At 57.2% G+C, this 56,238-nt stretch carries 55 protein-coding genes and 9 pseudogenes (1 of these 64 only partly in view); 8 read left to right on the top strand and 56 right to left on the bottom strand.

Annotation, left to right across the window (positions count from 1 at the left end; translation table 11 throughout):
• Together ABOC21_RS00475 and ABOC21_RS00470 are read left to right on the top strand one after the other, a co-directional pair.
• Positions 1-361 (top strand): annotated as a pseudogene (locus ABOC21_RS00475) (AraC family transcriptional regulator); it begins 444 nt to the left of the window's first position.
• Between the two features lie 127 nt (positions 362-488).
• Entirely contained in the window at positions 489-1,436 is a 948-nt protein-coding gene (locus ABOC21_RS00470; RefSeq protein ID WP_426811777.1) for an Rpn family recombination-promoting nuclease/putative transposase, read from the top strand.
• 8 nt (positions 1,437-1,444) lie between these two features.
• On the opposite strand, the gene ABOC21_RS00465 is transcribed toward ABOC21_RS00470, so the two are convergent.
• The 9 genes and pseudogenes from ABOC21_RS00465 to ABOC21_RS00425 form a co-directional block, all read right to left on the bottom strand.
• Positions 1,445-2,041 (bottom strand): DUF2913 family protein, encoded by a 597-nt coding sequence (locus ABOC21_RS00465; RefSeq protein ID WP_426811776.1) that lies wholly within the window; start codon positions 2,039-2,041, stop codon positions 1,445-1,447.
• 19 nt (positions 2,042-2,060) lie between these two features.
• Positions 2,061-2,492: a ProQ/FINO family protein gene (locus ABOC21_RS00460; RefSeq protein WP_426811775.1), complete on the bottom strand. Its 432-nt coding sequence runs from the start codon at positions 2,490-2,492 to the stop codon at positions 2,061-2,063.
• Between the two features lie 975 nt (positions 2,493-3,467).
• On the bottom strand, positions 3,468-4,331 hold the full coding sequence (repA, locus tag ABOC21_RS00455) for an incFII family plasmid replication initiator RepA (protein ID WP_426811774.1): 864 nt from the start codon (positions 4,329-4,331) through the stop codon (positions 3,468-3,470).
• Positions 4,324-4,395, bottom strand: coding sequence for a RepA leader peptide Tap (gene tap, locus ABOC21_RS00450; protein WP_342122744.1), 72 nt, complete (start codon positions 4,393-4,395; stop codon positions 4,324-4,326). The genes repA (ABOC21_RS00455) and tap overlap by 8 nt, the downstream gene beginning before the upstream one ends.
• A gap of 236 nt (positions 4,396-4,631) precedes the next feature.
• Positions 4,632-4,871 carry a replication regulatory protein RepA gene (repA, locus tag ABOC21_RS00445; RefSeq protein ID WP_426811773.1) on the bottom strand — a complete coding sequence of 80 codons (240 nt, stop codon included), beginning with the start codon at positions 4,869-4,871 and terminating at the stop codon, positions 4,632-4,634.
• Positions 4,872-5,024: 153 nt separating this feature from the next.
• The gene (locus ABOC21_RS00440; RefSeq protein ID WP_426811833.1) at positions 5,025-5,567 is read right to left on the bottom strand and encodes a phospholipase D family protein; all 543 of its coding nucleotides are present in this window, start codon (positions 5,565-5,567) and stop codon (positions 5,025-5,027) included.
• A 98-nt stretch (positions 5,568-5,665) separates the two neighbouring features.
• Positions 5,666-5,961: pseudogene (locus ABOC21_RS00435) on the bottom strand (hypothetical protein).
• On the bottom strand, positions 5,958-6,608 hold the full coding sequence (locus ABOC21_RS00430; RefSeq protein ID WP_426811832.1) for a DUF2726 domain-containing protein: 651 nt from the start codon (positions 6,606-6,608) through the stop codon (positions 5,958-5,960). Before ABOC21_RS00430 ends, ABOC21_RS00435 begins: the two are co-directional and overlap by 4 nt.
• A 102-nt stretch (positions 6,609-6,710) precedes the next feature.
• Positions 6,711-7,493, bottom strand: coding sequence for a DsbA family protein (locus ABOC21_RS00425; RefSeq protein WP_426811772.1), 783 nt, complete (start codon positions 7,491-7,493; stop codon positions 6,711-6,713).
• A gap of 198 nt (positions 7,494-7,691) precedes the next feature.
• Between ABOC21_RS00425 and ABOC21_RS00420 the strand changes: the two genes are divergently transcribed.
• Positions 7,692-7,916: a hypothetical protein gene (locus ABOC21_RS00420; RefSeq protein ID WP_426811771.1), complete on the top strand. Its 225-nt coding sequence runs from the start codon at positions 7,692-7,694 to the stop codon at positions 7,914-7,916.
• 20 nt (positions 7,917-7,936) lie between these two features.
• Here the strand turns inward: ABOC21_RS00420 and ABOC21_RS00415 are convergent, their stop codons facing one another.
• The 29 genes and pseudogenes from ABOC21_RS00415 to traM all read right to left on the bottom strand — a co-directional run bounded on the left by ABOC21_RS00415 (position 7,937) and on the right by traM (position 39,068).
• The gene (locus ABOC21_RS00415) at positions 7,937-8,530 is read right to left on the bottom strand and encodes a fertility inhibition protein FinO (protein ID WP_426811770.1); all 594 of its coding nucleotides are present in this window, start codon (positions 8,528-8,530) and stop codon (positions 7,937-7,939) included.
• A 171-nt stretch (positions 8,531-8,701) separates the two neighbouring features.
• The gene (gene traX / locus ABOC21_RS00410) at positions 8,702-9,409 is read right to left on the bottom strand and encodes a type-F conjugative transfer system pilin acetylase TraX (protein ID WP_426811831.1); all 708 of its coding nucleotides are present in this window, start codon (positions 9,407-9,409) and stop codon (positions 8,702-8,704) included.
• A gap of 124 nt (positions 9,410-9,533) precedes the next feature.
• Positions 9,534-14,792, bottom strand: a pseudogene (traI, locus tag ABOC21_RS00405) (conjugative transfer relaxase/helicase TraI).
• A complete protein-coding gene (gene traD / locus ABOC21_RS00400) occupies positions 14,792-17,026 on the bottom strand; it encodes a type IV conjugative transfer system coupling protein TraD (RefSeq protein WP_426811769.1) in 2,235 nt (744 codons plus the stop codon). Before traD ends, traI begins: the two are co-directional and overlap by 1 nt.
• A gap of 248 nt (positions 17,027-17,274) precedes the next feature.
• The gene (traT, locus tag ABOC21_RS00395) at positions 17,275-18,006 is read right to left on the bottom strand and encodes a conjugal transfer complement resistance protein TraT (protein ID WP_426811768.1); all 732 of its coding nucleotides are present in this window, start codon (positions 18,004-18,006) and stop codon (positions 17,275-17,277) included.
• A gap of 137 nt (positions 18,007-18,143) precedes the next feature.
• A complete protein-coding gene (locus ABOC21_RS00390) occupies positions 18,144-18,671 on the bottom strand; it encodes a conjugal transfer protein TraS (protein ID WP_426811767.1) in 528 nt (175 codons plus the stop codon).
• Between the two features lie 5 nt (positions 18,672-18,676).
• The gene (gene traG / locus ABOC21_RS00385; protein WP_426811828.1) at positions 18,677-21,526 is read right to left on the bottom strand and encodes a conjugal transfer mating-pair stabilization protein TraG; all 2,850 of its coding nucleotides are present in this window, start codon (positions 21,524-21,526) and stop codon (positions 18,677-18,679) included.
• Positions 21,526-22,897 (bottom strand): annotated as a pseudogene (gene traH, locus ABOC21_RS00380) (conjugal transfer pilus assembly protein TraH). The gene traG and the pseudogene traH overlap by 1 nt, the downstream one beginning before the upstream one ends.
• Complete coding sequence (locus ABOC21_RS00375; RefSeq protein ID WP_426811827.1) at positions 22,890-23,312, bottom strand: hypothetical protein; 423 nt, start codon at positions 23,310-23,312, stop codon at positions 22,890-22,892. The pseudogene traH and the gene ABOC21_RS00375 overlap by 8 nt, the downstream one beginning before the upstream one ends.
• Complete coding sequence (trbB, locus tag ABOC21_RS00370; RefSeq protein WP_426811830.1) at positions 23,309-23,881, bottom strand: type-F conjugative transfer system pilin assembly thiol-disulfide isomerase TrbB; 573 nt, start codon at positions 23,879-23,881, stop codon at positions 23,309-23,311. The genes ABOC21_RS00375 and trbB overlap by 4 nt, the downstream gene beginning before the upstream one ends.
• Complete coding sequence (gene traQ / locus ABOC21_RS00365; protein ID WP_426811826.1) at positions 23,868-24,107, bottom strand: type-F conjugative transfer system pilin chaperone TraQ; 240 nt, start codon at positions 24,105-24,107, stop codon at positions 23,868-23,870. The genes trbB and traQ overlap by 14 nt, the downstream gene beginning before the upstream one ends.
• A gap of 10 nt (positions 24,108-24,117) precedes the next feature.
• Entirely contained in the window at positions 24,118-24,870 is a 753-nt protein-coding gene (gene traF, locus ABOC21_RS00360; protein ID WP_426811825.1) for a type-F conjugative transfer system pilin assembly protein TraF, read from the bottom strand.
• Between the two features lie 34 nt (positions 24,871-24,904).
• The gene (locus ABOC21_RS00355; RefSeq protein ID WP_426811824.1) at positions 24,905-25,222 is read right to left on the bottom strand and encodes a hypothetical protein; all 318 of its coding nucleotides are present in this window, start codon (positions 25,220-25,222) and stop codon (positions 24,905-24,907) included.
• A gap of 10 nt (positions 25,223-25,232) precedes the next feature.
• Complete coding sequence (gene traN, locus ABOC21_RS00350; RefSeq protein ID WP_426811823.1) at positions 25,233-27,188, bottom strand: type-F conjugative transfer system mating-pair stabilization protein TraN; 1,956 nt, start codon at positions 27,186-27,188, stop codon at positions 25,233-25,235.
• Positions 27,185-27,814: a type-F conjugative transfer system pilin assembly protein TrbC gene (gene trbC / locus ABOC21_RS00345; RefSeq protein WP_426811822.1), complete on the bottom strand. Its 630-nt coding sequence runs from the start codon at positions 27,812-27,814 to the stop codon at positions 27,185-27,187. The genes traN and trbC overlap by 4 nt, the downstream gene beginning before the upstream one ends.
• A gap of 13 nt (positions 27,815-27,827) precedes the next feature.
• Positions 27,828-28,812 (bottom strand): annotated as a pseudogene (gene traU, locus ABOC21_RS00340) (conjugal transfer pilus assembly protein TraU).
• 19 nt (positions 28,813-28,831) lie between these two features.
• Entirely contained in the window at positions 28,832-29,458 is a 627-nt protein-coding gene (gene traW / locus ABOC21_RS00335; RefSeq protein WP_426811821.1) for a type-F conjugative transfer system protein TraW, read from the bottom strand.
• Entirely contained in the window at positions 29,455-29,835 is a 381-nt protein-coding gene (gene trbI, locus ABOC21_RS00330) for a type-F conjugative transfer system protein TrbI (protein WP_426811829.1), read from the bottom strand. The genes traW and trbI overlap by 4 nt, the downstream gene beginning before the upstream one ends.
• Positions 29,832-32,471, bottom strand: coding sequence for a type IV secretion system protein TraC (traC, locus tag ABOC21_RS00325; RefSeq protein WP_426811820.1), 2,640 nt, complete (start codon positions 32,469-32,471; stop codon positions 29,832-29,834). Before traC ends, trbI begins: the two co-directional genes overlap by 4 nt.
• A 146-nt stretch (positions 32,472-32,617) precedes the next feature.
• Entirely contained in the window at positions 32,618-32,896 is a 279-nt protein-coding gene (locus tag ABOC21_RS00320; RefSeq protein WP_426811819.1) for a hypothetical protein, read from the bottom strand.
• Positions 32,897-33,010: 114 nt separating this feature from the next.
• Positions 33,011-33,589, bottom strand: a complete 579-nt coding sequence (traV, locus tag ABOC21_RS00315) for a type IV conjugative transfer system lipoprotein TraV (protein ID WP_426811818.1) — start codon at positions 33,587-33,589, stop codon at positions 33,011-33,013.
• A gap of 255 nt (positions 33,590-33,844) precedes the next feature.
• Positions 33,845-35,264, bottom strand: a pseudogene (traB, locus tag ABOC21_RS00310) (F-type conjugal transfer pilus assembly protein TraB).
• On the bottom strand, positions 35,264-35,998 hold the full coding sequence (traK, locus tag ABOC21_RS00305; RefSeq protein WP_426811817.1) for a type-F conjugative transfer system secretin TraK: 735 nt from the start codon (positions 35,996-35,998) through the stop codon (positions 35,264-35,266). Before traK ends, traB begins: the two are co-directional and overlap by 1 nt.
• On the bottom strand, positions 35,985-36,551 hold the full coding sequence (gene traE, locus ABOC21_RS00300) for a type IV conjugative transfer system protein TraE (protein ID WP_426811816.1): 567 nt from the start codon (positions 36,549-36,551) through the stop codon (positions 35,985-35,987). The genes traK and traE overlap by 14 nt, the downstream gene beginning before the upstream one ends.
• A gap of 19 nt (positions 36,552-36,570) precedes the next feature.
• On the bottom strand, positions 36,571-36,876 hold the full coding sequence (gene traL / locus ABOC21_RS00295; protein ID WP_426811815.1) for a type IV conjugative transfer system protein TraL: 306 nt from the start codon (positions 36,874-36,876) through the stop codon (positions 36,571-36,573).
• 13 nt (positions 36,877-36,889) lie between these two features.
• Positions 36,890-37,258, bottom strand: a complete 369-nt coding sequence (traA, locus tag ABOC21_RS00290; protein WP_426811814.1) for a type IV conjugative transfer system pilin TraA — start codon at positions 37,256-37,258, stop codon at positions 36,890-36,892.
• A gap of 106 nt (positions 37,259-37,364) precedes the next feature.
• Positions 37,365-37,691, bottom strand: a complete 327-nt coding sequence (locus ABOC21_RS00285; RefSeq protein ID WP_426811813.1) for a TraY domain-containing protein — start codon at positions 37,689-37,691, stop codon at positions 37,365-37,367.
• Between the two features lie 83 nt (positions 37,692-37,774).
• A complete protein-coding gene (locus ABOC21_RS00280) occupies positions 37,775-38,461 on the bottom strand; it encodes a sigma factor-like helix-turn-helix DNA-binding protein (RefSeq protein WP_426811812.1) in 687 nt (228 codons plus the stop codon).
• Between the two features lie 211 nt (positions 38,462-38,672).
• Positions 38,673-39,068, bottom strand: a complete 396-nt coding sequence (traM, locus tag ABOC21_RS00275) for a conjugal transfer relaxosome DNA-binding protein TraM (protein WP_426811811.1) — start codon at positions 39,066-39,068, stop codon at positions 38,673-38,675.
• Positions 39,069-39,503: 435 nt separating this feature from the next.
• Between traM and ABOC21_RS00270 the strand changes: the two genes are divergently transcribed.
• Together ABOC21_RS00270 and ABOC21_RS00265 are read left to right on the top strand one after the other, a co-directional pair.
• Entirely contained in the window at positions 39,504-39,992 is a 489-nt protein-coding gene (locus tag ABOC21_RS00270; RefSeq protein ID WP_426811810.1) for a transglycosylase SLT domain-containing protein, read from the top strand.
• Positions 39,993-40,257: 265 nt separating this feature from the next.
• Positions 40,258-40,797, top strand: coding sequence for a dihydrofolate reductase family protein (locus ABOC21_RS00265; RefSeq protein ID WP_426811809.1), 540 nt, complete (start codon positions 40,258-40,260; stop codon positions 40,795-40,797).
• Positions 40,798-41,184: 387 nt separating this feature from the next.
• On the opposite strand, the gene ABOC21_RS00260 is transcribed toward ABOC21_RS00265, so the two are convergent.
• The 13 genes and pseudogenes from ABOC21_RS00260 to ABOC21_RS00200 all read right to left on the bottom strand — a co-directional run bounded on the left by ABOC21_RS00260 (position 41,185) and on the right by ABOC21_RS00200 (position 49,381).
• The gene (locus tag ABOC21_RS00260) at positions 41,185-41,502 is read right to left on the bottom strand and encodes a hypothetical protein (RefSeq protein WP_426811808.1); all 318 of its coding nucleotides are present in this window, start codon (positions 41,500-41,502) and stop codon (positions 41,185-41,187) included.
• A 93-nt stretch (positions 41,503-41,595) separates the two neighbouring features.
• Positions 41,596-41,988, bottom strand: a complete 393-nt coding sequence (locus tag ABOC21_RS00255) for a hypothetical protein (protein ID WP_426811807.1) — start codon at positions 41,986-41,988, stop codon at positions 41,596-41,598.
• A gap of 480 nt (positions 41,989-42,468) precedes the next feature.
• Positions 42,469-43,338: a DUF4942 domain-containing protein gene (locus ABOC21_RS00250; protein WP_426811806.1), complete on the bottom strand. Its 870-nt coding sequence runs from the start codon at positions 43,336-43,338 to the stop codon at positions 42,469-42,471.
• A gap of 47 nt (positions 43,339-43,385) precedes the next feature.
• Positions 43,386-43,616, bottom strand: coding sequence for a hypothetical protein (locus ABOC21_RS00245; protein WP_426811805.1), 231 nt, complete (start codon positions 43,614-43,616; stop codon positions 43,386-43,388).
• Between the two features lie 90 nt (positions 43,617-43,706).
• The gene (locus tag ABOC21_RS00240) at positions 43,707-43,937 is read right to left on the bottom strand and encodes a hypothetical protein (RefSeq protein ID WP_426811804.1); all 231 of its coding nucleotides are present in this window, start codon (positions 43,935-43,937) and stop codon (positions 43,707-43,709) included.
• Between the two features lie 812 nt (positions 43,938-44,749).
• On the bottom strand, positions 44,750-45,160 hold the full coding sequence (locus ABOC21_RS00235; protein WP_426811803.1) for a DUF1380 family protein: 411 nt from the start codon (positions 45,158-45,160) through the stop codon (positions 44,750-44,752).
• Between the two features lie 61 nt (positions 45,161-45,221).
• Positions 45,222-45,660 (bottom strand): annotated as a pseudogene (locus tag ABOC21_RS00230) (antirestriction protein).
• A gap of 468 nt (positions 45,661-46,128) precedes the next feature.
• Entirely contained in the window at positions 46,129-46,362 is a 234-nt protein-coding gene (locus ABOC21_RS00225) for a hypothetical protein (RefSeq protein WP_426811802.1), read from the bottom strand.
• The gene (locus ABOC21_RS00220; protein WP_426811801.1) at positions 46,355-46,780 is read right to left on the bottom strand and encodes a DUF1380 family protein; all 426 of its coding nucleotides are present in this window, start codon (positions 46,778-46,780) and stop codon (positions 46,355-46,357) included. The genes ABOC21_RS00225 and ABOC21_RS00220 overlap by 8 nt, the downstream gene beginning before the upstream one ends.
• 77 nt (positions 46,781-46,857) lie before the next feature.
• Complete coding sequence (locus ABOC21_RS00215; protein WP_426811800.1) at positions 46,858-47,511, bottom strand: DNA methyltransferase; 654 nt, start codon at positions 47,509-47,511, stop codon at positions 46,858-46,860.
• Positions 47,512-47,836: 325 nt separating this feature from the next.
• The gene (locus ABOC21_RS00210; RefSeq protein WP_426811799.1) at positions 47,837-48,175 is read right to left on the bottom strand and encodes a hypothetical protein; all 339 of its coding nucleotides are present in this window, start codon (positions 48,173-48,175) and stop codon (positions 47,837-47,839) included.
• Positions 48,172-48,456, bottom strand: a complete 285-nt coding sequence (locus ABOC21_RS00205; protein ID WP_426811798.1) for a hypothetical protein — start codon at positions 48,454-48,456, stop codon at positions 48,172-48,174. The genes ABOC21_RS00210 and ABOC21_RS00205 overlap by 4 nt, the downstream gene beginning before the upstream one ends.
• Positions 48,449-49,381 (bottom strand): DUF1281 domain-containing protein, encoded by a 933-nt coding sequence (locus tag ABOC21_RS00200; RefSeq protein ID WP_426811797.1) that lies wholly within the window; start codon positions 49,379-49,381, stop codon positions 48,449-48,451. The genes ABOC21_RS00205 and ABOC21_RS00200 overlap by 8 nt, the downstream gene beginning before the upstream one ends.
• A gap of 449 nt (positions 49,382-49,830) precedes the next feature.
• On the opposite strand from ABOC21_RS00200, the gene umuD reads away from it, so the two are divergent.
• Both umuD and umuC read left to right on the top strand, forming a co-directional pair.
• Positions 49,831-50,286, top strand: a complete 456-nt coding sequence (gene umuD / locus ABOC21_RS00195) for a translesion error-prone DNA polymerase V autoproteolytic subunit (protein WP_426811796.1) — start codon at positions 49,831-49,833, stop codon at positions 50,284-50,286.
• Positions 50,287-50,300: 14 nt separating this feature from the next.
• A pseudogene (gene umuC, locus ABOC21_RS00190) lies at positions 50,301-51,577 on the top strand (translesion error-prone DNA polymerase V subunit UmuC).
• A gap of 76 nt (positions 51,578-51,653) precedes the next feature.
• On the opposite strand, the gene ABOC21_RS00185 reads toward umuC, so the two are convergent.
• Positions 51,654-51,974: a molecular chaperone gene (locus ABOC21_RS00185; RefSeq protein WP_426811795.1), complete on the bottom strand. Its 321-nt coding sequence runs from the start codon at positions 51,972-51,974 to the stop codon at positions 51,654-51,656.
• 56 nt (positions 51,975-52,030) lie between these two features.
• Complete coding sequence (locus ABOC21_RS00180) at positions 52,031-52,714, bottom strand: ParA family protein (RefSeq protein WP_426811794.1); 684 nt, start codon at positions 52,712-52,714, stop codon at positions 52,031-52,033.
• A 358-nt stretch (positions 52,715-53,072) separates the two neighbouring features.
• On the opposite strand from ABOC21_RS00180, the pseudogene ABOC21_RS00175 reads away from it, so the two are divergent.
• A pseudogene (locus ABOC21_RS00175) lies at positions 53,073-53,388 on the top strand (helix-turn-helix domain-containing protein); the annotation flags it as partial.
• A 368-nt stretch (positions 53,389-53,756) separates the two neighbouring features.
• On the opposite strand, the gene tnpC reads toward ABOC21_RS00175, so the two are convergent.
• Genes tnpC through ABOC21_RS00160 form a run of 3 tightly spaced genes read right to left on the bottom strand, consistent with a single transcriptional unit; the run spans position 53,757 to position 56,151 of the window.
• Positions 53,757-55,370 (bottom strand): IS66 family transposase, encoded by a 1,614-nt coding sequence (tnpC, locus tag ABOC21_RS00170; RefSeq protein ID WP_426811793.1) that lies wholly within the window; start codon positions 55,368-55,370, stop codon positions 53,757-53,759.
• 20 nt (positions 55,371-55,390) lie between these two features.
• Complete coding sequence (tnpB, locus tag ABOC21_RS00165) at positions 55,391-55,738, bottom strand: IS66 family insertion sequence element accessory protein TnpB (protein ID WP_426811792.1); 348 nt, start codon at positions 55,736-55,738, stop codon at positions 55,391-55,393.
• Positions 55,738-56,151 (bottom strand): transposase, encoded by a 414-nt coding sequence (locus ABOC21_RS00160; RefSeq protein WP_426811791.1) that lies wholly within the window; start codon positions 56,149-56,151, stop codon positions 55,738-55,740. The genes tnpB and ABOC21_RS00160 overlap by 1 nt, the downstream gene beginning before the upstream one ends.
• Positions 56,152-56,238 lie beyond the last annotated feature (87 nt).

The following is a 56,238-nucleotide window of genomic DNA, read 5'->3' as shown; positions in this document are numbered from 1 at the left end:
CGGTTTCCTTCAGACGCGCGCCTGAACTTATGGCTGGACAGGGTGCGTACGGGCGAATTGCCCCCACGACTGGGACAGGTTACCCGGGAGGTCGGTGCATGTGAGCGCACGATAAGCCGGTTATTCATCAGAGATACGGGAATGAATTATCAGAGACTGGAGGCAGCAGTGGAGGCTGCTGAAAGCAATGGAAATGCTTTCTGACGGATGGCAGCTGAGCCTGGTGGCACAACAGCTTGAGTTTGTGAGCGACAGTGCATTCATCTCTTTTTTCCGTCAGCACACAGGTACGACACCGGCACGTTACTCACATGAAAACACTGTTGACAGCCTGCACCAACTGAAAGTATTTAATCAATAAATAACAATAAGTTAATTTGTTTTTAAGATTCTTGTGATGGTCAATTTTTAACCTTAACGTACAATAATTTTCGATATCCAAACTGACCCCATAAACAATGCCAATCCAGTTTAACCAGTAAAAAACCATGAAAAAATCCACCCCGGTGCCGCATGATGCGGCCTTCAAGGCCTTCCTGACAAACCCCGACACCGCCCGGGACTTCATCGCCCTTCACCTCCCGGCCGGACTGCGCGCCGTCTGCGACCTCAGCACCCTGAAACTCGAATCCGGCAGCTTTGTCGAGGAGAGCCTGCGGGCCTATTACAGCGATGTCCTCTGGAGCCTGAAGACCACCGCCGGCGACGGCTACATTCACGTCCTCATTGAGCACCAGAGCTCGCCGGACAAACACATGGCCTTCCGCCTGCTGCGCTATGCCGTGGCTGCGATGCAGCGCCATCTGGATGCGGGGCATAAAAAGCTACCGCTGGTCATCCCGGTGCTGTTCTACACCGGGAAACGCAGCCCGTACCCGTACTCCACCCGCTGGCTGGATGAGTTTGACGACCCGGCACTGGCCGGGCAGCTGTATGCCGGCCCCTTTCCGCTGGTTGACGTCACCGTCATTCCGGACGACGACATCATGACCCACCGCAGCATGGCCGCCCTGACGCTGCTGCAGAAACACATTCACCGGCGCGACCTGGCCGGCCTGCTCGACCGGCTGGCCACCGTTCTGCTGACCGGACATCTCACGGGACAGCAGCTGATATCTCTGATAAACTATCTGGTACAGGCCGGCGAGACCGACGACGCCGAAGCCTTTGTTCGTCAACTGGCACAGCGGGTGCCGCAGCACGGGGACACACTGATGACAATTGCACAGCAGCTTGAGCAGAAGGGCATTGAGAAGGGCCTTGAACGCGGCCGTCAGGAAGGCATTCAGCTGGGCGAGCAGCGCGGTATCGAAAAAGGCAAACTTGAAGCCCGACTCGATGTGGCCCGCACGATGCTGGATAACGGGCTGGACCGCAGCACGGTGATGAAAATGACAGGCCTGTCGGAAGACGACCTGTCGCAGCTGCGCCACTGAGTTTTGTCTTACCCTTTTTCCTGCCCGGCAGTCAGCCGGTACTGCCGGGACAGGGCTTCACCTTCCACTTCCGCCTGCCAGCCGAACGTGGTCAGCAGTTCCACCATCCCTTCGCTTCTTCCGGTGATGCGCGCCATCAGCGGGCCGGTCTGGTTACCGTCTTCATCAAAGGCCGCATCCAGATTCGTGCGCGACAGATACACCCCGTTCACCGCCTCACTCAGCACCACCGCATGACGGCCTGACCACTCCCGGTCGCTGAGCAGCCGGTAGTGCCACTGCATCTCCTTCGCCGTTTCCAGCGCACAGGTCAGGCGGAACAGGTCATTCTGCTCCGTGAGTTCGCCGGTGCAGGAGCGCCACAGGTAATCCAGCTTCCCGGGCAGCCTGGCCCGCACGCCGTGCAGGCGTCCCTGCTTCAGCAGCCATTCGATATCGGGAGTGACGGCACGGGAAAAGCGCCGCTGCTTCAGGGCGGTGGCCAGCCAGCGGGTAAGAAACAGGTTTTCCTGCGCGGGGGATGTCAGGGTGCCGTCGCGCCGGGCGAAACCCAGCGCGACGAGGGCGCACCATGCCAGATGGCCGGTTTTTTCAGTCTGTGTCACGGTGAAACGGGGACTCCTTTCAGGATTGCGGGGATTTCGGCGTAAACCGGGCGCGGATGGCGGCCATCCTGCGTCGGGAATGCTGTTCCTCGGAGGCGGTGACCGTGCCGGCGGGTTCGCCGCTGAGGTCCACACGGGCTGTCCCTTCGGTGACGGTGCGCAGGTACGCCAGCCGGCTGACCACAAAGCGCACCGCCTGCTTCCATTCCTCCTCGCTGAGCCCGGCCTGCGGGTTCGCGGCAATCCATGCGCGGACGTCCGCGCTGATACCGCTTTTCAGGGGACGGAACTGCCCGTTTCTGAATTCCGGCCACAGCAGAGGGAACAGGGCGGCGACCTGACGGACCAGCCCCCACCGGCGGTAAGTCCGGCGCTGCTTTTTGCTGAGCCCGGGTTTCGTTGTTTCATGCGTAGCGACCACGGTGTCAGCGGATGATGTTTTCTCCGGCATACAGCCCTCATGCAGAAAGATTACCCGCCTGAATTATACCTTATCCTGATGATATACAACAGGAAATATCCCTGTTTTTCATGCGCGACCGCGCATAAAAGGCGGCACTCCATTGCCACGGTCAGCACCGGCGTCTGTCCGCCGCAGCCCGGCGTCAGCCGGCCCGGTCTGAAAGGTTTCCCCGATACAACCCTTCACCCTGAACAGCCAGACCCGCTTAAAACCGCACAGAAGTGGCTGTGCGCCGTCGGAGTGGTCCCGGCAAGGCGAAGCCGCTGCCGGGGCGTATCTCCGCGTTAGCGGGCCGTCAGGGCCGCTTACGGGCGTGTACCTCATAACGTAAAGCAGCACCTCTCACAGCCACCCCAAAACCACTAGTTACAACATCCGTCATTGAAAGCGATGCTTTTCCCGGCCCTGCGGGCCGGGGGAGGCGGCGCTGTTCAGTGGCGGGGAGGGGCACGGGGGTGCCGGTCTGCGCCGGTTTTGTGGCTGGTTCATTTGAATGCTGTAACTAATTGCAGCAGAGGCCCGATGCCCGTCGCAGGGCGACGGGAGGAACTTTTGATTTTCTGACCGCGCGGACGGGAGTCCGCTGCACCGGTCAGGCCTTTCTGTCGTCTGTCCACAGGGCAGGCGATGAACAGGTTTTATTTTTATATGAAGTTATTAAAGGTCTTTTACAGGAGGTTCTGAGCAGGGGTTTAAAAGAAACCACGCACCTTAAAACCTGAGCGGCTGGCGCTTAATAACGGGGTCGCGTTGAACCTTACGGAAAGTTCCCTTGCACTTAGTCGTGGATAACCGTCCGCGACGGGAAAATGATGCCGGAAAGGGACCGTTCAGGGGGGATGGTGAGCGCGGAAAGGGGGAAAACAGGATGGTTTTGGCTGTGATACGGGTGAAAAATGCGCACCGGCAGGGTGCGGACGTGCGAACGCCTCCGGCGTCAGCCGGATGATGTCAGGGTTCGGGTTATATCGGGACGGTCGCCAGCCGGGTGTAATTGTTCCCGCGCGACAGCAGCATGCGCTCCTTCACCCGCCGCGCCTGCTCGCGCTTCACGGCGTCCAGCGTGCCGGTGAACCGCCCTTCGGCGATGTCCCGCGTCAGCTGGCGTTTCACGAGGGTGTCGATATCCCGGCGGCTGCGCTCTGCGTCCCGGCGGGCGGTGGCCCGCCGCTGGCCGTGGGCTTTGCGCTCCCGCTGGTAGGCCCGGAAGCGCTCGCGCACAAAGCGCCACGCCTTCGCTATCAGCTCATCCGTTTCGAGCCGGGGCAGGTGCTGCCTCTCGCGCAGCCGGTTCTCCCACTCCACCCGGCTGCGTCTCGCCGCCGCCACCGCCACGTCAGACACGTCCAGCGCCGAAAACAGCGCCGGGGTGAAGGTGATGTCGGTCGGGATATTGCAGCCGGTCTGCGGATCATACTCGGTGTCATAGGTGATGAGCCCCAGCTCCGCCATAAACTTCAGCGCCCGGGTCGCCCGGGTCACCGACAGGTTGCCGCGCTGCGACTCCGTGGCCAGCCCGCACTCAATGGCGAGGTTGGTCACCGAACGCTGCACGCGGTTGGCCAGCGGATCGTAATGGAAGCACATCCCCTGCAGCAGCGCGTCAATCGCCCGGCGGCGCAGCACCGGCGGCAGCCGGTGGCGTTTGCCCAGCGAGCGCATGAACGCCACATGCATCGGGAACGCGAAACGGGAGGTGAAGCCGGCGGCTTTTTCCATCAGCTTGCGACAGAACGGCAGGGTCTTTTTATCCTCGCCCGGCGTGAACGCCGGATGCGGGTTACGCACCTGCCGGTAGTGAGTGAACGGGGTCTGCGGGTCAGTCACACCATCCTGCGCTTATGTTGCGCAGAAGGAGTGAGCACAGAAGGTATTGCAGTTTTCTGAGCATGAAACTATACTCCCCGTACAGAGCAACAGCTTCTGTACAGTTTAAGTAGGCCCCGTTAATCTTCTCGTCGCCAAACAAAGAAAGATTATCGGGGTTTTTGCTTTTCTGAAGCCGGGTAATTTAACCGCCTCAGTTCCCTGCCACCTTACGGCGTGGCCCGCCATGAATTTTTCAACTATCCGTAATCTAGCACCACAGCCTAAGACAAGCAAGATTGTCAGCCCATAACAACCGTATTACTTAACATTTTCCATTAAACGACTGAACAACTCCGCCTGACTGAGACCACTCTCCGCACACATTTCTTGAAATCTAATTTTCAGTTCATTCGGTACAAGAATCTTGATTTCTTTATGCGTTTTACGCTTACGGGCAACAAAATTTTGTTGCCGCTCAGAAGAACTCAACGGATGACCCTTTCGATAAGACCGCTTTGGATTTGATGAGGAAGTTCCTGCATTTTCAGTCTGCGACATCTCTGCCTCCTCATGATTCAGACAAGGATCGTTGTGCAGAGAATACTACAGATTCCACAAATCAGCGACTTAACTTTAACCGGAAATGTGAACCCTGTTGGCGCAGGACTCACACTGAAAAGGAGAAGGGGGGGATAACTGGACAGCGTCACCTCAGTACGCGGATGTCCACGCGGTGCCGCTGTCCCATCGTGACTGCCAGTGCGCCAGATACTGCTGCGCCAGCGCCGGCATGTCGCGGATGACCAGCACGTTCTCTGAGTTGCGGGTCGCCCCGGAGCGGGTGAAATTCATGCTGCCGGTCTCCACCGTCCGACCGTCCACAATCAGCACCTTGTCGTGCAGGATGGCGTAACGGCTGTTGGTTCTCACCGGGATACCGGCATTCACCAGCGTGTTCATCGCCGCCTGACCGCTTCTGTTGCGGTTGCCCTTGTCATCCAGCACTACTTTCACGTCGACGCCGCGCCGGTGCGCCTGTACCAGCGCCCGGACCACCTCCGGGGAGGTGAAGGAATAGCCCATCAGCCGGATGTCCAGTTGTGCGGTCATAATGGTTTTCAGAACCAGCTGCAGGCCAGTTCCTTCCGGGGAAAACCCGGTCTCGATGCTCGCAGCATAAACGGCCAGTACGGGTGCGCACAGGCTCAGGCTGACCAGCCCGGGCAAACACCATCTGAGGAAAGTACGATTTATTTTCACAGTATTTCCTTCACTGTTTTTAAGAAACGCCGGGACGGGGAAACTGGCTTTTCCCCGTTCCCGGGGTTGGACAACGACGCCATGCGGAGGCGTCAGATTTTTGTGGTCTGACGAAGACAGTAGCAGACAGCTCCGTCGCCGGTAGCGAGGACAGAGCCGAGGAACCAGCCATCATCATCCGGCCAGCCACAGGAATCCGGGGCTTCATCAGTCAATCCGGCGGCGAAGACTTCAGGCGGCTCATCCCGCATCGTCATCATGAAGCACTGCAGTCTGTGGGTTCTCAGCCAGTAGTTGAATTCTGCTGATTTTTCGCAGCCGCTGCGTGCCAGCGCAGGATGTGTCCTGTATCTCTGTTCATCACTTTTACGTCGGCGGCAATAATCATTTTTCTTCCTCCTTTTGTTCAGTATGCTCTGTCGTTGAATCCATACCGGTAGCGGATATTTCGTCGGTCTCAGCTTCACGGTATTTCAGAAACTCCCCGACTCTCCTGACCAGCTTCTCTGAGTCCCGGTCGCGCAGCAGCGGGATACCCGCCTGCCTCAGAACCTCTTCCAGCAGGATATCGCGCCGGATACGCTGTTTTTTCAGGTGTGAGGCATCATCAAGTTCAATCGCTCCGACGATAGCGAAGCTGCGGATATCAACAATGACCACATCGCAGTGCCACTGAGATGCCATCCGGAAGAGTTGCCACCAGATCCGGGAACGTGGACGGATGTGGGGAGCGAGCGTGGCGATGTCCGCCACCCGGACGTGCGGACACAGCAGCCAGCGCTTCTGGCTGGTATGCCTCAGCAATGCCCGGTAAAAATGTTGTTCCCGTGGTGTCATCAGCGTGTCATTTCTCACCCAGACCCGCTGACGACACAATCGCTGCTCAGCCTCTGAGGGGCGAATACCCAGGGCTTTCAGTGACATCAGGACCGGAGATGTCTTCGTTACTAATCGTCCCTTCAGAAGTAAAACCAGAAACCCAAGGAGACTCAGCATAACAACGGTACTACCTGCCATCATTAGTATCTTTTCCATGTTTTTATCCATTAAATAACAGAATAACTGCTGCTCAGTGCGCAAAATAAAATAGCTGAACATAAATTCAGCCCTTGAATAAGACAGATTAAAAAAGAGATGTTAGTGACGCGCTTTATTTATTGCGGCCTGAATATTTTCCGACTCCGCCATCCCAGAAAACACCGTGATATTTTCTTCCGTAGCGCCCTTCACCGGCATCACAATAATACCCGGCGTACCGGTGAAGCCCGTCACCGTGGCGATGTCATTAATATTTTTAAGAGTGGTATTTATTTCATCAATGGTGTTCTGTCTGAACTGAATATCACCTGATGTTTTCGTGACTGTCTCATTGGTCAGCCTGCCTTCAATTAATCCGGTCGCATAAATACCGTTATGGTATGCCAGGTATGCCTCCGGCCCCTTTTCCTTCCAGACCAGCAGACCGGTTTTGGCTGCCAGTAACGAAACCGGCCAGCGACTGCCGAAGACCGGCCACTCCATAAAGTGATAACGCACATCGGTGTTGGCCTGCATCACCTTCTCCAGCTCCGGGGCCAGCCGGCTGCACCAGATGCACTGATAGTCGAAGAACACCACCGCCATCACCGTGGCCGTCTGCGGGCCGGTGACCGGGATACCGGGGTTATCCGTTATCCGCTTCTGCTGCGCCAGTGCGGCGGTTTTCAGAGCGGCGGTCTGTTTTTCCTCCTCCCTTGCCCGCAGGGTCTCACTCATTTCGATGAGGATATCCGGGTGCGTGCGCAGATATTCCGCTGCCACCTCACCGATACGCTGTTCCTGTGCGGCGGTGAAGGGCACTGACGGAGTTGCCGGGGCAGCAATAGCGGGCGCGAGCGCCGTAACAGCAGCAAAGCACAAAACGTTTTTCAGTTTCATCATTATCCTTATCTGACAGTCAGTTTGTTAACGCGAAGATAACCGGCCAGCTGAGGTCACAGGCAATATCAGCAACCTGCCGGGTTAATACGGGAAGATGTTTTTCTTTACCGCCACACCCGCAGGCAGAACCCGTGCCAGGCGTCAGACGACAGCGGGCGTTCGGTGGTGTTTGTGTCGGTGATAACTCCGGAGAAGGCTATGAACACAAAAAAGCGTTACAGAGGGGCTTACATCATTTTTTTTCTGGTTCTGTCCGCCGCCATCGGCGCAGGTGTGGGGCTGTTTTATTACCAGTACACCCTTGCCTGTAGCGATGCGCTCTTCTGCTCTTACGGCGGGCCGGTCATGGCACTGCTGACCGGCATTCTGGCTGCCATTATTTGTGCCGCCGCACTACTGAAAATTGCGGGTAAAAATCACTGACACCTTTGTGCCATCCCCGGTCAGAGTTCTGCTGGCCTGTCGCCTGCCCGGCGGGCCTGCTGCTGCGCCTGCTTCGCCATCCGCCCCCGGGCATAGGCCTCTTCCTCCGCCGTGACCGTGGCGACCACCTTGCCGTGGATATCCACCCGCACCGCCCCGGTCCGCATCCGCGACAGATACACATCCGCGCGGGTGAGACTCTTCAGGCAGATAAGGACCTGCTTGTGCGACAGCGGCAGAGCCTGATGTTCGATATCCGCAAACAGCGCCTCCCGCGTCCCCGTTGCCAGCAGATGTGGCCTGTCGCCCTCAAACAGCTGCGGCCAGAACGCTTTCAGGGTGGTGATGGCCTGTTCAACGGGTAACAGTGTCAGGTAACGCACCGGGGGCGGTGCTTTCACCGTCTCTGCGGCGACCGGTGCCGGCGTGGCCGGCAGGGCAGCGGCCTTTGCCTTCGCCAGCTGCGCTTTTTTCACCTTCCATGCCGGCGGCGTGGTCACCGTGACGACCTTTTTGCGGTGCACCACGCGCGCGACGTCAGGCTCCGGCGATGCGGGGGTCTCCGCTGCCGGTTTGCGTTTCAGACTCAGAACAGGGCGTTTTTCTTCACTCATATAGATTCAGGTCATTTTTTGTTCAGTTCCGGTGAGCATATAATACGCGAGCGGCTTCATTATTTCATTTTTCTGACCTCCCCGATGATGATGGAGCCGCACTCCACAACAATTTTAAAAGTCACTGCTTCCAGACGGTTTGTTGTTGCCCCGGTCTCTGACCGGGCTTTTTTATCCCAGCGTCGCCAGCCCCCCCAGCAGCGCCAGATGCCCGGCATAGAACGCGGTAAAGAAGTGACGAGGCCAGAAGCGTTTAAGCGCCTTTCCGGTGTCCGTACACACCGCCAGCGCCAGCACCGCGATGGCCAGTCCGCCCACGGACTGCAGCGCATCCCCGGCATTCATCAGCAGCACCATCACCGCCCACAGAACGGCGTAGCCCACCCGCTCCGTGGTGTTCTCCGCCCGGCACACCCGCCAGCTGTTTATCAGCATGAACACCCCGGCAATGCCGTAGCTCGCCGCCGACAGCGGCAGCCATGCCACCACCAGTGCCACCGCCAGCAGCATGTCGTTGCGCGTGCGCAGGCTGAACCAGCGTATCGCCTGACCGGTCACCGCAAAGGCGAACAGGATATTCCCCTGCCACCACGGAAATCCCAGCAGCAGAAACGGCCCCTGCGCCACCACCGCCCACCACCACAGACTGTTCAGCTGCGACTGCCGGATGTCGCCGTGCCGGGCCAGATTCATCCCCCACACCAGACCGAACAGCGGAAAACATCCCCGCCCCAGCAGGCGCATCACCTCATTATCTCCGACCAGCAGCAGGCCGGCATGGTCGATGACCATCAGCACCAGTGCCACCGTTTTTATCATGTCAGTCTGCCCCGGTGTCGGGGTCAGTATCTGCTGCAGCCGCCGGTCGGCCGCCATCATCCACGTAGTCTGCGTTTTTGTTCTCACCGAATCAGTCCTTCTGCTGTGTGTTGATATCCGCGCGGCGGCGGGGTGCCCGGCTGACCGCCGGGGAGACGGCCGCTGCTGACAGGCCGCAGGCGCGTCAGTCGCCCCCGAGGGTTTTCTCCCGCTGCAGGTCACGCACCATCTCCCGCTCCGTCTGCTGCAGCCGCTCGCGCTGAAGGTGCTCTGAGGCCACCTGCTGCACCGCCGTCTCCTGCCGGCGGGTGAGCGGGTCATCCGGGAGGGGGATGTTTCTGTCCGGTGTCTTCTGACCGTCCAGCCCCCGGACCACGTCGCCGATAACCTCCCGGATTGTCCCGGCCTGCTCATCTGTTGTGCGTCCTTCACCGGCCATCTCCTTCGCGGTCTGCGCCGCCTGCTTCTCCGTTGCCTGCCGCTGTGCCTCTTCCGCCGCCCGCTGCGCCAGCACCTCCGCCGGCAGCGGCAGCTCACCTGTGGCCCCCGCCGGAGGCTGTGCGGTGTGGTCAGCCCACACCCGCCCGCCGGTGAGGCTGCCGGGGTTCCACGGCCGGTCCTCGCCGGAAAGCCGCACCACCACCCCACTGTCCGGATGGTCGCGGGCCACCCTGACGCCGTCCTGCATCCCGTCCGCCAGCAGGCTTTCGCCGTTGCGGCTGCCCTGCAGCGCCACAAAGCGCGCCTCGTCGTTACCCAGCATGCGCCCCTCACTGCCGATACCCTGCAGCTGGCCGTCCGCGCGGGTGAGCGGACTCAGCCACACCCCGGCCGCCTTGCCGTTTTTATCAAACGCCGGCAGCGCCACATGCGGCTGCGGGTACTTTTTACCGGGCGCGATAAACTTCCCGGTCGGGCTGCCCTGTGCCAGACCGGCCTGCTGTAGCGCGGCGCGTCCGGCAGCGGTGTCGGCCAGCGGCCGGGCCTCACGCAGCAGCTGCTCCGCCACCCTCACCGCCCGGTCATTACGCGGAGCCAGAATGTCATGGGCGGTGGCCTGCGGTGTTGAGTTTGTCACGGCGGTGGTCCAGCCCTCCCGGCTGTCGGTGTACACCTGCACATGCTGTTTCATCCGCGAGAGCGCCACATACGCCGACTCAAAGCCCACCATCTGTTTTCTTCCCTGCTCCACCCCCTCCAGCGCGATGGCAAACGGCTCGCTGGCCCCCTGCGCGCCGTGGGCAGTGACAGCATAGGCCAGGTCGATATGCCGCTGGGCATTGTCCTTAGCGGGGCTGAGCGTGCGGGTGCTGCGCCCGTCCGACAGAGTGACACTGTCACCTGACACCGATTTCACCGCCCACACGCTGTTGGCCACATACCCGCGCTCCGCGTCGCTTTTGCTGAAGCGCATCCGGTCCCCCGCTGAAACCGTGATGGTCTCCTCCCGGTACAGGGTGACACCCTCCGCAGAGGCCTCACGCGGCGAGAGCAGCCGCTGACCCCCCTCGCCGTCCCGCAGGGTGACAAGCTGGTTTTCCTTATCGACGGCCACCACCCGGTGATACACGTTATCCAGCAGCGCCACCGCATCCTTATGGGCCGCCCATGTGGCGGTTTTGCGCAGCTCCCCGTCGCGGATGTTGGCCGTGACCAGTACCGGCAGGGTGACCGACTCCCTGCCCGTCTCACCGTTACGCTGCCGCTCATCGTGGATAAGGCTGTTCAGCGCCCGGCGGTCGGCATTCAGGTGGGTGACAATCAGCGTCCGGTCCTGCGCTTCCGGGGTGCGTCCGGTGTAGTCCTTCACGATGGCGTCATAGAGCGAGACCGGTTTGCCGTCAGGCAGCAACTGCCCCTTATCCGATGCCGTCTGTATCGCTTTCTCTTTTTCCGCGCCGAATTCCACCACGGAGCCCTCCGGCACCCATGCCCCGTCGCGTCGCGGCACCTGAACCGGCGAGACCTGCTCAATCGTGGTCAGCGCCCCGTGGATATCCCGGTCAATGAGGCTGTACACCGCCGGGCGCAGGGCCGGCACCTGACGCACGATTTCCTTCATGATGGCCATATCAGCCGCACTGCGCTGCTGCATCAGCCGGAACGGCTGGCCCGGTGCGATGGCCTGCAGCTGGTCCGCATCGCCGCTCAGCACCGCCCGGCCGCCGCCGGCAGCAATCAGGCTCAGGGCTTTCGCCGTGTCGGCGAGTCCCGACATCGAACTCTCATCGAGCAGGAACAGGGTATGGCTGAAATCCGGGGTCTGACCGTCACGCTGCAGGCGCTGCGTGTCATGGAGGAAGGCAGAGAGCGTCTGCGCCTCCACCCCGGCGGCCTGCATCTCGCCCACCGCGCGGTGGGTCGGCCCGAGGCCGGTCACCCGGGGTCGGGTCGCCTCCGGCAGCAGGCTGACGGCCGCCATCACCGCCCGGAACTGCGTGGTTTTCCCCACCCCGGCATAGCCCTGAACCAGCGTGAAGCGGTCCGGGGTCTCCAGTATCATCCGGGTGGCGGCCTGCTGCCCGGCCGTGAGGTCGGCCATCAGCTCAGCCGGCACGCTCGCTGTCAAAGGCGTGACCGCCTCCTTCCCTTCCAGCACGGTCGTCAGCACGCTCTTTTCCGCATCCCATGTGCGCCGGGAAATCAGCAGGTCGGTTCCCTGTCCCGGGGCCACCGGCACATGCAGCAGGCTGCCGGCCTCAATCTGCGCCTGAATCTCACGCGCCGCGTCCGTCAGCGACACCTGCCCCTGACCGGTCTCCTGCACGGCGGCCAGCAGCCTGCGGGCGGGTGAAGGTCAGGCCGTCGCTCTCCAGCAGCGGCACGGCCAGATGCACCGCCTGCTGCACCGGCGTGTGCAGCCGGTCCCGCTGCTGCGCGAGGGCGGTATCGAGGTCCGCCTCCCCCGCACGGGCTTTCACCTGCTCCGTCACCCGGCTGAACGCGCTGTGCCGCGCCAGTTTCTCCTCCGTGCGCGCCGCGTCCTGCGCCGAATAGAGATGCACATGCCGCCCGCTCTGCGCCAGCTGGCTGAGGGTGGTGTTGTCCAGCTCCCGCTGTGACAGGGAGGCGAACACCGTCGCCGTCTCACTCACCGAACGCCCGGGGCTTTCGACCCAGCCGTGAGTGAGTTTCAGGGCGGTGAACACCGACTCCCCGCCCTGCAGCGTCTGCGTGGTTTTCTGCCCCGGCCGCTGCACGGTAAGCCTGCCGGCCTCCGCGCTCACCACCGTGACCTGCTCCCCGCCCTTCAGTCGCGTCTCCGGAATTTTGCCGAGCACGGCCAGCCGTTCTCCTTCCGCCACCGGCAGCGTCTGCGTCCGGAACAGCGCCCACTGGCTGTCCACGGCGGAGACCTTCAGGGTGAGACTGTCCCCGTTCGCATCGCGCAGGGCCAGCGCGTTACTGCCGGCCGCCACGCGGTCAATCACATAGCGGTCGTGCTGCCGGGTTTGCGGGTCCCACCGCTCCATCACCATCCCCTCGCGGTAATAATCCCGCACATGGCGGCTTTTACTGTCGAGCCACACCGGCGTCAGGGTGGTGAAGGCCGTCTCCTGCGCGCCCAGCACCCCCTCGCGCTTCAGCGTGTCGCGGACAAGGCCGTTCAGCACCCCCTGCTCGCGTGCGCCGCTGACCTGCACCACGCTCTCCTGCCCGTCCCGCACGCTGACGGCAAAATCCTGCGCCAGACGCGCATAGCGCTGCTGACGGTCGGCTTCCGGGATGATGTCGGCGGTGGTCTGCTTCCCGCCCTGCCAGCGGTAGCTGTTCACCCCGCTCTCTTTCAGCACCGTCAGCGCGCTGCCGGTGCCGGTCCGCTTGCCGCTGTCCGACAGCAGCAGACTGGACGTTATGCCGCATCGCCCCGTCAAGCAGCGATATCGTCTCCTTCAGGCTCAGCTTCTCCGCCTGGTCGACAATCAGCGTCCCGCCGGGCACAAAGGCGGTGCCGTCATGCAGCGATGCCCTGCCGGTGATGGCTTCGCCCGCCAGACGCGCATCACCCGACAGATGCTCCCGCGAGCGGTTGTCGGCGGCGACAATATGCACATCCCGCCCCTGCTCGCGGGCCATCATCGCCAGCTCAGCCACCCGTTCGCGCTGCCCCGCCGCGCCACCCTGACCGGACACAATCCCCATCGCCGGCCGGTCCTGCGCCAGCACGCTGACCGCGTCGCTGTAAGGCGCGGTGCGCGGCACACTTTTGTCCGGGTTCACCGCCACATAATTCCGGCGCATCACCTCCTGCCCCAGCGCCTTCACCGACAGCTCGTCCAGCACATGAATGGCGGAGGTGAAGAGCCCCTTTTCCCGGTCCAGCGGAATAAGCTGCTGACGCTCAATCGCCGCATCAATGCCTTCCCGCGCCACGGCAAACACCCCGGGTTTAGCCTCCAGCCTGGCTCACCGTGCGGGCCAGCAGGTCGGCATAGGTGAACTGCACCTTGCGGTCACTCAGGCCGGCGATGGCGTCCGTCACCACCGCGCGGATATCGGGCCGGTCGGTTTCCGGCGAAGACGCCGGCTCTCCGGCCTTCATCGTCGCCCGGGCGTCAGCCGCCTCGCGGTAACCCCGGATATCAAAACCGGTCTCCTTCAGGGTACTCAGCCACTCCACCATCTTCGCTGCGGGGTCGGTCTTTTCCTTTGACCGGCGGGTGTCGAGGGCGGCCACATCCCGCGACTTCAGCGACGCATCAGGGCCGGCCGCGTCGCGGATAGCCTGACTGCGGGACGAGAAGGCCTCCACCGGCACCCCCTTCATCTCCCACATACCGTGCTTCCCGGTCACTTCCGTCTCATAACCCAGCGCTTCCACATCCGCCTTCAGGGCCTGCTGATACATTTTCCCGAAAGCGATGCGGCTGGCCAGAACGCTTTCCGAAAACCCCGTTTTTCCGGCGGTGTCACTGCTTAATGTCTGCCATTTTTCGCCGTTGCGTGTCGCGTTAATCACCACGCTGTGCGTGTGCAGCTGCGGCTCCTGCGCCCGGGACGTGTCGTGGTTAAAGCGGGCAATTATCAGGTTGCCGGTCAGCACCGTCTCTGACACGCCCTCGCGCTGCACGCGGGTGGAAGCCAGCGTCTCCACCTGTTCCAGCGCCACCGTCACCGCCCGGTTATGGGCATCAATGAGGCGACGGTCGCCCCCGAGCATGGCGAGCATGGAGACACTTTTGGGCGCTGAAAAGGTCAGGTCATACCCCGGACGATGCCGGTTCACGCCATCCTGCATTCTGGAGAGGTCGCTGCCGTCCGGCAGCTTCCCCTTGAGCAGGTCCGTGAAAATCTGTTTATCGACACGCCCCTCCAGCCCCAGCGCCTGCGCCCCCTTCCCCTGCCAGCGCTCATCCAGACTGCCGAGCACGTAATAATTATCCTTGTCCGTGTAGTAATTCCCGCCGCTGTCTGCAGACTTAACCCGACTGAAGCTGAGCATTAAAAGTTCCCCCCAATCTCAATGCCATCCGGTTCGCGGTGGGCGTGGTTGATGTTCACCTCCTCCCGGCGCTGCATCGCCTGCTGCGTCGGCTCCTGCTCCTGCGCCTGCCATGCGTCATACGCGTCCCGGTCGGTGATCTCACCGGTCTCGCTGACGCCCGGCGGCAGGACCGCAACGTCCGGCTCCTGCGCCGGCAGCTCTTTCTCCACTCCGCCCGCTGCTGCCGCCACGACCGCCGCCGTCGACGCTGCCGCTGCGGTTGCGGCGGGTCTGACCTCACTGACCGGGGCCGGCGCAGCCTGTACAGACTGCGGTGCCGGCGACCGGGGTGCAGTGTGTGCTGCGGCAGGTGGTGTGCTGCCGGCAGCGGCAGCGCCAGCGTTATCAACGCCGCCGTCAGCCGGCACCGGATCATCCGGGGTGAACAGCATGCGGGCCAGACTGCTTTCCGCTTCCCTGACCTGCAGCTGCGCCGTGAGTTTCGCCTCCACCCGCGTGTCCCGCTTGCGGGCAATAAAGCCCTCGGCAATTTTCGGGCGCGGTTTGTATTTCAGCGCCAGTTTCACCGCCGGATACGGTCCCGGCAGGGTCACATAGCAGGAGAGGTCAGGCAGCGTCTGCACATCGGAATAGCTGACCAGCGTTTCACGCTCTTTTTCCTTACCGGTGGAAACCCCGTCACGCACCGGATCAGCCCCGTAGGAGTACTGCTCGCTGGCCTTGAGGATTTCTTTTTCGCCGATTTCTCCGGCGGCAAATTCGGCGATCTCCTTACTCGGCGAGCGGAAGAACGCGCGGGTGTTCATGACGTCAAACAGCGTGGCGGCGGGCTTGACGCCGTAAATGTCTTCCAGCTGGGCATAGGACTGAATACCGAACACATAGCAGCCGCCAAACTTACGCGCTTCCGGCAAAATCTCGACCAGATCGGGCAGCTTGTGCAGCGTCGGCAGTTCGTCGGCGAAAATCCACACCCGCCGGTTGCGGTTCTCGCCCATCGCCAGCAGACCGCGAATGGCGATGCTGAGCCACATCGAGATCACCGGTTTCAGAGAGGCATGCGTGTCGGCATTCGAGGAGATAAACAGCCAGCCGTTGGGCCGGTCCTCCCGGACGCCGCGCATCCAGTCGCGGATGGTGAACGGCTCGCCGTGCTTCTCGATGCCCTGCAGATAGCGGATGGCCTTGACGTAGTTGGTCAGCACGGCGCGGATGGAAATGGCCGTTTTCTCGATTTTCTCCTCGACCAGATTCGCCGCCGGGGTGTCTTTCAGGTAGGCGCGCAGCTTGTCGATTTTGATGGAAAGCATGGTGTCGACCAGCTTCTCATAGCTGCGGTCCTTGTCTTCCCGCATCAGATACGCCCCTTCGGCGAAAATGGTACGCCCGGAGCCCTGCCAGAACGGATCTTCTTTGGTGCCCATCGGGATGAGGGTGTTGGCGACGTTATCGAAGTCCGGCAGCGTCAGGCACTCACGCCATAAGTCCCACGCGGCACAGCGGGCGTCCAGCGGGTTGAGAATTTTATCGCTGGCCGGATCGTAATAGCTTTTGACGAACTCGCAGGAGCGGTCGTAAATAATGGCCATATCGCCGCGCGCGCGGACGTAGTTCAGCAGACGGCGCATCACCTCCGATTTACCGGAGCCGACCGTGCCGTGCAGACAGAAGTTCTGGATCTCGGAGTTGCGCAGGATGGGCAGATCGCCGATTTTAATGTCAGAGGCCATGCCGTCGCGCTTCATCTGCCGGGCCACTTCCTTCGGTTTCTCCGACAGCTGGCGTCCGCCGGTGTTTTCGTCCTCGCTCTGCTGTTTCCCCTGACGGCCCAGCACCCAGCTGGCGACAAAAAACGCCACCACACAGACAACCAGCGACACCCCGGCGGCGAACACAAAGCTGGTCCAGACCTGCTCCGCGCACCAGATGGTGTATTTGTCGGTCAGGATTTGCTCTGACGTGTATTCCAGCGTGTGGCCATAGTAGCGGATGGTGTAGACCGGCTGGGAGCGGATCAAATCGCGCATTGGCGCGAGCGTGGTACACCACCAGTACACGCAGCCGTTGATAAAGGTCTGCCAGCTGAGGCGGTACATCAGCAGCAGGCCGCAGAGCACCCAGAAAGCAATAAACAGAATATAAAACATGATGTTGGCAATCTGGCCGAACATGCGAAAGCGCATATTGGCTATCTGACCGCCCTGCGTCATATCTTTGGCGTTGAAACTCATGGCAATCATCCGTCCGTTAACCACAGAGGCACACCGGTTCAGGCTGAACACGGCAGGAGAGAAATCGAATCAGGGTGTATCGTTGAGGAAAAACATTCCGCCGGTGGCGGCAACGCTTCGCCGGCGCACAAAGGATTTGCGCACCGGCTCGGCGTTTCATATAAATTTTGCTGAACTGGCAGCTGGCGTCAGCTTCTGCCCCGGAGAGGCGGGGCAGAACAGCCCGGCGGGACAGCTCCGGGCCGGTTTTACAGGATATTAGAAATGGATTTTGCCAGCTGGTCTTCCAGCACCGGCTGGGCTTCCGGGAATTTCAGGTTAACCTTGTTGGCATTCGAGACGATGCGCGTCTGGTATTTGTGCTGATTACCGGTCTGTGTGCTGGTCTGGACTTTTTTACCGGACGTGCCCTGACGCAACACGGCCTCATTATCTGTGGTCACCGTGGCGGTGGTTCTCTCGGCGATCTGGACATCGGTGATCATGGTGTAGTTGATATCCTCCACCATCGCATCGGCCGCCATGCCGATCAGCCCGGACGCGAGTCCCACGCCCAGCGTCGCGCCTGCCGAACCGGAGTTATAGGCGGTGATACCCGCGCCAAGCGCGGCACCTGCCACTGCGCCTTCATAGCCGCGTCCCAGCCAGCTCTGGGCTTCACGCAGGTCCATTTTATCGGCTTTCAGCACGTTAGCCTGAATCCAGTATCCTGCCGTGTCCGGGCTGGTGACGACCTGATAGCCTTTTGCAGTGACGGCGCTGGCAATTTTGCCCTGCAGGCCGCTCATGTCTTTATCAGAGGTATTTTTAATCTGTAGATACACCGTGCGGTTATTTGAAGGTTCCAGCCAGATGGTTTCGCTCATCTGGGTTTTAACATCCAGATTACGTTTTTTAATGGCGGTCCCCATCGCATTACAACCGGAAAGCACCAGCGCGGAACTGATAACCAGTACGGGCAGAGTTTTATTAAAATTCATCCTTTTTCCTTTTGGACATAATCAATGAAATAAAAATGTGATCCTCTTAACGGAATTCACAAATTACACTACACAAACTCATTAATATAAAAGTAATTAAAAGAATAAAAAAACCAGAAATTCTGAACACACAACTGTCAGTCAGACTTACTACCAGACTTAAACGATTCAATTAACGTTGTTAGTGCGGATAACTGATACCTGCTAACATCCAGATTCATTACAATCCCGAATAAAATTGTCATAAAAAGAACCATAAATCCAAAAGGAAATGGAGAGTCATAAAAGACTCTATTATAGATAGCAAGCAGAATGATTACCGTCATATACACAAGGGCATAAGTTGCAATTTTTTTAGAGAAAAATCCATACATAACAGAATGTATTCTAAAGGATTTTGGCACTGACAAAAACAAAGAACGAGCACTGGCGACTCCGAGTAGAACAATCAGACCCACAGCACCCGGGAACACTACCACCCAAAATATATATCTACCTGCAATATAATTATGATCAACACTAATTATCGCACAAATAACGTTCCAGCAAAGTATTATCAACCCAGGCCACAGACACGACCAGAAAGACGGCACCTCAGCCTCTCCGCGTGAGAGTAAAGACTTCAGTTCTTCTATCTCATCTATGATGATTTTTTTTGTTATCATCACCTTCACCTTTTCCCATCCTGAAAATCTTTTTGTATTTTACTCGCTTTCTCCGCTAATTCCACCGGAGAATCAGCGCCCGGCAATGATTTAACTTTATCGTGCCTTTCATTATATACCCTTTCAAAGTTATTTCCTTCTTTTTTATGATGACTTTCCAGATCGGAATGCTGTTGTTTAATATCCTGACCTTGTCCCACGATTTCTTTCTGACTTTGCTGATGCGTTTTATCACCCTGAGAAATCATATCATCAACTTTATTTTTCACATCACCCGTAATTCCGGCCTCGTGGGTCATCGTTTCAATTTTGCCGCTGTTTGAGTCATAATCCTTCGTGACAGCGCCCCGGCCTTCCGCACCGGAAACATCAGGTATACTCTGGCCAACATTGTCCCGTGCTTCCTGATAGGCTCCATTCACTCTCGGTTCCACCTGCGCTTTCACAAATTCGCGCGCCAGGGCTTCACGCTGCGCAGCCACCTCCGGTGAACCTGTGTCGGTCAGAATCGCTTCGGCATTTTGGGGTGCTCGTTGCTGAACGAAGTTAGCAAACTGTTGCGTCAGATTTTCACTCATCTGACCGCTCATGCTTTCTGTACGGGATGCCATTTCGCTGTACTCATGGCTGCGCGTCTGACTGGTAGTGTACTGGTCATAGCTGTTTTTCGCGCTGGAAAGTGAGGCTGCAAATTGATCCACCCGTGAGCTGGCATTGTTATCAGTCGTGTTGCCTGACGTGCTGGTTTTGCTGCTGGTAAAGTAATCGGAACCCTCTTTGAAATCTCTCGCGGCCTGACTGCTGTTATCATGGCGGCTTTCATGTGACTCACGACCAGAAGAACCGACACTGTCAGTATCTCCTGAACTGTGAGTCCAGCCAGCACTGCCTTTCCCTCCGCCCTCAGCAGACAATCCAGTTCCCCACTTACCCAACTTACCAAACAGCTGATCCCCGGAGCTCCATTTAGCTGATGCGTGTACATCAAGAGATTGACTGCTTTTAGCTGAGTCATCCATCAACTGCTGGAATGACTCTTCATTGCTGATATTATTGGCTTTCGCATTCGACACAACCGCATTCCACATTTTACTTCTGGCCATCGAATCCTGTGAAGACTGCGTGTTATCAGCCCCTGTGGTCATCGACGAACTGGTGCCCATGTTGGTGCCAAACTGCTTCAGGCTGTTCCACGCGCTCGTCACGCTGCTGTTATAACCATGCAGGGCGCTTTCTGCCTGCACCTGCGACTCACGCGCCATCTGCTGCTGCGCGCTCGCTATCTGACGTCCCACGTTGATATCCACCGGCAGTTTCGACATGGCACCACTGGTGTCATAGACCGTCGAACCGTCGCGGGTCTGTGTCGTGGTTGCGCCATTACCCAGCTGCCGGGTCATCTGCCCGAAGCTGGTCGTGCTGTTCGTACTCCAGCTGTTGCCGCTGACATTGTCCGTCTGCATATTGGCAAATGAATAGTTTCCGTCCACCACGCTGGAAGACGCCTGCGATGTCGAACTGAGGCCAGACGAGGCAAAATGACTGTAAGCGCTGGAAAACCCGGCTCCCATACTCTTTATCATCGCCCAGCTCAGTGGCGGGATCATCATCGAAATGTAGCCTGCGGTGGTCGCGATATCCGAGTTCTTCAGCTGCACCTGCGATAGCTCCGACAATACCACCGGCACACCGTTAACCTTCGCGTAGTAGGCCATCGCGCTGTTGAGGATGGCGTACAGCAGCGGCCACGACTGCAGCCAGATAAGGGCGAACAGGTAGCCCTTAAGCACCTGCAGGGTCATCATATTAAACATCGCCGTCATCACAATGACCGGAAAAAGACCAATCATGATGCCCATAATTACCGTCTGCATCATCGGTAACGACCGCAACGCCTGATGGCCCATTGTCGCCTGTGCCAGCCGCTGTTTTTCCAGTGATGAGGTGTTGGCGATATTCATCAGACTGGCGGTGTCCCCGCTGCGCGAAGCATAACTCTGAATACCGTTGCGCAGGGCATTCATGGTGACGTTCTGGCGGATAATCTGCCCGGCACTCTGCCCTGAACTGTAGAAAAAGTTGTAGCTGTCCCCAATCATCTGGCTGAACAGCAGATCCGGGTTCGGTTTGCCGCCAAACAACTGCCGAACGTAGTAGCGCCATGTTTTTCCGCCGGTCTGCGAATCCAGCGCCAGCGCCGATTTCAGGTCACGCGACGCCTCTTCACAGGTTCTGAACTGGTTGTTTTTATCGAACACCCCCCGCAACGGGCTGGGGCTGGAAAAAATCAGCGTGTAGGGGTCGGCAGAGTTCATCAGTTCCTCAAAGGAGTACTTGTGATTGAGGAAGATGTCGCCCATCACGCAGTTCTGCACGTAGTCAGAAAACAGGGTGGTAATTTCCGGGTTCTGCGATAAAAAATCGGTGCTTTTGGCCACCAGATTTCCGCCAAACAGCATTCCCGTCTTGCTGTAGGTCACGCTGTCCGGGAGGGAGAAAATCATCTCATAACTCTGCACCAGCGCGTTCCCTACCCGGGTGGTCAGGGACGCAGGGATAGCCAGTCCGATCGGCACATTATCGACCTTGTAGACCTGCGCCACGTTGCTGTAATCAATGATCTGCACGTTCGTGCGGATGAGTACCAGCATCGAGACCAGCGTCAGGGAGAACGCCCAGCCGATCAGGTCCATCACGCTGTGTTTTTTAATCCAGCTGCCGGCGACAATCAGCACCGAGAAGGCGATGCACATTTTTTCGATGGAAGACCATGTCCCGGTATTCATAAACGCCGCAATGGCATTCAGGTTCCCCCTGAACCAGTCCCCCCCTGCAATGGTGTAAATTTCAAGCATCAGAGACTGCCTCCGAAGTGATAGTTGTTCTGGTAGCGGGTCATCATGCGGGCAGACACCTGCTGGCGCATGTAACTCATCTGGCGGTCGACCACAAGCAGCGCATCCTGCTGTACCTGCACCCGGGCCTGAAAGTTCGCAATCTGCAGGCTCGCCTGATCCAGATTGTGCAGGATCATGTCCATCGTGGACTGCGGGTAGTTACCGGTAGCCACCATCGCCCGCGCCTGCTGAATAAGCTCCTGAATGTACTGCAGCAGAATGTCGTACCCGATGTAGTCCGTCAGCTGGTACAGCAGGGAGTTCGACACGCCGAGCATCTGCGGGTCGACCAGATATTTGAAAACCGGAATGGTGGTGCTGGAAATAAACCCCTTTTCCTTCTCCGTCAGCTTCTCATCGGCCACGGCCTTGTTCTGGATACTGGAGAGCAGCGCGGAAATCTGGTTTTTCAGGGCCTTATCCTTAGCGATGGTCACACTGGCATCGGCCACCACCTTGAGGCACTTGTCGGCGTCATTGCAGTGGTAGATTTTCGCGGTTCCGCCCTCCATCATGGCCTTAATCAGATCCTGGTCGGTGGTGCGTGCCGGCAGGGGCGTGATTTCACTGTTTTCTCCGAATATCAGCGTCCCGGTCAGCGTCATCACAAATTCTTTCAGCTCTTTGTTGCCGTCAAACAGCCGGTTTTTGGACAGCGCACTCCACATCACGTTGATGTTTTTCATCACCCGCTCTTTGTCCTTCTCACCGGCCTTATCCTGCACCTTGTTCATCTGCCCGCCCACCGAGCAGCCCTGCCGTGACGCCGCCCAGTCTGAGAAGATATTGCTCTCGCCGGCGATGTCCTGACAGACCTTCTGCTGTGCCACCTGTGTCCGGGGGAACAGACCGCCGACAATGCCCTGCGCGGCCTGACAGTCTGCTGAGGTTCATGCTGTTAATGTCGCTGGCCATCTTCTGCAGAAAGTCTTTCGCGGTTTTGATTTCCGGGACGGTCGTCTGCAGCGCAAGGTCAAAAAAATACCCGGCGGAATTGGCCATGATTTGCTTGGCGAACCGCTGCAGCTGCTCGCTGTTGATGAAGCTGAACGAGCCCAGATAGGCGTCGATACCGCCGCAGCCGGCGTTAATGTCCGGCAGGGTCATGCTGACCAGCTGGATGGTTTTGACCTGCGTTCTGGCGTACAGCGATCCCCCGGAGGCATAACCGGCCGCCTGCCCCTGCCAGACCTGCGGCTGGCTGGTATTGGACGCAAACCCCAGCTTGTTGAAGAAGTTGTTCATGTCATTATTCACATCGGCGGCGGCCGTGAAGGACGCGCCGAGCAACAGGCCACACATCAGCGTGAAAGGTTTCAGATTACGCATCCGCCTCTCCTTTATCACCGGCAACCGTTCCGGGGTCGCCGGGCAGGTATTTTTTCCGCCGGATAAGCCACAGTTCACCCTGATAAATAAGCTCTGTGATAACGAAAGAATAAATGCCCGTGACAGCACACCCGGCGGAGAGTGCCCAGAAGATACCGGGCACAAAATACATCAGGACATTCCACAGACTGATGACGTTCTTAGCCTCCCCTGCCATCTGCTCCGGTGTGAAGGTTTCAGTAAACACACCGAAAAACGCATGCGCTCCCCACCACAAAAACAGACCGGTAGCCCCGGAAATCATGAAACCGTAAAAACAGAAATCTGACTTTTCCTGCACGCGTTGTTTCTTTTTGTGTAACTGCCGCTTTGTAGTGACGTAGTGTGCTGAATATGGCTGACGAGTCGTGTTCATTTTAATGTTTCTCCATCATATGCGTCCGGCGTTCCTGTCATCTGCAGAACGGTATCCATTCTTGCCATAAAGCCCTGTGCATCCGTTGCCCCCTGAAGGAGCGGGTAGGCCGCGAGCGTGTTGACGTTGACCAGAAACGTGGTGGGCGTGGCCACCGGGATATTCGGGAAAAAGGTCTGCATCACATCGGGCGGCACCGGCAGCGCCTGCGGGAATGCCTCATCGCCCTGCCCGTCTATGGTGTAGGAGAACACCGAAAAGCCATGCTGCGCGGCCAGCTGTTTCAGCACCGGGTCAAACTTCTGGCAGTAGGGGCAGTGCCCCTGCATGAACAGCACCACTTTCCAGTCATTCAGATCCACCTGCCGGCCGTTGCTGAGCCGCAGCCAGCGCGCCGGCACCACCGGTTTCGCCGGATGAGACAGGGTTTTCGCCGTGTCGGGCGCGGTGCCGGTGATGCCCTGCGGGTTGTACAGCGATTTCACCTCATCGAGCGTGCCGCTGTATGCCGCCGGAGCCACCGCTATCCACGCGGCTGCGATAAAGCTCCGGGTCTTAATGCTCTTCATCAGAGGTTTTCTCACGGGCTTTCTCCTGTTTATCGGCTTCGGCAATCAGGGCGTTGAGGATTTTGTATCCGCCATAAATCACCATCCCTAATCCCAGAATTTCGCCGGCCTGAACCGCCATATCCGGCTGTTTACGCACCAGTCTGGCGATAAGGTGAAAAAACACCCCCACCGCCACCACCCACATGCCGGTGATATCCAGCTCGGGAAAACGCATTTTGCGCACGCTGCACTCCTTAAAAGTTGGGTCTGAAATCACCCGATACGTAGAGGAACTGTTTTGCGAGGTCGTCCTGACTGATAAAGCCGTAACTGAGGGGCTTCACCTGTCCGCTTTTCGGGTCGACCAGCATCATGGCCGGGAAATATTTCACCCCCAGCCGCTGCGCCTGCCCCTGATCCACACGACTGTCGGGCAGCAGCGGGTTAATCACGCCGTCGACGGAGACCGCGATAACGCTCAGCCCCCATGTCTCACGAAAGTTTTTCACCACCTGAACCAGCTGACCGTCAGTCGGTTCGCGGCCCCGGTAGAAGAACATCACCCCGTAGTGCTGCGTCAGCGCGGTGATGGCTTTGCGTTGTTCGGCATAATCGGCGGCCAGCTGATTTTTCACCGTGCCGTTGTAGTGGCTGTACTGCAGGTTGTAGTCCAGCTCGGGATGTTCCAGCATCGCTTTCTTCGCGCTCATCGAAAACAGCCCCGCCTGCTGCGTCCAGTAGTTCTGCAGCCGGAAATACTTCACAAAGGCCGGTACGGAGGGATACATAATGGCTTCCGCCAACGCTTTCTTTGTTGCCATCTGCAGGGCCGCCTGTTTCTCCAGAATATCCACTGGCGGCGGTGGGGCCGCTGATGCGGGCGGTTTATCTTCTTCCCGGGGCTTCAGTTTTTCGTTGTACCACTGCCAGCCGGCATCTTTGGCGAAGGCCGGCATCAGGGCGCAGAAAAGGCACCCCGCCAGCATGGCGGCATGTATTGTTCGCATGGTGTCTACCTTTCTTCAGATATGTATGGCGCGGTCAGTGAGGCAGGGTCCGGTAGATTTCCGCGCTGTCCAGAGGGATAAGGCTGTCGCTGTTATGCGGCTTCCCGGCAAAGTGGTCTCCCCGGCATATCACCCGATAGTCGCGGGTCTGCAGGTCATGCCGGGTGTTATTTTCATTAATCCACGCCGCGCCTGACACTTTATCGCACCGGATACCGTGCTCGCGGTTAGCGGTACCGAACCGGACTTCACGATGGTCCTTATACAGCCCGTAACACATCAGGGCAGCCATCAGCACGACAAACGCCGAGACTGCTGTTACGGTTAAGCGGTACGCCTTTTCATCACCCATCTCATCCTCCTTATTGCGCAGTCTGTTTTGTCAGCAGTTCCTTGATCCGCAGCTTCGTTCTGTCCGTCAGTTCACTGTTGTCGGGGATTTTCTGATTATTGATTAAATCTTCCATGAAGTTTGTGAAGTCCAGCTGGTCGAAATTTATCCGCTGCAGCTCCTCCACGGTGACGCCGCGACAGTCCGGACTGCTGGCCCCGCCGAAACTGATACGCAGCTGGCCGTTGCGCCCCTGCTGCTGCACAATCTGCGCGAGTTTAGAGTCAAACTGGCAGTAGCTGCGTTTTTTCTCCAGACAGATACCCAGCACCTTTTTCGAACAGAATTCCCCGACGCTGACGGTCAGCTTTTTGGTTTTAGCTTTCGACAGCGCCTTCTCCTCACTGCTGCACCGCGCCAGCCCCACATCCTGCCCCCAGCCGCTGTCCTTGCAGCAGTTGCTGAATCCGGCGGCAAATTTTTTGCAGAATTTTGCTTTCCCGGTGAACGCTTTTACATCCACGCCGTTGAGGGCGGCGACGTCTTTCCCGGCAGCCGCCAGCGCCGCCAGCTCAGAGACCGCCTGACCAAAATCATTGTTCTTCCCGGTGGCCGCTTTATCGCACTCCCCGTCGAGGCAGAACACCTCCCCGCTGCAAATCATCTGCTTGCCGGTGGTGCGGGTTTCACAGGAGTAGGTGGCGTACTCATGCAGGCAGGTTCCGCCTTCTGCGCTGAAGGCACAGTGTCGCGACGACAGCGTGCAGGCCTTGTTGTTCATCAGGCTTTCGCAGGAGCCGTTATCAGCCGGCTGCGTCAGCCACGTATCCTTGTATTTCCAGCACGCCTCGTTAAAGGAGTATTCCTGACCGCCGAGATTGAGGGTTTTCGTTCCGCCCGGGCTGATGCATTCGGTGCCCGTTTTTGTCCCTTCGTCCTGACTGAACGGGCAGCTTTCGACCCAGACCACCTCCGGGGCGTACACGGTTTCGGTTTCTTCCATCACCAGCGTGATGGTCACCAGAATCCCGCTGGTTTTTAATGCCGGCCGGGTCTTTGAGGTTTTCACCACCGGGAAGACCTGCCCGGCAGAGACGTCCCTGTCCGGTGTAAAGGTCTCATGGATTTTGCCGGTGCCGTCATAACGGTATTTCGTACAGTGCGTGTTCTGCCCGCCGGAGCATATCGAATCCGAACGGGGCCATGTCATCACGGTGACAGGAAACGTCCGGTCCAGCAGGGAGAGGGTTTCGCTCACCGCCCCTTTACATTCGCGGGTGACATTTCCCTCTCTGTCGCACTGATCAATAAACGGGATCGTCAGCGGTTCCCCGTCCACAGACACCCGCAACAGGCGTCCGGTCGTGGGTATCGTCAGCGAACCGGTCCAGCGCGGATCACCGCCGCTGACGTTGAGCGCCACAGACTGCTGATAGGTGCGGTTCACTTTCCGGGTGGAGGCGTTATCCTTCAGCGTCGCCTCGCGGGTGCAGAAGTTTTCCACCTTCAGGTCGCGCTCACAGGTGTGGTTACTGAACTGACTGCGGTTCACCACCTGTGCGGTACAGGCCTGACCGGTGTTGCCGACCAGCTTATCGGCCTGAGACTCGGTCTCCTTTGCCGCCTGAATAAAGGGGGTGTCGGCGGACAGCGTGTCCGGCGGGCGGTTGCTGAACGATTCGGTAATGCTTTTGCCCGCCTCATTCTGAGAAAACTCCGTGGCGGAGTCGCTTTTCATGCTGCTGTCGCCGCTGGCGGTGACGCCCCCGTAATATTTCTTCTGCTCCGGGCTGGCGGTATAGCCGGGAAGATCCTGCTCCCCGTTAAAGTTTTTCAGCGCGTCAATGCCCCCGCCCTGCACCTGTTTTGCGAAATCAGCGCCGGCCCGGTAGTCCGTACCGCTGTCCGCCCGGACAGGCTCCGTTAAGCTGATAAATGCGCCCGGCACGGCGGCCAGCAGGACCAGCGTCGGGATAAGTCGTGTCATGGCCGGCCTCTCAGCAGTTGTCGGGCGGTGTCCGCGCAGTCCCCTTTTTCCGCCACCTTCTCCAGCGCCTGACGGACCCGCAGGTTACCGTGGACCACGTCAAACCCGGACGGGCAGCGGACGACCAGCGCCGGCACGCTGCGGATGTTGTACTGCGCATAAAGCGTCGGGTCGATTTGCACGCCCTCCGTCACCCCGTCCCTGACCAGCTTCATCACCGCATCGGTGGTGGCCTTCATGTCATTGTTGACCAGCCCGCGCAGCGTGGCCGGGATACCGTACTGCCGGGTTTCGTGCAGCATGCGTTTCAGCCCCTCCTCCGGTATCGAGAACGAGACAAAATAGAGCGCCCCTTCTGCCGGTTTTCCCTGTGCCGACCGGCGCTGCTGGTCGGCCAGCCCCTCAATATAATTGCGGTCTGCCGGGGCCAGCGGATTGCGCCGGATCTCCGCTTCCAGCTCGCGCTGCAGCGCGGTGTCCGGGTTATTCCTCAGCTGCTCACTCAGGTTTTCCTGCTGTTTAAGCCACGCCCGGTCGGCCGTGGTCAGGCTGCCGGCACTGCCCGCAGCGGTGGCAGCGATGACGCTCAGTAACAGCGTGACCGTCAGGGCATTGATTATTTTCACGAAAGGCTCCTTTTCACAGGAAGACACAGTTACGTTTACGCCACATCAGATAGCCGTAGTTTTTCCGGGTGTTGGGGGGATTGCGCCCGGCTTCCCAGCGCATCACGCTGCGCCCGAGAGGGTGGCACTGCCCGCTGTCCGGATACATGTTCACCATCTGATAGCGCCAGCGCTCTTTCGGGATAATCGGCGACGGGTACTCGTAGCAGACCGCTTTGTCCTTGCCAATGGTCTCCATAATCTGGCCCTGCCGGTGCAGTTTGAATGCCATGCGCTCACTGACCAGCACCGAGGACTGCAGCGGACTGGACTCGTTACTCACCCAGCCGTTGAACGGGTATAACGAACCGTGGCTGCCCCCGCACCAGAACAGCACGTCCAGCGGCATATGAAAAGCGCTGGCGATGGCATCGGCAGCGCATGCCCCCTGCGCTATCGGGTTGGCAAACAGGATGGCTTCCGGGTTCAGAATGGTGGTCAGGCTGCTGTCCACCCAGGTGGGGTCGATTTCCGACAGATAGGCGATATCCATGTCACCGCCCTCAAGGCACCCCGCCGAGGTGATGATGTTCAGCCAGTAGGTTAACGGATATTTGTACCAGTGGACGTGATAGAAGGCCCCGTTTACCTGTTTGTCGTCCTTCTTCGCGGTGCCCATCCCGGTTTTGCCGAGGTTGATACTGAAGCCGCCGAGATTCACCATGCAGCCGGGCGAGCGGCTGACATCGGTCATCGCCATCGGCTCCCAGTACCCGATAGCCAGCCCCGGTCGGACGAACAGCGGCGGCGGGGCCGGACAGAGTCTGCAGCGGGCTGCCCGGATTTGCCGTATCGGGCTGATCTCCCTTGCCGACCTGAATGCTGCCGAGCGAGAGCGGAAAAATACAGCGCCAGCAGACATCGGTGATCGGGTTAACAAACCGCCCCTCACAGGACGGGTCGGCCGCCGCGTTCAGGCTGTAGCCCCACAGCAGCAGGGCACTCAGTAACAGGGTCAGAGATTTCACGTCAGCGTCCTTACTGTGGGGGAAAATATTCGATATTCAGCCGTTCCCCCGAAGGGGCCGGCGTGATACGCGCCGGAATGGTGGTCAGGCCAAACCGTTCACACAGCACGCCGTTCTGGTCGAAGTAAATCCGGCTGTCGAGGGCAGCGGAGGTGTCCGGCACGCTGCCTTTCACCAGAATGATTTTGCTGAGCACCGTGTCCGGCACCTGCCGTTTCATCCACGCCACCTGATCCGGGTCATCGCCGTCGATGAAATACAGGGTCTGCATGAACGGCACGGTTTTGAGGGGATTGACCACCTCGCCCTTGCGGGCAAACACGCGGCCTTCGTGGTCTTTCAGGTCCTCGCTCAGACGAATGCTGGGGTCAAACCAGCGTTGTTCATACTTCTCCGCCCTGCGCAGTCCCGCCACCGGGGCCGGACGCTGGCTGTGGTTTTCCACCCGCCCCCTGAACGCCGCCATCTCCTGTTCCCATTTTCCCGAGGTCTGCAGCGCTTCAAGGCGGCGGGTGATGAGCGTCAGCATGTCCTGCTCCTGAACCGGCCACAGGTCACCCCATGTACCCAGATCGGCGGCAGACACCGCCGGGCAAAACAGACAGCAGGCCAGAACGCCCCCGCAGAGCCGTTTCATTTCTGCCCCTCCTGCATACGCCGGGCAATCGCCGTCTGAATTTTCCGGGTCACATCAGGGGCCCCCTGCACCACCGCCGGCGAAACGAGGATCACCACATGATTGTCCTGCTGATACGCCGCGAGACTCTGCTCCAGTGCGCCGTTAAACCGCTCCGACAGGGCTTTTGACTGCGCCTGCGTCAGCGATTTACGGCTGACATCATCCATAAACGCATCCAGCGTTTTTTTCATGTCAAACGCCACCACGCGGGGGACGGCACTGGCTATCATCACGCGGGTGATAACCGCACTGGCGGCAAGGGTCGCGATAACCAAACCGGCGACAGCCAGCGTGCTGCGCCATGTGGTGACGGGGTTTACGGTCGTGTTCATCAGCCTGCTCTCCTGTTGGTGTCCTGCCGGATACGTTCTTCCAGTGCCGCCATCTCCGCCGGGTAGTTCTGGCAGGCCAGTTCGTAAACCGCGTCATGGATATCCACCCCCGCTTTCTTGCGCCGCTGGATGAATTCAAAATCCTTCCCGGTTGAGGAATACATCGCCCGGCTGAGAGGGTCGACAAACAGGCGGTGCCATGAGCAGTTCGCCTCGACCTGCAGCATGAAGGAAGAAAACCACTGGTCTTTAGCAGCACCAAAACTCTTGATCATGTCCTGCTGCAGCTTCGTGAACTGGTCGGGGTACAGCTGGTTATATTTGGCAAACTCTTTGGCGCTCTGCTTGAGGATGCCCTTGTAGGACGAGTTGCCCCATGCCGCCCGCGCCGCGCTGGAGGCGGTGGGCGAGTCAAAGTCGACAATATTCTGGGTGATGGTGATATAGGCCCCGGTATGGCGTCGCGCCGTGCGGTAGCCTTTTTCAATGAAGGTCCCGACCTTTTCATTCTTGAAGTCCAGCAGTTTCCAGCCTTCATCAATCACGTTCAGTTTTTTCAGGCTGCGCGGCGACTGGTACATGCGGTTTTCGATGTAAATGATGAGCGAGAACATCACGGCAATCAGCAGAGACGGGCGGGATTCCAGCCCGCCCAGCTCCAGCACCACCATGCGGGCGTCATCGTGCAGCGAGGGTTGGTCCGAGTTGAAGTATTCCCCGTAAATCCCCTTTGCGGTGTACTGGTCGAGCAGCACGATCATCTCATCCAGCCGGCTGCGGATGGTCGGCGCGTCGGCATAGTCCTCGCTGTTTCTGGCGTTCAGCAGAAAATTCACCACATCATCAATGCGGGCGTGGTTACGTTTACTTAACCACGCGGACTGCACCGCCTGCAGCAGCAGACCTTCGTGGACCTCATCCAGATTGCCGTTAGGGCTGGCCATGACCGACATCTGGTCGCGGATACGCTCGGCGGACAAATCAAAACTGGCATCGTCGAGAATGTTGGCGAAAGGGTTAAACTTGAGGCTGTCGCCGTCGAGATAGACCCCGCCCATGTTCTCGCACAGGGACTTATAGCCGTCTCCCATGTCAAACACCCACGCGAAGCCGCCCGCATCGAGCACGCTGCGGATCAGCGGCTGGATCAGGCCCGTTTTACCCGCCCCGGACGTCCCGCAGACCGCCATATTGAAGTTGGTATTGTTCATCCCTTCATAGAACAGGTCGATAAACGCCAGCTGGTTGCGGTAAGTCGGGGCCAGCAGACCGGCCGGGGCCAGCGGACTGTCGGCCACCACCGGCAGAAGGTTGGCCACGTTGAAGGTCTCGGCCCGCCGGATAACCCCGGCCGCCTTGAGTTCGGTGAACAGCCCTTCCCCGCATTTGAACGGCAGCATGGCCAGAAAATTGCGCAGATGATGATACCGGGCCGGAACCAGCTCAAACCCGCCTTTACGGTAACTGTTGAGGATTTGCTGCTCGGTGGCCAGAGACGCTTCTGCGCTGTCTGCCGTGTAGGCGGTGATGTTGAAAAAGTAGGACACCAGCGACGACTGGTTGGTGGCCAGACGCTGGCGGATATCACCCCACTCGCGCACCTCTTTCTCCACAGACGGAAAATATTTGGCGTAGGAGGTTTTGCTCTTTTTCTCCAGATCCATGTACTTGAGGTTCGCTTCATTCTGGGTCTTAACCTGATCTTCCACCATCAGCGTCAGCGACAGAACAAACGGGCAGGATATGGACAGCTCAGGGTTCAGCAGGTTGGCGTAGTTATCCGCACTGGTCCACAGAAAAGCGATTTCCGGATCGCGCTCCAGATGGTAACTGGTGACGCGGGTCACCGTCTCTTGCCCCTCCTTGCCCGTCCGGCCAATTTTCAGATGCCCGGCCGTCACCTTCATGTCGAAGCTGTCCGCCACACACTGGTAATTGAGATCCTGATACGGGTCGAGTTTGCAGGGCTGGCGGTACATTTCGCCCGGATCAGGGTTCACCAGCTCCTGAATCAGTGCGACCAGCCCGGCGGCATCCATCAGCCGGGTGGGGATATGCGCCCCGCCCAGCGAGGCGCGGATAATTTTTATCTGGTTTTCCAGCTCAACAATCTGCGCTGTTGAATTTTTCTTTCGCGGCACACAGCAGGAGATGAAGACACGGTAATTGCGCAGCGTCAGGGGTAAGTCCATCCCCTCCGGCAACGGGAAGCTGCTTTCGGCCGCCCGCAGATAATAGGCGCGGGTGATGGCGTTAAACTTTTCCGCCTGTTTCCCGCTCCAGCTGAATTCCCGCAGGCCATACTCAATATCGTCCCCGACCAGCTTGCTGGACACCAGACTGATGGTGAAAGGCACGCCGCGCGGGATTTTGGTCCGCAACAGATGGTCCAGCGTCGCCACGATATCGGCATTCGCGCCCGGCAGAGGACGGGCTTCCAGCAGAAACCCCACGGTTTTCGTGTTAATAAACAACCCGGTGGCCGAATCATAATCCTGATAAGGCAGCACGCGGCTGAACTGCGGGAAATTCATGCTGCCCAGAATGTCGTTGGCTTTCGCGGATTCATCGGGCAGGCTGAGGGCGGACACCAGTGAATTTACGGCCTGAGCGACGGTATCCATCAGGTTATTACGCATGTGAGCGTTCCTTAATGAGCATTTAAATAATCAAAAAAGATATGGCCTTATACAATTGCCACCCGGAGATATAACGACAATATTTTCCGGTCGGTACGTTGATGATGATAATCCTGCCGCAATCTAAATTATTGACAGGTCCTGTATCACTCCTGATTTTTAGATTTGTTATAAGCAGATATGGCCATGTCGTACCTGTCCGTCACGACATTAACAACAACACCTGAACAATCCAGTCGATTAATGTTACTGGTAAACATCCCTGTGGGGATATCAACCTCTTTCAGGGAACACGCAGTGGCCCAATACCTCCCGTCCTTAATTAAATCGTCATTGTCGGGTTGGCTTTGCGTGTAAATGAAAAAAGAAACCATTAACACGCCTGTAATTAAACAAACAGCATTGATAAATCTGTCGCTATCCACAGAAATCCTCCAAAGTAAAAAACACGCTACCGCCCATCCCTTTCAACGCACAGGGCACTCGTTTTAAATCCGGTATTAATTCAGTCCTCACAGCGCCATTTACGGCGCTGTTGATTAGTTAATGCGGGGCTGCCCCCACGCCGGGGGGGTGACCACAAACAACACCGTGGCCGGCTGGTGATAGACGTCCTCAGCATCCACATAGGGCGCTATCCACAGGGAGGCAGTCTGTTCCCCCTTCCTGAGCGGGCGCGGGTAAGCACCGGGCAGCGTGGCAGGCGATGTTGATGTATAGGTGCTGACGCTCACCGGCCGTTGATACACGGGCGCGGGTGCGGTGGATGAAACAGCCACCGGAGTACGGCTGACCGGCGCGTTGCTGAGCAGGCGGCCAGAGGATGCCGTCACCGGCGGCGTCGTGCTGCGTACTGGTGTCATATGCGGCTGTGGCGGCAACGGGTAACTGTTCGCCGACGAGGTTCTGAAATTGCCGTCAGCCAGTCGTGGCAACCCGGCCGCAGCCGGCTTTGCATGACTGCGCTCCTCAAGGGCTTTTGCCTTTTCATTCGCCTGCTCCATCGTCATACAGGTATCTGACGTGGTGGCATTACATTCAAATTCCGACTCTGTTCCGGCGCATCCGGTTAACAGCAATGCACCGCCCAGAGGAATTAACAGCATTAATTCCTTCATTGATTCACCTTTAAATCAGTTATGTTTCAGACTCACCCTGAATAAACGCCTTCCGTTTTTACGGCCTCTGCGCTGCGTATATTTCTTCCAGCCTGCTTGTGTCGGAATACGCCATTATTACCCTGTAACGGGGCTGTTCTTTTTCAGCTTCCGGTTTTCCGGCAACAACCACTCCGGCGGTATTATCTGTATTTATCGTCACTGATAACTCCGTTTCGTTTATATGATATGGGGACGCATACCCCTGCCGTTGTATTACCCGTTATTTTCAGCTTCTGATGACGCCCCGGGTGAGAACTGACGCGGATCGAGTTTGCCCAGCTTTTTCAGCATGTCATCGGTGCTGAATCCGTTCATGTTTCCGCCGGACGACTGAGCGCGTTGTTCCTGCTGCGGGGCCGGCTCCGTGTTCTGCGCCTGCTGCCCGTTCTTCTCCGCTTCCAGCTCTTCAATGGTTTTCAGCTGGAAACCGTCCTGGAACACCACGGTCACTTCGTTCCCCGCACCGATCGGGATCACCGCGTGATACTGCTCAGCGCGTTTGATGTAGTAATCACCTAACGTCTGCGCCGCTTTCGATGATCCGCCGCCCATCCCCATTTTCAGGACATCACCAGCACCAACGGAGGCTGTCGCTCCCAGACCCACAGCTGGTTGCGAAGCTCGCTCAATCCCCTGACCAATCCCTTCAACAAATCCTGCCCCCCATGCCCAGCCGAGGATTTTGCCGTTACGCATCACCACTTCCCCTTTGATGCCGTTTTTGCCCATAAAGGACACATGGCCGTTAATGGGCTGGTCGATAGTTTTATCGCCTTTGATACAGCTGATATTGCGGGTGCGAACGATGGCGCGCTCACTGGAGACATCCCCCCAGGCTTCGAGGCCGACAAAGCAACCGGTCAGGTCATAGGTTTTGCTGTTCGGCATTTCCACACGCCCGATAATACGCAGCGACATGGGGACGGTTGATTCATTCCCGGTAACGGAAGCGTTGGCATCAGCACCTTCTATCAGACTGCTTTTTGCAAAGCTGCCTGATGGAATGTAGGGCAGCGTTTTGCCTTTCCGGCCACGGTCATAGTTAAAGGTTTTGCGCTGTATCTGGTTCGGCACCGGCACAGACTGGTAGCTGACCTGTGGCGGCATGACAGCCCCGTTTCCGGGGTAGAATGATGTCGGCGGCGGCACCGCACCGCCTGACTGTGGCGGGAAGCTCGCCGGTTGAGGCTCCCCTTCCGGCCCCGGTGGCGGTGACGGCGGAGCCGGCGCAGGTTCGCCTCCGGCGACAGCAGGTCTGACGCCCAGCGCTTTCAGTCTGCTCCTGCATGGCGACATTTTCCCCGGATAGTTTATCGATGCGGATCTGGTCCGCCGTCCGGGCTTTACTCAGCAAATTCACTTCACCCTGCAGCGATTCAAACTTTTTAGTGAGATCGGCGGCCGTGGCCTGCATTTCCGTGGTGGCATGCTGCTCAACCTTGCTGTTGAACTGGCTGTCGACCACCCCGGTCATATCCGGAACCGGTTCGGCCTGCACGGTCGGGTCTTCTTCAGAACGTAAATTCAGTTCTGACAGATACAACCCCCCCGCCACTAAACCGGTGCCACCGACCAGAAGCAGGGCCAGCCAGAGATACTGCTTGCGTTTGATCAGCGTATTGAAGTTCGCCATCAGCGTGCCCCCTCCGCTGTGGTGACCCAGATAGACATGCGCCCCCCCGCCGTCAGCGGACCAGCAGGGGTGCTCAGCATGATGGCGCGCGTGCCCGGTTGCCAGAAATCGCTTTCGCGGATAAGGCGGGGTGAGTAAGCCGTGTTTTCGACGCTGTAGCGCACGATTTTAAGATGATGACCGGTCCAGACCTTATCCGCCGTGGCGCGGAGTCCGGCCGGCACCGACAGGGTTTCAGCCGTCACCGGAACGGACTGATATTCTTCCGGCATACTGCCCTGCCGCATGGCCCGGTTGAGTGTCACCAGCAGCGTTTCATACGGCGTCGATTCTTCCCACGACTTCGCCGGTCCCGGTGTACCGGTCAGTTCTGAAACCAGCTGAATGGTCCGGCCCACACCGGCACGCGGCACGGCCCGGATGGAAAAGTTGAGACCGCGCTCGGTTTCCACAATAAAGGTGAACGGTTTTTTGCTGAGCGTGGCGAGAACAGCGCCCCCGCTGTCGGTCTGTTCCTGATTCGTCAGACCGCCATCCAGACTGTTGATGGCCGTGATGCGGTCTCCCGGTACGGTAAAGAGGTTCGGGTCGGTGTTGCTGACAGCAATGTTGGCCTGCCCGCCGTTAGCCAGTGGCACCACCGTAGGTGCCAGCGTTCCGCTGAGCGTGGCGGAAAAGGCCGGCGACATCATGAACAGGCAACCGGAGATAAATAATGGATTAATTTTTTTCATTATTTATTTCTCCAAAACGCGCCAGCCAGCTGACACCGTCGATCCGGTTAAACTGAAGGACATAATGTTTAATTTCGGTATAGGGTGCGGAGTCGCCTATCCATGTTTTTAATTCCCCGCGCAAATCCACCCGGTTCTCCGCCGGATAAGAGCGGACAGAGGTCATATAAAAGGTGGCATTCACATTGTTGTCCTTGATCCGCTTCGCATCATCAGCCAGCTGGATTTTCAGGCTGTTCTGTGAGCCGGGGAAAACATATTTCAGTAACTGCGCGTGCTGGGCATCCACCGTTTCCGGCGTGACATTCAGGCGCAGGGCCACGAAGCTCAGCCCCAGCTGCTCAATATAGGAGGCATCAGCCTGATTCTGAGACACCGCAAACGGCGCATTAAATAACATCGGCGTGACCACAACCTTCTGTTCAGTCTGCAGGCGGTAGTTATTTATTCCCTGAATAATATTCGTGGCAAGACTGAGAATAATAACCGCCCCCATGCAGAGATAGCCGAGCGCAATGACACGGGTCGTGCTGAGTCGGGCACCGTGCTCCATAGATTAATTCCTCACTGCATTATTTAATCCACTGCCGGAAACAGGAATCCGGGATATCGTGAAAAAACCCCTTAAGAAGGGACGTGGGCAGATACCAGTAAATCAGATCACGCAACCACGAACTGCCCCGTCCCTTTTTCAGTTTTTTGATGCCCCAGAAAACCAGTACCGCTGCGGCCATACCGAAAATAAACTTACTGGTCCAGAAACCCCAGCCCAGACAAATAACGGCCGGGATAAGTTCATCGAGATATAAGCCAAACCAGCGGGACTGGTTAGTGAGTGTTTCCGGGAAACGGTATTTCTTTAAATCGTCTCCCGTCATCACTGCCGTCCTCTCAGTAACCGGCTACAGCCATACCGATAGAAATAAAGGTAGAAATAATGGCGAAACCAAACAGGAACTTCACGTTCTTGGTCATCATATACATGATCGCGCCAGCGACGACCTCCGCCAGAACAACCCATTTGACGACACTGGAGGACTTGCCGAAGGTTCCTTTGACCGTGGTGTCACCGGACTTCATCAGGTCAGTGGTAGTAGTGGTGGCCATTGCAACATCCGGGAAGAAGGCAGCGAGAGCCCCGACCGGCAGGACGACTTTGGCGACTTTCAGTGCCGTTTGTTTACGGAACATGCGTGACATTAATGACGGTTTGTTTTCTTCAGGTAAAGCAATACCCTGAACACCTGAGACAGCATTCATATATAAACCCTTCAGATTGAATTAAATTAAGGTGTAAAACTTAGCGTGAAGATTCTGTTAAATTATCCGGGTTATTCACCTCCTTTATCATCAAAATAAACGTTATTCAAAAAACTGGAAACTGATGCAAATGGTCCTGTAACCTTAGATAGACCTCATGCGATTTACTTCGGTTACTTTTGTTTTTTGCAGCTATAAGTTTATTATTCGTTTCGTCATCAAACCTTGTTACTACAACAGGACCGAAAGAAACGTTCTTATAAGTTACCGTTGGATAGAAATCCGGAAATCTGTGTAGATGGTCCTTAATCCTGTAGACCACCTCAGCGGATTTACTTCGTCCACTAAGTTCTTTAGATTCTAATAATCGACGATGTGTATCATCATCAACCTTTATACTGACGCACGGACCTAATGCCGGACGAGTATTCATTCGCCTCACAACTTCCTCCGCTACAAAGTTTCACGGTAAAAGTGTTGCATTAAGTCGCCCGTTAGGCAATAGACGAAAAGTCACTATTTATTTAACATTTTTGTAACATTCCTACACAGTAATTCATTTGCCGTTCTGAAAAGAGAAACCACCACCCCACTCGCGAATGCAAGTATAAATACATCATCTCTTATTTGCTCAGGTAGTAGAGCTAATATTCTGTTTATACGATTTTTAGATGTTCCGACTGATATATTAAGAACCTGAGAAATACACTGGTGTGAGGCTCCAAGTATATACAATGCGAATGTTTCATGCTGCACATCATTCAACAAAGAAATGGCCATTTTAAAATCGTTAATCTGATTGATAAACTGTGTATTTCTTGGCGACATCAGGAACGCACCCCGACGAATATGACAAAATTTCCAGACCGTGGCTTCAGTATTCATATAAAATATTTTCTCTATTATCACGTCCCACCGGAAGCCATTTATGGATAAATTTTCCTCAACAAAAACAAATTTATTGTCGGCGTAAATCTCAGCCTCAAGAGCAGACAAACGCAAAGATGTGTTTATCTCAATACTTTCAAACCAGTGATTAAAATCAACAGACTTCAGGAAAGCATGATCAAAAGAAGAGTTGCGGCACAGGAAGTTACCGCAACGCAGTCGAAGGCACGTAGGTTGGTCAGAAAATCTGACTAAGCCCTGCAAATTACGGAAGAATTCTGATTGACTTAGTTTTTGGCTTTCAATACGATCCATCGGATACATAGGAACCTCTTTGTCAGGATTCTATGGACAGCTGATGTAAAGAGTTGTAGCTCCTTACATCAGCGATTCTCAAATTTTCAGAAACTATTTGCTTCCAAAACAATGATAGTTCCAGCAGACATCCTTGTCATTCAAAAATTGCAGATCATTCCACTTTAGTTTTCTGTATATTAGGTGAAAACTCTTATCTTAAAACATATAATCAAGAGTCACCTTCATCATTTTGGTCTTCCGGGAATATTCTACTGATCACCTCCTGCGTATCTTCTCTGATATTCTCAACCATTGCAGGCCACTCCCATTTTGGGATGCCAGCTATATGTGGACTTTGAGAAGAAATGCCAAGAACCTTATTGACAGAAAATTGTGTTTTAATCACTGACTCAAGGAGTAATTTGTTAAACAGCATCTGGTTAAATCCGCTTTCCTTCCTCTCCATCTGCGCTTCATACACTCTGACACCCAGTTCTATTAACATGGACGCGACACCAGAGAAGCTGACATCTTTCTCCTTTGCTCCCTCTGCCCGTCGTTTTTCCACAATTGCATAAATCTTTTCAGCGACTTCATCACTGACATATGCCTGAACCTTTGCCATTTCACATCCTTATTTAAAACGAAATTTCACTCTATTACTAACCGAGAAGAATACACGATTCACCGGCGATTCAATTCGCGATTCGAATCTAGATTCACACCCACAAAAATACGATTCATCATGCGAATCACACCACGAATCGAATCTAGAGTCAATTCGCCTTCCAGACCGCATTACGCCTGATTTGATTCATTACCGATTCGTCAACGATTCATTAATGAATCGCCGGCGAATCGCTGGCGAATCGCATATATATTTCATAATGATAGATAGTGCAATTTCAGGTTAGTTAACCTCATGAATTACATAATCAATCTGCAAAATTTTAATTTTGCGTAGTGTGTGGTGATTTTTGGGGTGAGGAGTGCATATTTGTTGAGTTCTTATTCGGGACGGGTTAAAACATTTCCAGCAAGGAACCCTGAAGGGTGGTATATGAATAAAATTGTGTTAGTCATCACACTTTTGATATTTCCCGTCATTTCATACGCTGAAGACTGCTTTGATATGGCAGGACGGGATTATAAAATCGACCCGGATTTACTGCGGGCTATTTCGTGGCAGGAGTCAAAGTTTGTGGTGAATGCCATTGGTCGCAATCCGGTATCGGGATATGGTTCCGGCCTGATGCAGATCGACTCGCAACATTTTGGCGAATTATCACGCTACGGAATTAAATCACAGCATCTTTTGACCGATGCCTGCCTGAACATTTACACCGGGGCTTATTTTCTCGCTCGCGCGTTTAATAAATGGGGGGTGTCATGGGATGCGGTAGGTGCCTACAATGCCGGTTTCAAAAAAACACCGCGACAGGCTGCCCGCCGTTACAGCTATGCCAGTAAAATTCATCGCTACTATACCGCCATCAAGGCCAGTAAAAATCAGGTCGCAGGAGAGCCACAGACTGCAATGAGAAAATAAGCGAGTTTCTGCCAGGCGAATAATTTATCAGGCTACAGAATACAGCGCCTTTACCAGATATCAGTCTGAACCTTTTTTTTAACTGGTACTTTCCTTCTTCTGCGTGGGGATACTTTCAGACCTGAATTTACAGACTGCTCATTCTCAAACGGCATTAAAAATACACAGTCAACAGACACGGTTTTCAGGTTTTATTTGTGATGGTTATATGGCTCAACGTGGCACTGTTGGGAAATTCGTTTAACTGATATGCAGGGAGTTGTAAATGTCCGGACTGGTTTATTATGTTGCTGCGTCGCTGGATGGATTTATCGCCACTCACCAGCACGCGCTTGACTGGCTGAATAATTTTACTCTGGGTGATGACGCCACACCTTATGACGATTTTTATCAGACGGTCGGCGCGGTCATTATGGGCGGTACGACTTATTGCTGGATTATTGAAAACTTTCGGGGAGAGTGGCCCTATAAAAACGTACCCGTTTTTGTTCTGACCCGTCAGTTTTTACCCACACCGCAGGAACTGAATATTGCAACGGTCAGCGGCAGTGCCACAGACATTGCCACACTGGCGAAATCCGTCGCCGCTGATAAAAAAGTCTGGGTAGTCGGCGGAGGGAAAACAGCGGCGTTTTTCGCTGACGCCGGCGAATTAAGTCAGTTACAGATAACCACCATCCCTGTGTTTCTCGGCTCGGGCATTCCTGTCTTGCCGGCAGACCGCCTGATTTATGTGAAACCTGTCAGTCACAGAATATTAAAAAGCGGTGCAACAGAAATCGTACTGCAAATACCCGGGGAGTGATGTTCCTCTTTCTTTATCGCAGCAGCAGATTCAGGCTGGACTGCTGGCATAAGACCGGTAAATTTCCGCGCCTGTCTTATGCCTTACCCTGTGATATTCAGCACATGGATTTCTGCACTTCAACGGGGCAGTTTCGTTTTCTGACATGCCCACCGCGCAGAAATAATATCCACGGATTTACCTGTGATTAACTGAGCGGTGTCCGGCAATATATCCGGAAATATTCGTTCTCAGCCTTTCATATACTCATGACGTGCTATATTTACTCATGAAGTGTTCAGTCACTTCACCCCGTATTAAATGAAGTCATACTCTGTCTTCACTGTTCTCAGACAGAATCAGGAACGCAGCTGGCAGGGGTGGGTTTCCCCCTCTGCCTTTTTCCTTTCAGGCCGTTAATGAACGGTTATATATCACTTTCCAGTCCGTGTAAGCCCGACCGTCATTCAGCGGCGTGATACTCACCACATTGACCGCCACCCCGTTCATCACCAGAATCCGCTCTATCCCCGTAAACCAGTCATCCTCTGCGCTCAACGGAAACCAGAGATTGCTGTTAATGCCGCTCAGCAGCGGATGATTGCAGAAGTGTACGCCCCGGCCCTGTTTTGTTTCGCTGCCCGTAACAATCACTTCTCCGCGCACCTCATTATGACCCGACGATGTTTCGCCATTCCCCGGCCCGACTCTCTTTTCTGTTTTCATGGCTTGTATCCCTGTTGTTCAGAATCGCCCTGATATTCAGCCCCGGTTATAGATACATGCCGGAGACTGCCTGCTTTGTGGCCGGAGTTACTGTTACTGTCGGCGCTGAAGGCGGGTTTCTGCAACCCTGCCCCTTAGCCCGCTCTCCAGCTCCTGACAGGCCAGTTTCCACAGAATCTCTCCCGCTTCACAAAAGCCGCTGCACACCAGCTGCCCTGCCTGCTCCCATGCGATCTGCGACGCCGCAGGAACCTGCGGGCGTGGTTGCCGCGCCACGGTATCGCACACCTGCCATGCCATCATCAGCAGTGCGCCATAAAGCCGCTTTGTCCGACATTTTTCATCCATATCCTGCATACACACAGAGGCCAGCAATTGCAGACTCCCGGCCAGTGCCGGGCTGAGTCCGGGAATAGTGATGCATTGACCTTCCTCCCACGCGTCGGGAGATCCCGACGTGGCGGTGTTGATGTTCTGTACATTCATGGCAACTCTCCTTTTAGCGTTTTTTCAATATGGGCACAGGGTCAAATGCTTATCCCGCTGCGCGCAATCAGGCGCACAAACTGTCTGAAATAGTCAGCTTCTACCACCTCAACATTGGTAAAGTTTTTATCTGTGACCTTCGCCATCGGACACCAGCGCCAGCCCGAAACCGCATAGCGGGTTAGCGGAGTGTGGCCGACGACACGGCCGGTACGGACGGGGAGCCGGAGGGGGCCATGTTTCAGTTCTGGTTATTCCTGCTGTTCCGTCATCATTCCCGGCAACAGAGGAACAGAAACCGGAGTAAACCCCGCCTCACCAGATACCATCATTGCCCGGATACCTGAAAGCACAGGCAACAGAGAAAACAACGTGCGGAAACCGCGCCGCAGGCGCGGGCCTTTCCCGCACCGCCGCGCAGCGGCCGGGTTTTCCGGCGACCCGGCAGACAATACCGGGCCTCCCTGCCCGGTTTCACCGTCAGACCGCTGGCGGCAGCGCCCCCGGATAGTGACGTGCCACAATGTCATTTACCCTGTCCACAAGGTCAGGCCGCGTAAAGGTGATATGCGCGGTGCCTTTCCAGAACGCTTTGATGGTGAACCAGTCGCAGGTGAACACCTCGCCCACATTGTTCATTCCGGCGGCGATAAAATCCCGGAACCGCGCGCCCTCTGATACCCGAAAATCAGGCACATTTTTACCGGCAAGCAGCCAGAACGGTCGCGCAAGGTCGTTGAGCCTGTCCTGCGCATGGCTTCGCACGCTCACATAACGCCGGTCGCCTGCAAACACGTCCAGCACGCCTTCAAGAATAATTTTCTTACCCAGACGACAGGGGTTATTGGTTTTGTAGTCCCATGACAGGGCGCGAAACACGTCGATAACGCCCTGTTCGAACGTCTCCCCTTTCGCCGCGTTGAGGTGCCGGAAGGTCGCCAGCACGTTATCGCTGGTGATTTCCGGGCAGGCGTCGCTGTACAGCTCCGCATCCCATTTCTTGCGCTGTGTGGCGCTCATCAGCGTGAACATGCCGGTATCGTTCATCAGGCGATGCCAGATGTCCCGGTCAGTCAGGCGGGCAACGTTGCGGCGAATAACGTCCGTGTCGCGCTCACTGCGGGCGCTCAGGCCGTAACTGACGATATCCGCCAGCCCCGAAAACCAGTCCTTACCCGCTGCCCCTTTAAACAACGTCTGCGCCTCCTGAATCTGCGCCAGTCCGGCCATAAAGGCCACTATCCCGGCGTTGCGCTGCGCGATGATGCGATCAATCGCCACCGAAGGGATGACGTCGCCGGTTTTGTCGGTGGTGTTGAGGTCTGCACAAAGTGCGGTATCGTGCTGCATGGTGTTTTCCTTCTGTATTGCCGCCCCTTCCGGGGCGGCTCACCTCATCAGTTAAAGGCGCGTTTCAGCTCCAGCGTGCGGAGCACCTGCCCCAGCTCGCCGCCCGTCATGGCCGGGATATGCACCCGGCGCTGTTTGCGGTGACATTTCGCAATGTGCCGCCCGAACGCCCGCAAAGCCGGGTTCAGCGCCGGAGCGGGGATATCGGGATGCAGCACGCGCGGATGCCGCCGGGGGTTTACAGAGGATTCAGAAGGTGTAAGAATTGAAACCAGCATATGATTTCTCCTCTATGTTGTTAAAGAATCCCGGAAATATCGTTGCTGCGATAAATCCGGGGTGGATTAAGCAGGGTTTCCCTGCTTTTTTCATTTCTGCGGTTCGCTGTCCGCCCCTGCCTCCTTTATCCGCCTGTCGGTAATGTCCTGCGGATCGCCGAGAAACCAGCCACCTGTGGGCCGGTACTGCGCGACAAACGCCTTTATCGCTGCCCTGCGCGTCACGCCTTCCGTTACGGTTTTCAGCGGCAGTGCGCCCTGTGCGTTGCGCCCCAGAAACAAAATTTCATCGCGGCGCAGCGCCTGAATCTGTTCAGCCATCGTTTATCCCCCTGTTTTTAAAGAGCATCACCCGTTGAGTTTCGGGAGCCGCGGCCCTTGACGTTTCGCGGGTGTGTGCCGTGTTACCGGCCCTGTTAACCATCACCCGTTTGAGAACCTTCGCCGCAGGGGCGTCAACAGCCACGGCCCGGTGCAGATGTCCGGGGCCGGACGGCAAAGTTTTTGCCGGCAAAAAGTTTTCCGGACGGGCGTCAGCGCACCCTGGACAGCCAGACGGGTTGTGGTTGTCTCAGCCCCGGCGACAGGAGCTTAAACGGATGATGCGAAGGGGGACGAAGGGCCGGCACCCGCCGCAATGCCGGTCGCGGCGGCGAAGCGCAGCGGGTGGCATTGCCCCTCAGAGCGCCGGCACCGCCGGGGCGGTGGACGCGGCGCGACCGGCACGGTCGCTGTGAGCGGTGCCGTTGACCGTCGCCATCGGACACCAGCGCCAGCCCGAAACCGCAGCGCGGGTTCGGCGGAGCTTGCCCGGCGGCCTGCCGGCGGGTTAGCGGAGTGTGGCCGACGACCCGGCCGGTACGGACGGGGAGCCGGAGCGTGGCCCGGCTTCTTTTTCTGCCGTTCCGCCTTTTCAGCCATAAACGGCACCACTGCCACTACCGGCATAACCGGTGAAGAAAACCATAAACTCACCACCTGCCCTGTCCGTTACCTCACCCCCTGAAGCCCTGACCACAGCGATGGCAGCGTGCGGAAACCGCGCCGCAGGCGCGGGCCTTTCCCGCACCGCCGCGCAGCGGCAGGGTTTTCCGGCGGCCGAAAACGGCTCCGGGCCTCCCTGCCCGGCTGCGTTATCTGTTTATTTCATCCCGCACCCGTTGCAGGGCGTCGGATTCTTCGTTGTACAACCGCCGGGCCGCCCCTTCGCCGGACTCAATTTCGGTAATCCGGAGAAATTCCCCCGCCAGCGCCATCACCTTTTTCAGCACGGCGGCGGGAACGGTAATCTGCCGTTGCCAGTCATCTTCTTCTTCCAGCGCGTCCCGGATGCACAGCAATGTTTCAACGCCGACGCCGGATTCATGCAGCCCTTCCATGCCGTCCATCATCGCCAGTATCCGGGCGGCCATCGCTTCCGTTATGTTTTCTTCGCTGAGAACCGCCATAACATCAGCGGTTGTCCAGACAATCACTTTAATTTCCTCGTTTTGCGGAAAACGGCTTTTCAGGTTTTCGCAGACTTCATTTACGGTTCCGTACATCGTTATTTGCTCCGTCAGTGGCAGGGGTCAGTGCGGGGCAGCAACGCCGCCCCGGTGGGGTTCAGTCGAGCGCGCGGAAAATCGCGGCGGCTTCCGGGTGGGTGGCGGCATAGTCCATCAGCTGGCGGTGGCGGCGGCAGTACAGGGCGCATAACTCCTCGTCGTCATGGCGGTCATACATCCAGCCTCCGGTGATTCAGTACCAGCGCAGTAATGATGATGCCTGCCGCCTCGCTGCTGACCGTCACATCGGCGTCATTGTCCGGGTTTATCACGCGCCAGCTTTCCTCCCCTTCCGGCTTCATAAAACCGCCACCGCCGGCCAGCAGGGCGTAACCCCATACCCCGCCGTCATACCCGGCCAGATAGCGCCCGGCGTAGCTGTACACGTTACATTCGGCGCGGGTGAAGTCATCGCCGAACAGGCAGGGTAAAAACTGCATCCGCACAAAACCGTCGAGGAAACGTGCAGGTTCAAAAACAGGGGTGGCTGTGTTCATCAGAATATCTCCGCTGTCAGGGTGGGTTACTGTTCCGGCCTGTGCCGTGACTGAATGGCAGCCCGGCGAAAAGCGGAGTGTTCAGGGGCGGCGACGAGGCCGCAGCGCAAGGGAGCAGAGGGGGGATGACGCACGGCGGTGACGCGAAACCTGAGCGGAGACGCGACGGAAGTCAGCGGCCCGGCGCGAGTGCGAACGGGGGAGGAGACGGCGGAGCGAACCCTTGAACACGCAGCGGCCGGGCTAAAGTGAAGTCACGGCACCGGCCGCAGACCGCACGGACCGGGTTTTCTGTCCTCCCCGCCGCAGGCGGCATGAAAGAGGCGCGCAGCAACATCCTTGTTGTCATCTTTCATTCACATTCAGGGTTAACAGTGCGGGCAGAATCCTGTGGATAACCCCGCTGACCGCCTGATATGTATCAAAAAAATCAGGATGGTCATTATCTGACCACCCTGAATGACCGGCTCAGCGGATCATACAGCGCCGCAACCGGGCGATTTTGCGCGAAGCCCCCTGAAGGGACTCCGCCGCATCCTCCACCGCCAGCATGGTGAGGCGGATTTCGGCCCTGTCGCTGTCGCGCGGCCAGCGCCGGCGCATCGTGTGAATACGCAGCAAAATATCGGTCAGCGCCTCGTCTATGGCCGCCACATCCGCCGCCAGCTCCCCGCCGGCGGCATTCAGGCGTTGATTATTCATGGTGTTCACTCCCGGCCATCAGGTGACGCAGCACCCGGAGAGCAGCAACATTCATGCTCACCGTTTCAGGAACCGGCCTCCCCGCGTCAAATGCCGCCGATTCTTCCGCCATCAGCGCCCGCTCCGCCACGCCGGCCACCTGCGCCAGCAGGTCCGCCGACACCGTAACTATTTTCGGCTCCGCCCGCAGGTCAGCCAGTATTTCCTGTACAGTCCGGTATGAAATACCGGTTTCCGTGTGGTCCCCCGCCCCGGTTCTGCCGATAAGCGCAAGAATGCGGTCCGCCTCCTGCTCCGTCATGTCCTCCGCCTGCGCCATCACCGTCTCCCGCGTCCAGACCAGCAGGGCAAATTTCTCATTGTCGCCAAAGGCGCGTTTCAGTGTGTTGTTCAGTTGTTTACGGGTGCCGTACAGCATGATGTTTATCTCGCTTGTTGTTTGTCTGTGTCACCGGCGGGGCAGTCGCCACCCGGCCGGTGGTGTCGCTGCCCGCCTCACGCGGCGGTTTTATTCATCATCGCGCGCTGCTCGCCGAGGCGTTTCAGGGCGGCGGCGTGGTACTGCTCAAGGAGTTCAATACCAATCCAGCGGCGGCCACACTGGTCGGCGGCGACGCAGGTCGAACCGCTGCCGGCAAACGGGTCCAGAATCAGGTCGCCGGGCTGCGTGAAGCTCTCAATCAGCGGGCGCAGGATGCTCACCGGTTTTTCGGTCGGATGGTGACGGTTGCCGGTGTACTGCCACGGCATCACGTCCGGCAGCGGATTTGCGGGTAAAGCCGGGCGGCCCTTCGCCAGCACATACGCGCTTTCGTGCTGGTAGCCGACAAAGGCCGATTTTGAGGCGTAAGGTTTGGTGAACACGAGGTGGCCGACCACACGGAAGCCGGCGGCTTTCCATGCCTGCATGAAGGTGTCCACCCGGTTCCAGCCGTAAAAGCTCACCGCCAGACTGTTGGCCTTCAGCACCCGGTACATCTGCCGGCTTGCCGGTAATACCCATTCATCGTTCACGTCATTGGCAATCGAACGCCCGGAACGGTCCTTAAAGCCGACGAGGTACGGCGGGTCAGTTAAGATGAAATCAATGCTGTTATCGGGGAATCCGGCCATAACCTGCACGCTGTCGCCCTGCATGAATCGGGACATGTTCTGCTCCTGAGTATCAAGGGGCACCCCTGTGGTGCCGTGACCTCCACAAAGCCGGGCCACAGGCGAAGCAGGCAGGGGCGGACGCGCAAGCCGCACGCGCCGCCGGAGCGGACTGAATGTCCCGCGCACGGCGGGGAACGGGTGAGCAGGACGAGCGACAGCGTCCCTTGCCGGCGAAGCGGCCCGGCTACCGTGAGGGCACGGCACTTCCTGCCCGCCGGCATCCGGCGTCAGACCGGGTGCCGGCTCAGGAGCGGAGCGCAGCGACTTCCTTATCCTGTGTGTGAAAAGCGCCGCCCCGGCGGGCGGCCACCTTATGGTTTCAGTCGCGGAAGTCCTGCCAGCGGTTATCCTGTTCGTCCTGCACCACCGGGGCGTCCGGTGAGCCGGTCACAAACCATCTGTCCAGAAACTTCAGCCCGGTGAGGGTCTCCAGCTCTGCATCACTGAGCAGGATGATGGCACTGAGCCACACGCTGCCGTGCACGTATGTCCGGTAAACCCCCTCCGCGCAGACCGGGCGCTCACCCTGCCACCATGTATCCGCCATCAGCCCGCAGGCGGCTTCCGCCAGCGGCAGGTCTGCGCCCTGCAGCAGCAGATGGTGCTCATACTCCACCCCGTGCCTTTCGGCCTGAAACGTCACCAGCCATGCGTTCATTTGTCCTCCTGTTTCACTTCGTCAGTCACCCGTGCCGGATGTTGCCGGCTGAACCCTTCATTTGCGTCGTGCGCGTCCTGCGCCCGCTCCATCGCGGCATCGAGGGTATCCTCGTCGAGCGTCTCATCCAGTGCGAGAAAATCGCCAGCCAGCCAGAAGGTGCCGCAGCACAGGGTGTCATCCGCGTATCCGGCCAGCCGTTCTTTAAAAGCCTTTACGGTCATGCGTTTTGTCATCATCACTGTCGGGCGGCCTGCGCCGCCCGCTCCCTTGTCAGCCACCGAAGTGCACCACGTTATCCACTATCCACGCCGGGCCGGTCACTTCCGGGCAGGCGTCCTCATCGCTCTCATCCACGTCGCTCCACTCCAGCACGTCGCTGAGGCTCTCCGTCTGCACCCCACGGGCGTAGCAGGCGTACCCGCAGAAGTCGCAGCCCTGCTCCGCGTACCAGTGCTCCACCGTCACGCCGTAGCGCTCACTGAGTTCGGCCATCACCGCTTCCGCCGGGGGCGACCACGGGGTGTCAAAGTCCACCGACAGCCAGTCCGCACCGCCGTCACAGACCGTCAGGTCATACCCGCACGGCCATTTGGTGCCATAACGTTCCACGTACCAGCTGTAACCGGACGGCACACCGGCCAGCAGGCGCCCGTTAAAGCCGTTGATTTCCACATCCAGACGCGACGGCAGCACCATCATCAGGTCAAGGGGACGCGCCTTCAGACCCGGCAGACCGTCACAGACCGCATCCCACCATGCCGACACGGAAGTGGTGGAGAAACTTCCGTACCCGTCGTGGCGCTGTCCGGTAAACACGGCGGCGATGCATGCCTGCTGCGCATCCGTCAGGTCATCCCGGCGCCGGTCGCGCAGGCCGCCAGCCAGCCACAGGGCATGCAGGTCGTCGCACGCCGCATCCGTCAGCGCCGTACCCGCCTGCAGGTGCGCCAGCCACTGCGTGAAGGCGCGGTTTTCCGGGGTGTCATCACCCTGCCCGGCTGCTGTCAGCCCCGGATACGGCAGATACGCCATCACTTCCGTGGTTTTCAGCATGCCCGCGCAGCCCGCCAGAAACAGCTGCACGCCCTGCGCCGCCGCGCGCGCGTATGACGGATAACGTCCGCCGTCCGTCAGCACCCTGACCTGCTCAATGTCTTCGCTGCGCCCCGTCACGCACAGCCTGTTTGCACACCAGTTCGGCATAAACACTCCCCGGTTAATGGGTTTCCGGCTCCTGCGCCGTGACGACACCGCAGCCGGGCCGCGAGCGGACCGGGCAACGGGCGAAGGAGGAAGCCGCACGCGCCGCCGGCGCGGACTGAATGTCCCGCGCACGGCGGGGAACGGGTGACGACAGAGGTGAAACGCACCCTTGACCGGAACGCGCCCCGGCTAACGTGAAGTCACGGCGCAGCCCACAGGCGGTGACGGTTTTCCGTCCGGCGCGTCAGCGCCACCCCGGCGACAGGCGAAGCCGGTACGCCGGCAACAGCGGCGCGCAGCGACAGCCTTTTCTCACGTCGCCGGCAAACAGAATCCGCCCGGGTATCAGGCACCTGTCCGCAGGCATCCGGGCGGGACTTGCAACAGGGGAGTAAATTTCCGATACTGTATATGCATACAGTCTTATAAAGTAATGATGTGAGGGACACATGACGCGCCACGCCACCCCGGAAGAAACCCCTGCCCTGACCCTGCTGCGCCCGGCCGACCGAAGTCCTGAGCTGGCCATCCCGCTGTTCGCTGACACCTGCGCCGCCGGTTTTCCCTCGCCGGCCGCTGATTACGTGGAGGATGAGCTGGACCTGAATGCCCTCTGCATCCGCCGCCGGGCCTCGACTTTCTTCGTGCGCGCCAGCGGCAGCAGCATGGAAGGTCTGGGCCTGTATGACGGCGACGTGATGGTGGTTGACCGGGCGGAGACGCCTTCTGAGGGGGATATCGTGATTGCGGAAGTCGACGGGGCCTTCACCGTCAAACGTCTGCAGCTGCTCCCCCGCCCTGCCCTGCTGCCGATGAATCCGGCGTATCCGGTGATTTACCCGCCTGAGCTGCAGCTGCTGGGGGTGGTGACGTGGTTTTTTCACAGCACGCGGGCGAGGACATGACGATGGCACTGACCATGTTCGGACTGGCGGACGTCAACAGCTTCTATGCCAGTCTGTGAGGCCCTGTTCCGCCCGGATTTACGCGGTAAACCGGTGGTGGTGCTCAGCAACAATGACGGCTGCGTGATTGCAAGAAGTGCCGCAGCGAAGGTTCTGGGCATAAAAATGGGGGTGCCGTGGTTTCAGATAAGGGACACCCCCTTCCCGGAGAAGGTACATATCTTCAGTTCGAACTACGGGCTGTATCATTCGATGTCGGTTCGCGTCATGTCTGCCCTTGAGGAAATGACGCCGAAGGTCGAGCAGTACAGCATCGACGAGATGTTTCTCGACCTGACCGGGATTGACGGCTGCGAGGATTTTGAGCACTTCGGCCGCCGGCTGCGGGACCATGTCCTGCGCATCACCGGTCTCACCGTGGGCGTGGGCATGGGCCCGACCAAAACGCTCGCCAAATCCGCGCAATGGGCATCAAAGGAGTGGCCACAGTTCCGGGGCGTGCTGGCGCTGACACCGGGTAACCCGAAACGCACGGAAGCCCTGCTTGCCCGGCAGCCGGTGGAGGAAATCTGGGGCGTGGGCCGGAAAATCGGCAAAAAACTTAACATGACGGGGATTGAGACCGCCCTGCAGCTGGCGCGCACCCATCCGGCGTTTATCCGCAAAAACTTCACCGTGGTGCTGGAGCGCACCGTGCGGGAGCTCAACGGCGAGTCCTGCATTCCGCTTGAAGAGCTGCCGCCGTCAAAACAGCAGATAGTCTGCTCCCGCAGCTTTGGCGAACGCATCACCACGAAGAGCGCCATGCAGCAGGCCCTGTGCCAGTATGCCGCCCGGGCGGCGGAGAAACTGCGGGGCGAACGGCAGTTCTGCTGCCACGTCAGCGTGTTCATCCGCACCTCCCCTCACGCGGTGAATGAGGCTTTCTACGGCAACAGCGCCGGCGAAAAGCTGACGCTGCCCACGCAGGACACCCGGGATATTCTCGCCGTGGCCATGCGCTCGCTGGACCGTATCTGGCAGGAGGGTCATCGGTACATGAAGGCCGGTATCATGCTGGGTGACTTCACCCCGAACGGCATCAGCCAGTCTGAACCTGTTCAGTGAAGACCGCCCGCGACCGGACAGCGCCCGGCTGATGAAGGTACTGGACGGCATCAATCAGTCCGGGCTGGGGAAAGTGTGGTTTGCGGGCCAGGGCGTAAATACGGAATGGAAGATGAAGCGGGAAATGCTGTCGCCGGCTTACACCACCCGGTGGGGAGATATTCCAGTGGCAAAGGTATTATAATTATATAATGTACAAAATAACCACACATACAGCACCTATAATGTACATTTTTAATACTTTACAGGTATGTTTTTTGTTATTTTTCAAACGCTCCATCTCGCGCTAACTTCTCACGAAACGCTTCCAATATATACGGCGTCATTAATAATGACGTAACGTTCTTTTCTTTTAGTGCATCATAGGCATCCCAAAGGTCTTCTGGAATTTGCACGTTTTTAGCTCGGCGAACCGCTTTAGCTCTTCTTTTTGGCGTAGCTGAATCAGTCGAGGGGCTGTGCACACTGTCATCAGGATTCTTTAAGGGGAACCCATTTGTTGAGTTTGATGTTTCCTGAAGTGGTGCATTTTTGGATAGCTGAGAAATTCGGGAAAACATATCTTTTCTTGAGTTAGTCATAAGATATACCTTGAGTATTTTAAATGTACATTTTAGATATTTATTATATACCCAATCTATGCATTTTCTAAAGCATTTCTCATGTCTAGGAATAGAGACCGCATAGCATTGCCTGAGTTGCTATAGCGCGTTGAAACATGTTCAACTACTCCCAATCCTTGCCCGAATTTTTGAGGCGCTGCCTTGTCCATTGGGATTGCAGTATCCAGCCTCTTCAAATTATCAAACTGAGCTATGTAATTATCTATATCGCTGAAGTTACGGCGTGAAGCGTGAACCTTATTCATAACTACATGCGCGGTCTTTTTCTCTTCAAGATCAGCCGAGATTTCACTTAGGACTTTACTAAATTCATGTAAACCAAGGATATCGGAAGGATCATCATTGAGTGGAGAAATGATGAGGTCCGCCATTGCTACAGCCGCGCGTGTTAGAGATGAGTCAAAACCCCCACAATCGACCAAAACACTTTTCCCGAGCTCTTTGGCCGCTAAAACCTCTTTGATAAATCTATCAACTACCTGGTCCATATCGTCTGTCAGTCGAACAACGTTCCACTGCTTTTCTTCTGAACGGAAACTGTTGAAAGTCGTTACGGCTGGAGTAGGGTCGGTATCATAAAAAATATCCGGAACGACTTCAGGCGCAATGTTCATGCTGATGAGTGACTTGCCAGTTCCACCCTTTTTTATAGCAACAACAATTACCTTACCAGAGTAGGGATTAGATGTGTTTTTCATACTTTATATGCCCCTTAAATGTACATTTTAAGTGTCAGGTTTCAACTTTAGCACTAGTACACTTGAGATACAACACAAATACTAAAAGTGTACACTTTTAGTATTTAATAAGTGCTTTTTATGATTTTTTACATTTAGTTTAGTACCTTGATGGTACATTTTGAGAGCTTTTTGGCCGATTTGACTGTCCGATTAGTCAGATCTGCTGAGATGGCGGAAATACTACACAGTATTGTTCGAATCCCAAACGCACCCCAACTAAGCTGAACAACGTGTGGCTACCGATGTAAAACTGGCCCACCTGCCAAAGTAAAACTGACCCACCCAGGGTAAAAATGGCAGTTTTAAGGCACTGCCAATGATGACATTGGAGAACAGAGTGGAGATGAGTGTTTTACACCGTCAGGGCATGTCGATACGCGCCATCGCGCGTCAGCTTTCATGCTCTCGCGAGACCGTTCAGCAGATATATTCGTAGCCTGCTGCCCGTAGCGGATATGCGCTATAAGCCTCGCGCACCCAGACCCTGCAAGCCTGACCCATTCAAGCGCTATATCCTTGAGCGCGTGGCCGCCGCCATGCCCCAGTGGATACCCGCCAGCGTGCTGCTACGCGAGATACGTCAGTGGGGTTACGAGGGCGGTTACAGTATGCTTACTGCATTCCTGCACCCCATGATGCAGCCCCACCATGCCCATATAGCGTAAATCAGCGGACAAAGCTATCGACTGCAAGATAAACTGAAAAGCGGTCAACTCCAGAAGAAAATGAAAGCAGCTGTCGAGTAATTCAAAGGGGGTGGGTCAGTTTTACTTTGGCAGGTGGGTCAGAATTCAATCGGTATTGACAATGTTGAGGGTGGTCGCATTAAATTGACTACCCATTTGCATTTTACCTGACTGTCTGTTTGCATTTCACTTGAACTCATCATCCCACCGCTTGATCTGACTGAATTGCTGCTTGAAATTGATGTACGAACTGGTTTCACCAGAGAATTCGTCTGTCTAAACGTAAGCGCCCCATAATGAACGTGGCGTAAGGATTATTTTACGGAGGATAGGTTCCAGGGCAGCAGCTCATGTACCCGGTTTGAAGGCCAGTCGTTGATCTTGCTTATCACCTCGCACAACCAACCTTCCGGCTCCACACCGTTCAGTTTGCAGGTGCCAAGCAGGCTGTAGATGATGGCTGCTGCCTCACCCCCGTTGTCAGAGCCGAAGAACAGGTAGTTCTTTCTGCCAACCGCCACCGCGCGCAGCGCGTTTTCTCCGATGTTATTGTCGATTTCCACCTGACCGTTACGGCAGTACTCATTCAGGGCGTGCCACTGTTTCAGTATGTACGCGAACGCCTTCGCCGTCTCCGCGTGAACCGACAGCGTCGTCATTTGCGCCTCTATCCACTCGTGCAGCGATGTCATCAGCGGAACCGACCGTGCTTTTCTTATCTGCAGCCGTTTCCCGGCCGGGCTGCCGCGTATTTCCGCCTCGATGGCATACAACGCACCTATACGGTTCAGCGCTTCATTCGTCATTTCTGTCGGGCGTCGAACATGCTCATCGTGGATTTTCCTTCTGGCATGCGCCATGCACGCTGCTTCTCTGATGTGCCCGGACTCATACAGCGTGTCGTAAGCACCGTACGCATCTGCCTGAAGCACGCCTCTGTACCCTGAGAGATGTCGCTGAGGATGTTCCCCCTTACGGTCCGCTGAGTACGAGAACCAGACTGCCGGCGGTTCTGGCACCCCGGCGTTACGGTCATCCCGGACGTAGACCCACAGCCGACCGGTTCGCGTTTTACCACTCCCGGGCTCCAGCACCCTGACCGGCGTGTCATCAGTGTGCACCTTGCCAGCCTGCATAACGTACTGGTTGAGCGCCTCATGCAGCGGACGAAGCCGGTTGCCCATCATCGCGACCCAGCGGACCATCGTGTTACGGCTCAGCGCCAGTCCATGACGGGCGTAGATTTCTGTCTGCCGGTACAGCGGCGTATGCTCCACATATTTTCCGACCAGGATGCGGGCCAGCAGGCTGCTGCCCACACGACTGCCTTCTACCGGCTTTGCCGGGAGCGGGGCCTGCACGATAACGTCGCACCGGCTGCACGCCAGCTTCGGTCGGACCGTTTCGATGATTTTAAAGGCGGTTTTGATGATCTCCAGTTGCTCAGAGAGAGTTTCTCCCATCACCTTCAGCTCTCCACCACATGACAGGCAGACGCTGGTCGCTGGCAGTAAGGTCTGTGTTTCCCGAGGCAGGTCGGCTGGCAGCGGTTTTCGGGCGGTGTGGCGGGTGGGTTTTTCTGGCGTCGTTTGCGACACGACAACACTATCTGCTGGTATATCCGGTACCGGCTCGTTGCCATTCAGGCAGGTTTTTGCCGCCTCCAGTCGGCTTTCCAGCTCTGACAACCGTTTCTCTGCCTGGCGGATTTTGTTTTCCAGCTTATTACGGCTCTTTTCCGAACTCTGACCGAACAGCATTCGCCGTAGTTTATCCAGCTGTGCTTTCAGGCGGTTGATTTCCTGCTCATAACCCGCCACCTGGCCTGCATACTGGCGCAACCGGGTCTGCTGGTCGTTCAGCATCGCCCGCTGTTTACGCAGCATGGCTTTTAACTGGTCGATATCGTCAGGGAGTTCATTTTTCATACACCCGACATTACAACAGGTTACACCCGCAGGCCAGGACGTTGTGATGACTGTGGATGTTTCCAGTTGAGGCCTTCCAGCAGCATAGCCAGTTGCGCCGGGGTCAGATGGATCTTCCCGTCGCTGACAGCGGGCCAGACGAAGTGTCCACGCTCAAGACGTTTGATGAACAGGCACAGACCATCCTCATCGGACCACAGTAGCTTTACCATATCACCACGGCGCCCCCGGAAGATGAACAGGTGGCCGCTGAATGGGTCCTCGTTGAGGACATTCTGCACGCGGGAGGCCAGGCCGTTGAAGCCGTTTCTCATGTCGGTAACGCCCGTCACCAGCCAGATGCGGGAACCCGCAGGAAGGGATATCATCAGCCACCTCTCTTCAGTTCGCGAACCAGAGCCGACAGCATGGCCGGGGTGAGGTTGCCGGACAGCTTCAGGCGTGCACGGCCGATACTGACCTCACAGCATTGCCCGGCATCCGGTGGCAGGCTTTGCGCTGATGCTGCCGGGAGCTCGGGCAGCGCGGGTCGTGAGTATTCGGTGGTCACAACAGGAACGATATCGTCACTGATAATGGCCGGTGCTGGGGGTGTATCAGATGGCTCATCAACCAGATGACGATAGCGCTGACGCCAGGTGAACAGCAGGTTGTCATTAATCCCGTTCTGGCGGGCAAGCCGTGCCACGCAGGCACCGGGTTGCAGTGATCGCTGAACCAGGTCGAGTTTGAACGGCATGGAGTAGGTAGCCCGCTGGCGTGGGACTGTCGGTTGGGTCATTTGTGATAGAGTCCATTTAAAAATTAAGTGGACTCTATCATCACCGGATTAAAGGTACGTCGACAGACGTCGTTGCCGGGGCGCTTA

The organism is Klebsiella sp. WOUb02, from assembly GCF_050058015.1.
In the GTDB taxonomy this organism is placed as follows: Bacteria; Pseudomonadota; Gammaproteobacteria; order Enterobacterales; family Enterobacteriaceae; genus Klebsiella.
This window is presented reverse-complemented; position numbering and strand designations above follow the sequence as displayed.

Coding starts and splice junctions, on each gene's coding strand:
- ABOC21_RS00225 (WP_426811802.1), bottom strand. CDS start 46,362: ATGAATAATCAACGCCTGAATGCCGCCGGCGGGGAGCTGGCGGCGGAT.
- ABOC21_RS00420 (WP_426811771.1), top strand. CDS start 7,692: ATGAACACAAAAAAGCGTTACAGAGGGGCTTACATCATTTTTTTTCTG.
- traC (WP_426811820.1), bottom strand. CDS start 32,471: ATGCGTAATAACCTGATGGATACCGTCGCTCAGGCCGTAAATTCACTG.
- ABOC21_RS00200 (WP_426811797.1), bottom strand. CDS start 49,381: ATGCCGAACTGGTGTGCAAACAGGCTGTGCGTGACGGGGCGCAGCGAA.
- ABOC21_RS00245 (WP_426811805.1), bottom strand. CDS start 43,616: ATGCTGGTTTCAATTCTTACACCTTCTGAATCCTCTGTAAACCCCCGG.
- ABOC21_RS00375 (WP_426811827.1), bottom strand. CDS start 23,312: ATGAACACGACTCGTCAGCCATATTCAGCACACTACGTCACTACAAAG.
- ABOC21_RS00280 (WP_426811812.1), bottom strand. CDS start 38,461: ATGGATCGTATTGAAAGCCAAAAACTAAGTCAATCAGAATTCTTCCGT.
- ABOC21_RS00470 (WP_426811777.1), top strand. CDS start 489: ATGAAAAAATCCACCCCGGTGCCGCATGATGCGGCCTTCAAGGCCTTC.
- ABOC21_RS00425 (WP_426811772.1), bottom strand. CDS start 7,493: ATGATGAAACTGAAAAACGTTTTGTGCTTTGCTGCTGTTACGGCGCTC.
- repA (WP_426811773.1), bottom strand. CDS start 4,871: ATGTCGCAGACTGAAAATGCAGGAACTTCCTCATCAAATCCAAAGCGG.
- traM (WP_426811811.1), bottom strand. CDS start 39,068: ATGGCAAAGGTTCAGGCATATGTCAGTGATGAAGTCGCTGAAAAGATT.
- traX (WP_426811831.1), bottom strand. CDS start 9,409: ATGATGGCGGCCGACCGGCGGCTGCAGCAGATACTGACCCCGACACCG.
- traW (WP_426811821.1), bottom strand. CDS start 29,458: ATGAAACGGCTCTGCGGGGGCGTTCTGGCCTGCTGTCTGTTTTGCCCG.
- traD (WP_426811769.1), bottom strand. CDS start 17,026: ATGAGTTTCAACGCCAAAGATATGACGCAGGGCGGTCAGATAGCCAAT.
- traF (WP_426811825.1), bottom strand. CDS start 24,870: ATGCGAACAATACATGCCGCCATGCTGGCGGGGTGCCTTTTCTGCGCC.
- ABOC21_RS00260 (WP_426811808.1), bottom strand. CDS start 41,502: ATGAAAACAGAAAAGAGAGTCGGGCCGGGGAATGGCGAAACATCGTCG.
- ABOC21_RS00415 (WP_426811770.1), bottom strand. CDS start 8,530: ATGAGTGAAGAAAAACGCCCTGTTCTGAGTCTGAAACGCAAACCGGCA.
- traA (WP_426811814.1), bottom strand. CDS start 37,258: ATGAATGCTGTCTCAGGTGTTCAGGGTATTGCTTTACCTGAAGAAAAC.
- ABOC21_RS00185 (WP_426811795.1), bottom strand. CDS start 51,974: ATGACTAACTCAAGAAAAGATATGTTTTCCCGAATTTCTCAGCTATCC.
- trbB (WP_426811830.1), bottom strand. CDS start 23,881: ATGAAGAGCATTAAGACCCGGAGCTTTATCGCAGCCGCGTGGATAGCG.
- ABOC21_RS00285 (WP_426811813.1), bottom strand. CDS start 37,691: ATGAATACTCGTCCGGCATTAGGTCCGTGCGTCAGTATAAAGGTTGAT.
- tnpC (WP_426811793.1), bottom strand. CDS start 55,370: ATGAAAAATGAACTCCCTGACGATATCGACCAGTTAAAAGCCATGCTG.
- traG (WP_426811828.1), bottom strand. CDS start 21,526: ATGCTTGAAATTTACACCATTGCAGGGGGGGACTGGTTCAGGGGGAAC.
- traE (WP_426811816.1), bottom strand. CDS start 36,551: ATGGAGCACGGTGCCCGACTCAGCACGACCCGTGTCATTGCGCTCGGC.
- ABOC21_RS00235 (WP_426811803.1), bottom strand. CDS start 45,160: ATGTACGGAACCGTAAATGAAGTCTGCGAAAACCTGAAAAGCCGTTTT.
- traL (WP_426811815.1), bottom strand. CDS start 36,876: ATGACGGGAGACGATTTAAAGAAATACCGTTTCCCGGAAACACTCACT.
- ABOC21_RS00355 (WP_426811824.1), bottom strand. CDS start 25,222: ATGGGTGATGAAAAGGCGTACCGCTTAACCGTAACAGCAGTCTCGGCG.
- ABOC21_RS00460 (WP_426811775.1), bottom strand. CDS start 2,492: ATGCCGGAGAAAACATCATCCGCTGACACCGTGGTCGCTACGCATGAA.
- ABOC21_RS00210 (WP_426811799.1), bottom strand. CDS start 48,175: ATGAACGCATGGCTGGTGACGTTTCAGGCCGAAAGGCACGGGGTGGAG.
- ABOC21_RS00255 (WP_426811807.1), bottom strand. CDS start 41,988: ATGAATGTACAGAACATCAACACCGCCACGTCGGGATCTCCCGACGCG.
- traT (WP_426811768.1), bottom strand. CDS start 18,006: ATGAATTTTAATAAAACTCTGCCCGTACTGGTTATCAGTTCCGCGCTG.
- ABOC21_RS00220 (WP_426811801.1), bottom strand. CDS start 46,780: ATGCTGTACGGCACCCGTAAACAACTGAACAACACACTGAAACGCGCC.
- traK (WP_426811817.1), bottom strand. CDS start 35,998: ATGAAAAAAATTAATCCATTATTTATCTCCGGTTGCCTGTTCATGATG.
- ABOC21_RS00270 (WP_426811810.1), top strand. CDS start 39,504: ATGAATAAAATTGTGTTAGTCATCACACTTTTGATATTTCCCGTCATT.
- ABOC21_RS00430 (WP_426811832.1), bottom strand. CDS start 6,608: ATGGAAAAGATACTAATGATGGCAGGTAGTACCGTTGTTATGCTGAGT.
- umuD (WP_426811796.1), top strand. CDS start 49,831: ATGACGCGCCACGCCACCCCGGAAGAAACCCCTGCCCTGACCCTGCTG.
- ABOC21_RS00265 (WP_426811809.1), top strand. CDS start 40,258: ATGTCCGGACTGGTTTATTATGTTGCTGCGTCGCTGGATGGATTTATC.
- ABOC21_RS00160 (WP_426811791.1), bottom strand. CDS start 56,151: ATGACCCAACCGACAGTCCCACGCCAGCGGGCTACCTACTCCATGCCG.
- ABOC21_RS00250 (WP_426811806.1), bottom strand. CDS start 43,338: ATGCAGCACGATACCGCACTTTGTGCAGACCTCAACACCACCGACAAA.
- ABOC21_RS00390 (WP_426811767.1), bottom strand. CDS start 18,671: ATGATAACAAAAAAAATCATCATAGATGAGATAGAAGAACTGAAGTCT.
- traN (WP_426811823.1), bottom strand. CDS start 27,188: ATGACACGACTTATCCCGACGCTGGTCCTGCTGGCCGCCGTGCCGGGC.
- tnpB (WP_426811792.1), bottom strand. CDS start 55,738: ATGATATCCCTTCCTGCGGGTTCCCGCATCTGGCTGGTGACGGGCGTT.
- traV (WP_426811818.1), bottom strand. CDS start 33,589: ATGAAGGAATTAATGCTGTTAATTCCTCTGGGCGGTGCATTGCTGTTA.
- ABOC21_RS00215 (WP_426811800.1), bottom strand. CDS start 47,511: ATGTCCCGATTCATGCAGGGCGACAGCGTGCAGGTTATGGCCGGATTC.
- ABOC21_RS00180 (WP_426811794.1), bottom strand. CDS start 52,714: ATGAAAAACACATCTAATCCCTACTCTGGTAAGGTAATTGTTGTTGCT.
- ABOC21_RS00240 (WP_426811804.1), bottom strand. CDS start 43,937: ATGGCTGAACAGATTCAGGCGCTGCGCCGCGATGAAATTTTGTTTCTG.